This is a genomic window from Streptomyces sp. NPDC045678 (assembly GCF_056432085.1).
In genome coordinates this window covers 56,194-111,761 of sequence record NZ_JBWKJS010000012.1, presented here as the reverse complement: position 1 = coordinate 111,761, position 55,568 = coordinate 56,194, and the positions used below count along the sequence as shown (strand labels likewise).

54 protein-coding genes and 2 pseudogenes (2 of these 56 only partly in view) are annotated in these 55,568 nt (G+C 73.5%); 29 read left to right on the top strand and 27 right to left on the bottom strand.

All coding sequences use genetic code 11. The features are described from left to right. The 4 genes from sigJ (AC07DO_RS34910) to AC07DO_RS34895 all read left to right on the top strand — a co-directional run. Nucleotides 1-369 carry the final stretch of an RNA polymerase sigma factor SigJ gene (gene sigJ, locus AC07DO_RS34910; RefSeq protein ID WP_479065624.1) on the top strand. Its footprint begins 576 nt before the window's first position, so only the last 369 of its 945 coding nucleotides appear in the window; the start codon falls outside the window, past its left edge; the stop codon is at nucleotides 367-369. Between the two features lie 86 nt (nucleotides 370-455). Beyond that, on the top strand, nucleotides 456-1,382 hold the full coding sequence (locus AC07DO_RS34905; RefSeq protein WP_479065622.1) for an aromatic prenyltransferase: 927 nt from the start codon (nucleotides 456-458) through the stop codon (nucleotides 1,380-1,382). A 146-nt stretch (nucleotides 1,383-1,528) separates the two neighbouring features. Beyond that, the gene (locus tag AC07DO_RS34900) at nucleotides 1,529-3,043 is read left to right on the top strand and encodes an MFS transporter (protein WP_479065621.1); all 1,515 of its coding nucleotides are present in this window, start codon (nucleotides 1,529-1,531) and stop codon (nucleotides 3,041-3,043) included. 162 nt (nucleotides 3,044-3,205) lie between these two features. Then, nucleotides 3,206-3,631, top strand: coding sequence for a nuclear transport factor 2 family protein (locus tag AC07DO_RS34895; RefSeq protein ID WP_479065619.1), 426 nt, complete (start codon nucleotides 3,206-3,208; stop codon nucleotides 3,629-3,631). A gap of 109 nt (nucleotides 3,632-3,740) precedes the next feature. Here AC07DO_RS34895 and sigJ (AC07DO_RS34890) read toward each other — a convergent pair whose 3' ends face one another. Beyond that, nucleotides 3,741-4,682 (bottom strand): RNA polymerase sigma factor SigJ, encoded by a 942-nt coding sequence (sigJ, locus tag AC07DO_RS34890; protein WP_479065617.1) that lies wholly within the window; start codon nucleotides 4,680-4,682, stop codon nucleotides 3,741-3,743. 621 nt (nucleotides 4,683-5,303) lie between these two features. Here sigJ (AC07DO_RS34890) and AC07DO_RS34885 point away from each other — a divergent pair. Beyond that, on the top strand, nucleotides 5,304-6,890 hold the full coding sequence (locus tag AC07DO_RS34885) for a class I adenylate-forming enzyme family protein (RefSeq protein WP_479065616.1): 1,587 nt from the start codon (nucleotides 5,304-5,306) through the stop codon (nucleotides 6,888-6,890). 59 nt (nucleotides 6,891-6,949) lie between these two features. Next, nucleotides 6,950-8,020, top strand: coding sequence for a methyltransferase (locus AC07DO_RS34880; RefSeq protein WP_479065614.1), 1,071 nt, complete (start codon nucleotides 6,950-6,952; stop codon nucleotides 8,018-8,020). Between the two features lie 60 nt (nucleotides 8,021-8,080). On the opposite strand, the gene sigJ (AC07DO_RS34875) is transcribed toward AC07DO_RS34880, so the two are convergent. Then, entirely contained in the window at nucleotides 8,081-9,007 is a 927-nt protein-coding gene (sigJ, locus tag AC07DO_RS34875; protein WP_479065612.1) for an RNA polymerase sigma factor SigJ, read from the bottom strand. A 498-nt stretch (nucleotides 9,008-9,505) separates the two neighbouring features. On the opposite strand from sigJ (AC07DO_RS34875), the gene AC07DO_RS34870 reads away from it, so the two are divergent. From AC07DO_RS34870 to AC07DO_RS34860, 3 genes are all read left to right on the top strand, one after another. Then, on the top strand, nucleotides 9,506-10,015 hold the full coding sequence (locus tag AC07DO_RS34870; RefSeq protein ID WP_479065610.1) for a cupin domain-containing protein: 510 nt from the start codon (nucleotides 9,506-9,508) through the stop codon (nucleotides 10,013-10,015). A 396-nt stretch (nucleotides 10,016-10,411) separates the two neighbouring features. Beyond that, nucleotides 10,412-11,116 (top strand): esterase/lipase family protein, encoded by a 705-nt coding sequence (locus AC07DO_RS34865; protein ID WP_479065608.1) that lies wholly within the window; start codon nucleotides 10,412-10,414, stop codon nucleotides 11,114-11,116. A gap of 125 nt (nucleotides 11,117-11,241) precedes the next feature. Continuing rightward, on the top strand, nucleotides 11,242-11,787 hold the full coding sequence (locus AC07DO_RS34860) for a ferritin-like domain-containing protein (protein ID WP_479065921.1): 546 nt from the start codon (nucleotides 11,242-11,244) through the stop codon (nucleotides 11,785-11,787). 142 nt (nucleotides 11,788-11,929) lie between these two features. Here the strand turns inward: AC07DO_RS34860 and AC07DO_RS34855 are convergent, their stop codons facing one another. Beyond that, nucleotides 11,930-12,292 (bottom strand): hypothetical protein, encoded by a 363-nt coding sequence (locus tag AC07DO_RS34855; protein WP_479065606.1) that lies wholly within the window; start codon nucleotides 12,290-12,292, stop codon nucleotides 11,930-11,932. Nucleotides 12,293-12,338: 46 nt separating this feature from the next. Continuing rightward, complete coding sequence (locus tag AC07DO_RS34850; RefSeq protein ID WP_479065604.1) at nucleotides 12,339-12,602, bottom strand: hypothetical protein; 264 nt, start codon at nucleotides 12,600-12,602, stop codon at nucleotides 12,339-12,341. Nucleotides 12,603-12,825: 223 nt separating this feature from the next. Between AC07DO_RS34850 and AC07DO_RS34845 the strand changes: the two genes are divergently transcribed. Continuing rightward, nucleotides 12,826-14,022, top strand: a complete 1,197-nt coding sequence (locus AC07DO_RS34845) for a PP2C family protein-serine/threonine phosphatase (protein ID WP_479065602.1) — start codon at nucleotides 12,826-12,828, stop codon at nucleotides 14,020-14,022. Between the two features lie 9 nt (nucleotides 14,023-14,031). Here AC07DO_RS34845 and AC07DO_RS34840 read toward each other — a convergent pair whose 3' ends face one another. The 3 genes from AC07DO_RS34840 to AC07DO_RS34830 form a co-directional block, all read right to left on the bottom strand. Then, complete coding sequence (locus AC07DO_RS34840) at nucleotides 14,032-14,268, bottom strand: hypothetical protein (RefSeq protein WP_479065600.1); 237 nt, start codon at nucleotides 14,266-14,268, stop codon at nucleotides 14,032-14,034. 32 nt (nucleotides 14,269-14,300) lie between these two features. Continuing rightward, nucleotides 14,301-15,197 carry an SDR family oxidoreductase gene (locus tag AC07DO_RS34835; RefSeq protein ID WP_479065598.1) on the bottom strand — a complete coding sequence of 299 codons (897 nt, stop codon included), beginning with the start codon at nucleotides 15,195-15,197 and terminating at the stop codon, nucleotides 14,301-14,303. 332 nt (nucleotides 15,198-15,529) lie between these two features. Further along, entirely contained in the window at nucleotides 15,530-16,714 is a 1,185-nt protein-coding gene (locus AC07DO_RS34830) for an FAD-dependent monooxygenase (protein WP_479065596.1), read from the bottom strand. Between the two features lie 102 nt (nucleotides 16,715-16,816). Here AC07DO_RS34830 and AC07DO_RS34825 point away from each other — a divergent pair, with 102 nt between their 5' ends. Then, entirely contained in the window at nucleotides 16,817-17,533 is a 717-nt protein-coding gene (locus AC07DO_RS34825) for a TetR/AcrR family transcriptional regulator (RefSeq protein ID WP_479065595.1), read from the top strand. A gap of 55 nt (nucleotides 17,534-17,588) precedes the next feature. Here the strand turns inward: AC07DO_RS34825 and AC07DO_RS34820 are convergent, their stop codons facing one another. Further along, nucleotides 17,589-19,100: an SDR family oxidoreductase gene (locus AC07DO_RS34820; RefSeq protein WP_479065593.1), complete on the bottom strand. Its 1,512-nt coding sequence runs from the start codon at nucleotides 19,098-19,100 to the stop codon at nucleotides 17,589-17,591. Between the two features lie 221 nt (nucleotides 19,101-19,321). On the opposite strand from AC07DO_RS34820, the gene AC07DO_RS34815 reads away from it, so the two are divergent. From AC07DO_RS34815 to AC07DO_RS34800, 4 genes are all read left to right on the top strand, one after another. Continuing rightward, on the top strand, nucleotides 19,322-19,786 hold the full coding sequence (locus AC07DO_RS34815) for an SRPBCC family protein (RefSeq protein ID WP_479065591.1): 465 nt from the start codon (nucleotides 19,322-19,324) through the stop codon (nucleotides 19,784-19,786). Further along, nucleotides 19,779-21,404, top strand: a complete 1,626-nt coding sequence (locus AC07DO_RS34810) for a phytoene desaturase family protein (protein ID WP_479065589.1) — start codon at nucleotides 19,779-19,781, stop codon at nucleotides 21,402-21,404. The genes AC07DO_RS34815 and AC07DO_RS34810 overlap by 8 nt, the downstream gene beginning before the upstream one ends. Nucleotides 21,405-21,415: 11 nt before the next feature. Beyond that, nucleotides 21,416-22,285, top strand: a complete 870-nt coding sequence (locus tag AC07DO_RS34805; protein ID WP_479065587.1) for an SDR family oxidoreductase — start codon at nucleotides 21,416-21,418, stop codon at nucleotides 22,283-22,285. 105 nt (nucleotides 22,286-22,390) lie between these two features. Then, complete coding sequence (locus tag AC07DO_RS34800) at nucleotides 22,391-23,422, top strand: PHP domain-containing protein (protein ID WP_479065585.1); 1,032 nt, start codon at nucleotides 22,391-22,393, stop codon at nucleotides 23,420-23,422. Nucleotides 23,423-23,434: 12 nt separating this feature from the next. On the opposite strand, the gene AC07DO_RS34795 is transcribed toward AC07DO_RS34800, so the two are convergent. The 5 genes from AC07DO_RS34795 to AC07DO_RS34775 form a co-directional block, all read right to left on the bottom strand. Further along, nucleotides 23,435-25,531, bottom strand: a complete 2,097-nt coding sequence (locus tag AC07DO_RS34795; RefSeq protein ID WP_479065583.1) for a xanthine dehydrogenase family protein molybdopterin-binding subunit — start codon at nucleotides 25,529-25,531, stop codon at nucleotides 23,435-23,437. Between the two features lie 57 nt (nucleotides 25,532-25,588). After that, the gene (locus tag AC07DO_RS34790; RefSeq protein ID WP_479065581.1) at nucleotides 25,589-26,596 is read right to left on the bottom strand and encodes an FAD binding domain-containing protein; all 1,008 of its coding nucleotides are present in this window, start codon (nucleotides 26,594-26,596) and stop codon (nucleotides 25,589-25,591) included. Continuing rightward, nucleotides 26,593-27,210, bottom strand: a complete 618-nt coding sequence (locus AC07DO_RS34785; protein ID WP_479065579.1) for a (2Fe-2S)-binding protein — start codon at nucleotides 27,208-27,210, stop codon at nucleotides 26,593-26,595. Before AC07DO_RS34785 ends, AC07DO_RS34790 begins: the two co-directional genes overlap by 4 nt. 139 nt (nucleotides 27,211-27,349) lie before the next feature. Further along, complete coding sequence (locus AC07DO_RS34780; RefSeq protein WP_479065578.1) at nucleotides 27,350-27,604, bottom strand: DUF6332 family protein; 255 nt, start codon at nucleotides 27,602-27,604, stop codon at nucleotides 27,350-27,352. A 76-nt stretch (nucleotides 27,605-27,680) separates the two neighbouring features. Then, entirely contained in the window at nucleotides 27,681-28,625 is a 945-nt protein-coding gene (locus AC07DO_RS34775) for a LysR family transcriptional regulator (protein ID WP_479065576.1), read from the bottom strand. An 80-nt stretch (nucleotides 28,626-28,705) separates the two neighbouring features. Here AC07DO_RS34775 and AC07DO_RS34770 point away from each other — a divergent pair, with 80 nt between their 5' ends. Then, entirely contained in the window at nucleotides 28,706-29,218 is a 513-nt protein-coding gene (locus tag AC07DO_RS34770) for a cupin domain-containing protein (protein WP_479065574.1), read from the top strand. 24 nt (nucleotides 29,219-29,242) lie between these two features. Here AC07DO_RS34770 and AC07DO_RS34765 read toward each other — a convergent pair whose 3' ends face one another. The 4 genes from AC07DO_RS34765 to AC07DO_RS34750 all read right to left on the bottom strand — a co-directional run bounded on the left by AC07DO_RS34765 (nucleotide 29,243) and on the right by AC07DO_RS34750 (nucleotide 32,652). Beyond that, nucleotides 29,243-30,136, bottom strand: a complete 894-nt coding sequence (locus tag AC07DO_RS34765) for an ANTAR domain-containing protein (protein WP_479065572.1) — start codon at nucleotides 30,134-30,136, stop codon at nucleotides 29,243-29,245. A gap of 633 nt (nucleotides 30,137-30,769) precedes the next feature. Next, a complete protein-coding gene (locus AC07DO_RS34760; protein WP_479065570.1) occupies nucleotides 30,770-31,402 on the bottom strand; it encodes a DUF6629 family protein in 633 nt (210 codons plus the stop codon). Nucleotides 31,403-31,532: 130 nt separating this feature from the next. Continuing rightward, nucleotides 31,533-31,790 (bottom strand): DUF5133 domain-containing protein, encoded by a 258-nt coding sequence (locus AC07DO_RS34755; protein WP_479065919.1) that lies wholly within the window; start codon nucleotides 31,788-31,790, stop codon nucleotides 31,533-31,535. 94 nt (nucleotides 31,791-31,884) lie between these two features. Continuing rightward, nucleotides 31,885-32,652, bottom strand: coding sequence for a helix-turn-helix domain-containing protein (locus AC07DO_RS34750; protein WP_479065568.1), 768 nt, complete (start codon nucleotides 32,650-32,652; stop codon nucleotides 31,885-31,887). 282 nt (nucleotides 32,653-32,934) lie between these two features. Between AC07DO_RS34750 and AC07DO_RS34745 the strand changes: the two genes are divergently transcribed. From AC07DO_RS34745 to AC07DO_RS34735, 3 genes are all read left to right on the top strand, one after another. Further along, nucleotides 32,935-33,603, top strand: a complete 669-nt coding sequence (locus AC07DO_RS34745; protein ID WP_479065566.1) for a DUF4097 family beta strand repeat-containing protein — start codon at nucleotides 32,935-32,937, stop codon at nucleotides 33,601-33,603. 83 nt (nucleotides 33,604-33,686) lie between these two features. After that, nucleotides 33,687-34,655: an ABC transporter ATP-binding protein gene (locus AC07DO_RS34740; protein WP_479065564.1), complete on the top strand. Its 969-nt coding sequence runs from the start codon at nucleotides 33,687-33,689 to the stop codon at nucleotides 34,653-34,655. Continuing rightward, nucleotides 34,652-35,428 carry an ABC transporter permease gene (locus tag AC07DO_RS34735; protein ID WP_479065562.1) on the top strand — a complete coding sequence of 259 codons (777 nt, stop codon included), beginning with the start codon at nucleotides 34,652-34,654 and terminating at the stop codon, nucleotides 35,426-35,428. Before AC07DO_RS34740 ends, AC07DO_RS34735 begins: the two co-directional genes overlap by 4 nt. A gap of 51 nt (nucleotides 35,429-35,479) precedes the next feature. Here AC07DO_RS34735 and AC07DO_RS34730 read toward each other — a convergent pair. Continuing rightward, nucleotides 35,480-35,701, bottom strand: a pseudogene (locus AC07DO_RS34730) (TetR-like C-terminal domain-containing protein); the annotation flags it as partial. Here AC07DO_RS34730 and AC07DO_RS34725 point away from each other — a divergent pair. Continuing rightward, a pseudogene (locus AC07DO_RS34725) lies at nucleotides 35,668-36,243 on the top strand (SDR family oxidoreductase); the annotation flags it as partial. The pseudogenes AC07DO_RS34730 and AC07DO_RS34725 sit on opposite strands and share 34 nt — an antisense overlap. A 13-nt stretch (nucleotides 36,244-36,256) precedes the next feature. Here AC07DO_RS34725 and AC07DO_RS34720 read toward each other — a convergent pair. After that, entirely contained in the window at nucleotides 36,257-37,411 is a 1,155-nt protein-coding gene (locus AC07DO_RS34720) for an FAD-dependent oxidoreductase (protein WP_479065560.1), read from the bottom strand. 281 nt (nucleotides 37,412-37,692) lie between these two features. On the opposite strand from AC07DO_RS34720, the gene AC07DO_RS34715 reads away from it, so the two are divergent. Beyond that, entirely contained in the window at nucleotides 37,693-38,427 is a 735-nt protein-coding gene (locus AC07DO_RS34715) for a 2OG-Fe dioxygenase family protein (RefSeq protein WP_479065559.1), read from the top strand. 192 nt (nucleotides 38,428-38,619) lie between these two features. Here the strand turns inward: AC07DO_RS34715 and AC07DO_RS34710 are convergent, their stop codons facing one another. The 3 genes from AC07DO_RS34710 to hemG all read right to left on the bottom strand — a co-directional run bounded on the left by AC07DO_RS34710 (nucleotide 38,620) and on the right by hemG (nucleotide 41,320). After that, nucleotides 38,620-39,066 carry a YdeI/OmpD-associated family protein gene (locus AC07DO_RS34710; protein ID WP_479065558.1) on the bottom strand — a complete coding sequence of 149 codons (447 nt, stop codon included), beginning with the start codon at nucleotides 39,064-39,066 and terminating at the stop codon, nucleotides 38,620-38,622. A gap of 143 nt (nucleotides 39,067-39,209) precedes the next feature. After that, nucleotides 39,210-39,842: a mycothiol-dependent nitroreductase Rv2466c family protein gene (locus AC07DO_RS34705; protein WP_479065557.1), complete on the bottom strand. Its 633-nt coding sequence runs from the start codon at nucleotides 39,840-39,842 to the stop codon at nucleotides 39,210-39,212. A gap of 14 nt (nucleotides 39,843-39,856) precedes the next feature. Then, entirely contained in the window at nucleotides 39,857-41,320 is a 1,464-nt protein-coding gene (gene hemG / locus AC07DO_RS34700) for a protoporphyrinogen oxidase (RefSeq protein ID WP_479065555.1), read from the bottom strand. 279 nt (nucleotides 41,321-41,599) lie between these two features. On the opposite strand from hemG, the gene AC07DO_RS34695 reads away from it, so the two are divergent. Continuing rightward, the gene (locus AC07DO_RS34695; protein WP_479065553.1) at nucleotides 41,600-42,376 is read left to right on the top strand and encodes an alpha/beta fold hydrolase; all 777 of its coding nucleotides are present in this window, start codon (nucleotides 41,600-41,602) and stop codon (nucleotides 42,374-42,376) included. 66 nt (nucleotides 42,377-42,442) lie between these two features. On the opposite strand, the gene AC07DO_RS34690 is transcribed toward AC07DO_RS34695, so the two are convergent. The 5 genes from AC07DO_RS34690 to AC07DO_RS34670 all read right to left on the bottom strand — a co-directional run bounded on the left by AC07DO_RS34690 (nucleotide 42,443) and on the right by AC07DO_RS34670 (nucleotide 47,312). Further along, complete coding sequence (locus AC07DO_RS34690; RefSeq protein ID WP_479065552.1) at nucleotides 42,443-43,309, bottom strand: NmrA/HSCARG family protein; 867 nt, start codon at nucleotides 43,307-43,309, stop codon at nucleotides 42,443-42,445. 106 nt (nucleotides 43,310-43,415) lie between these two features. Continuing rightward, nucleotides 43,416-45,194, bottom strand: a complete 1,779-nt coding sequence (locus AC07DO_RS34685; RefSeq protein WP_479065550.1) for an FAD-dependent monooxygenase — start codon at nucleotides 45,192-45,194, stop codon at nucleotides 43,416-43,418. Nucleotides 45,195-45,296: 102 nt separating this feature from the next. After that, nucleotides 45,297-46,010, bottom strand: a complete 714-nt coding sequence (locus AC07DO_RS34680; protein WP_479065548.1) for a gamma-glutamyl-gamma-aminobutyrate hydrolase family protein — start codon at nucleotides 46,008-46,010, stop codon at nucleotides 45,297-45,299. Nucleotides 46,011-46,022: 12 nt separating this feature from the next. Next, nucleotides 46,023-46,340, bottom strand: a complete 318-nt coding sequence (locus tag AC07DO_RS34675; protein WP_479065546.1) for a Rieske (2Fe-2S) protein — start codon at nucleotides 46,338-46,340, stop codon at nucleotides 46,023-46,025. A gap of 243 nt (nucleotides 46,341-46,583) precedes the next feature. Continuing rightward, on the bottom strand, nucleotides 46,584-47,312 hold the full coding sequence (locus tag AC07DO_RS34670) for an SDR family oxidoreductase (RefSeq protein WP_479065544.1): 729 nt from the start codon (nucleotides 47,310-47,312) through the stop codon (nucleotides 46,584-46,586). A 341-nt stretch (nucleotides 47,313-47,653) separates the two neighbouring features. On the opposite strand from AC07DO_RS34670, the gene AC07DO_RS34665 reads away from it, so the two are divergent. The 7 genes from AC07DO_RS34665 to cysD all read left to right on the top strand — a co-directional run. Next, the gene (locus AC07DO_RS34665) at nucleotides 47,654-48,100 is read left to right on the top strand and encodes a carboxymuconolactone decarboxylase family protein (protein ID WP_479065542.1); all 447 of its coding nucleotides are present in this window, start codon (nucleotides 47,654-47,656) and stop codon (nucleotides 48,098-48,100) included. Nucleotides 48,101-48,312: 212 nt separating this feature from the next. Next, nucleotides 48,313-49,026, top strand: a complete 714-nt coding sequence (locus tag AC07DO_RS34660; RefSeq protein WP_479065540.1) for a sulfotransferase family protein — start codon at nucleotides 48,313-48,315, stop codon at nucleotides 49,024-49,026. A 276-nt stretch (nucleotides 49,027-49,302) separates the two neighbouring features. Further along, nucleotides 49,303-50,841, top strand: coding sequence for an alpha/beta fold hydrolase (locus AC07DO_RS34655; RefSeq protein WP_479065538.1), 1,539 nt, complete (start codon nucleotides 49,303-49,305; stop codon nucleotides 50,839-50,841). Between the two features lie 219 nt (nucleotides 50,842-51,060). Then, nucleotides 51,061-52,587 carry an FAD-dependent monooxygenase gene (locus tag AC07DO_RS34650; protein ID WP_479065536.1) on the top strand — a complete coding sequence of 509 codons (1,527 nt, stop codon included), beginning with the start codon at nucleotides 51,061-51,063 and terminating at the stop codon, nucleotides 52,585-52,587. Next, complete coding sequence (locus tag AC07DO_RS34645; RefSeq protein WP_479065534.1) at nucleotides 52,584-54,074, top strand: FAD-dependent monooxygenase; 1,491 nt, start codon at nucleotides 52,584-52,586, stop codon at nucleotides 54,072-54,074. Before AC07DO_RS34650 ends, AC07DO_RS34645 begins: the two co-directional genes overlap by 4 nt. Before the next feature lie 47 nt (nucleotides 54,075-54,121). Further along, nucleotides 54,122-54,658, top strand: coding sequence for an adenylyl-sulfate kinase (gene cysC, locus AC07DO_RS34640; RefSeq protein ID WP_479065532.1), 537 nt, complete (start codon nucleotides 54,122-54,124; stop codon nucleotides 54,656-54,658). Further along, nucleotides 54,655-55,568, top strand: partial view of a sulfate adenylyltransferase subunit CysD gene (cysD, locus tag AC07DO_RS34635; protein WP_479065530.1) — the 5' portion only. The gene runs 28 nt beyond the window's last position; only the first 914 of its 942 coding nucleotides appear in the window; the start codon lies at nucleotides 54,655-54,657; its stop codon lies off the right edge, out of view. The genes cysC and cysD overlap by 4 nt, the downstream gene beginning before the upstream one ends.

Genomic DNA, 55,568 nt, shown 5'->3' with positions numbered 1-55,568 from the left:
CGCCACCAGGCCGACGTCGTCCGCAACTTCAAGCAGGCCTGGGAGGCCAAGGACATCGGCGCCCTCATCGGCTTCCTGGACCCCAGCGCCGTCTCGGTCGCCGACACCGGCGGCCTGGTGGAGGCCGGCGCCCGCTCCATCGAAGGCCCCGAGCCGATCGCGTACGGCCTGATCGACCTCCTGGACCGGATGCCCGACCTGGCCATCCTGGAACGCATGGTCAACGGCCGGCCCGGCCTGGTGATCGAACACCACGGCGCCATCGTCACCGTCCTGGCCATGGAGGCCACCGGCGACCGCATCACCCACATGTGGGTCATGCGCAATCCCGAAAAACTCCGGGAATGGCGCACAGAACCACAGGACTGAACCGTGCGGCTGGATTCAACCGGAACTCCAGCCAACCTACCCATAATCAGGTTTGTAAATGAATTACGTGAATCCGCGGAGGACAAATGTCTGAGAACAGCGAGTTTGCCGATCTCTACTCAGCCATTGAGGAATCGGCCCGAGTGCACGAGGTTCCCTACGCGCACGACAAGGTGCGATCCGTCCTGACCGCGTACAAGGACACCATCACCCCGGCCACCCCCATCGCTTTCCGCATGGGCACCGGCGCACGCTATTCCAGCGACGTCGACTGGCGCTTCCCGATCCCCGTCACCGACGGCCCGAACCCCTACGAGGTCGCACTGCGGCACGGGCTGCTCGAGCGCACCGACCACCCCGTCTTCTCCCTCTACGCAGAGGTCCTGGAGCGGTGCAAGGTCCACTGCTACGGCATCGACTTCGGTGCCGCCAGCGGCCTCAACAAGCTGTACGTGGCCTTCCCGCCGGAAGAGATGGAGCCGCTCTCCAAGCTCCTGGACCTGCCCTCCATGCCGCGCGGCGTGGCCGAGAACTACGACTTCTTCGCGCGCCACGACATGGACCGCGCCCAGATGCCGATGTTCGCGATCGACTACCGCGACCGCACGGTGAACGTGTACTTCAACGGGCTCTCCGCCAAGGCCCTCGAGCCCGACAGCATCCGGTCGATCTTCCGCGACCTGGAACTGCCCGAGCCGAGCGAGCGGGTGCTCAAGCTGAGCGAACAGGCCATCGGCGCCTACGCCACCCTGAGCTGGGACTCCCCCAAGATCGAGCGGTTCGCCTTCACCATCCCCGGCACCAACCCGGCAGACCTCCCGGTGGAGATGGAACCCGAGATCGCCAAGTTCCTCGACTCGATCGGCGACCAGGCCATCGGCGACCGGTTCGTCTACTACGCCGCCATGTCCTCGACCGGCGAAGAGGTCTACAAGTTCCAGGTGTACTACCAGTTCAAGCCCTGGCTGGACTCGATGATGAGCCCCGGCTCCGACGAGAGCCACAGCGGCTGACCCCTCCTTGCCGCCGCCCGGCGCCCGCCCCCGGGCCCAGCCGCGCCGTCCCACGGGCCGACCTCACAAAGCCGGTCGCTGCGTCGTCGTAGTGAGTGAGGCCTCGAGAGTTCGATACATGGAACACGTGGAACAAGGAGAAGATCATGGCAACACAGAGCGCGGCTCCCGCGGCTGGGCCGGGCGCAGGCGCGGCGGCGGACCCAAGGCGGTGGCTCCTGCTGGCCGTCATCTGTTGTGCCTACCTCATGGTCGGTCTCGACCTGGCCGTCATGAACCTCGCACTCCCCGACGCGCAGCAGGACCTCGGCTTCTCGGACGGCGACCGGCAGTGGATCGTGACCGCCTACGCGCTCCCGCTGGGAAGCCTGCTGCTGTTCTGCGGCCGGCTGACCGACCTGATCGGCCGTAAGCAGGCCCTGCTGATCGGACTGGCCGGCTTCGCGGGCGCCTCGGCCCTGGGCGGCGCCGCGAACAGCTTCGGCACGCTGGTGACGGCCCGCGCCTTCCAGGGCGCCTTCGCCGCCCTGCTGTCGCCGGCCTGCCTGTCCGTGGTGACCACCACCTTCACCGACCCCAAGGAGCGCGGCAAGGCCTTCGGCGCCCTGGGCGGCGTGATGGCCGCCGGCGGCGGCCTGGGCCTGATCGTCGGCGGTGCGCTGACCGACGGCCTCGACTGGCGCTGGTGCATGTACATCAACCTGCTCTTCGCCGGTGTGGCGTTCTTCGGCATCGTGACGCTCCTGGCCAAGCAGCCCAAGGCGGGCGCCCGCCTGGACATCCCCGGCGTGGTCAGCGCATCCGGCGGCATGTTCTGCCTGGTCTACGGCTTCTCCAACGCCGAGGAGAGCTGGAGCCAGCTCTCGACGTGGGGCTTCCTCGTCCTGGGCGCGGTACTGCTGTTCGTCTTCGCGACCTGGCAGACACGCGCCGCGAACCCGCTGGTGCCGCCCCGCGTCGTCCTGGACCGCAACCGCGGCGGCGCCTACATCACCATGCTGTTCGTCGGAGCCGGCTTCTTCAGCCTGCTGCTGTTCCTCGTCTACTACATGCAGACCATCCTGGGATACTCGGCGATCAAGGCGGGCTGCGCCATGCTGCCCACCGTCGTGTGCACCATCGTGGTCACCGGCATCGGCGGCTCGAAGGTGGTCCCCAAGGTCGGCCCCAGGCCCATGGTCCCCGCCGGCCTGCTGGTCAGCGGGCTCGGCCTGGGCTGGCTGTGGTTCATCGAGATGGACTCCACCTACCTGTCCGCCCTGCTCGGCCCGCTCGTCGTGATCGGCATCGGCATGGGCCTGATCTACTCCGCGGTGGCCAACACCGGCACCTCCGGGGTGGAACTGAAGGACGCCGGCGTCGCCTCCGCGTGCGTCAACACCGGACAGCAGCTCGGCGGCGCCATCGGCACCGCGCTGTTCAACACCATCGCCGCCAACAAGGCCGCCGACTGGCTGGCCGGCCACGCCGAGGCCCGGCCCACCCCGGGCCAGATCCAGCAGGCCTCGCTCGAGGGCTACTCCACGGTCTTCGCCTGGGCCGGCTGCTCCCTGGCCTTCGCCGCCGTCGTGGCCGCCCTGCTGCTGCGCAGCGGCCCGCTGCCCACCGCGGAGACCGCCGCGAAGGAGCCGGCGGAGCCGGCCGTGGCCGACCGGGTCTGAGACACCCCCCCCGGCAACACGGCACGGCACTGACAGCACGGCACGGTTGAGAGACGGCCCCGGGTTATCCCGGGGCCGTCTTTTTCCGGTTTCCGGAGCGCCGGCCCCCGGTCTCTATCGTAATTCCAGCTCAGGTCGAGGAGAGGCTGCTGATAATTCGACATGAGTAATCACAAGGACATCATCAGGCAATACCTCGACGGCGTTCACCGTGCCGACCCGGAAGCGGTCCTTCCGCTGGTGACCGACGACGTCCTGATGGAGAAGAAGGGCCAGCCGGCCCTGCGCGGCAAGGACGTTCTCCGCGCCGTCATCGAGAACAAGGACGGTATTGCGCAAAAGGCCGTCGGCGAGAACATCGGCGAGGCCCCGCGCCCGCTCCACAAGGTCGAGCGCATGGTCGAGGAGGGAGACACCGTGGCCGTGAGCGGCACCGTCGTCGTGCCGCTGCCGAACGGGCAGCTGGAGATCCTCTTCTCCGACTTCATCACCTTCCGCGGTGACCTGATCAGCAGCCTGGAGAGCTACATGGTTCCCCCGGCCGCCCCGCCCGGCGCTCCCGGTGCCCCGGGTGCCCCGCAGGGCTGACACGCCCTGCGTCTTTTGCCACAGCGGCGCATGCAAACAGCGGGGCGGCCCCACGGGCCGCCCCGCTGCTGCCTGTCGCCCTCGCCCGCACGCCGGGCGGGGGCGGTGCTCACTCCCGCGCACCCGCCTGCCAGGGCTGGAGCTTGTCGGGGTTGCGCACCGCCCAGATGCGGGTGACCCGGTCGTGGTCGACCTCGAACGCCACCACCGTCACGGTGACGCCGTCCTGCTGGACCACCAGCCCCGGCTGGCCGTTGACCACCCGCTCCAGGATGGTCAGGTCGGGCAGCCTGCGCACCAGGGCGACCAGGCCGCGCGCGATCTGCGCGGGGCCCTCCACGGAGTGGGAGCCGGCCTCCACCAGGCCGCCGCTGTCGGCGACCGAGGCGGCACCGGGATCCAGCAGACCGATCAGGGCGCCGATGTCCTTGGCCTCCCAGGCCCGCTTGAAGCTGCGGATGACGGCGGCCTGCCGGTCGCTGGAGCGGGCCGGCGCCTGCGCACTGCGGATCCGGCGCCGCGCGGAGGAGGCCAGCTGACGGCAGGCCGCCGGAGTGCGCCCCACGATCTCGGCGATGTCCCCGAAGGGGTAGCGGAAGACGTCGTGCAGGATGAACGCGACCCGCTCGGCCGGCGTGAGCGATTCCAGGACGACCAGGAAGGCCATGCTGAGCGACTCGTCCAGACTGACCCGCTCGGCCGGATCGCCGGTGGCCTCCGCGCGCCCGCCGCCCCACTCCGTCCGGTCGGGCAGCGGCTCGGGGATCCACTCGCCCACGTACTTCTCCCGCCGCGCGCGGGCCGAGCCCAGCAGGTCCAGGCAGATCCGGCTGGCGACCTTGGTCAGCCAGCCACCGGGGGCGGCGATGGCCTGCTGCTGCGCGGGCGTCATGGCGTACCAGCGGACGTAGGTCTCCTGCACCACGTCCTCGGCATCGGCCAGCGAACCCAGGAGCCGGTAGGCGAGACTGATCAGCTGACGCCGCTCGCTCATGATCGCGTTCAGGTTCGGATCGAGCCGGTCGTCTCCCTGCGGGGAACGGGCGCTCATGGGTCGAGATCTCCTCGGGTCGCATCTGCCGTCACCAGGTATGACGAGACAGCGCACCCGCCTGTGAGGCACGGGCGCCGCGCGCCCCGCACCGGAACCCGCTGCGAGGTGACCCACGTCACTTCGGGGGGTTCTTGGCGTGCAGGCGCCATCCGTGTCACTGTTTCCGCACGTCTTTCCTGCCCAAATCCGTTGACGCGGCAGCGAGTTGCCGGGCGGCCCCAGCCGCCGCCCCCGCCGCCCCCGCCGGCCGGCGCCGAGAGCGCCCCCCTGCTTCCGTCGGCAACAGCCCTTCCCCGCACCGCCCCTGACCGGGGCGGGCACGCCGCCGTGCCCGCACCCGGGCACCGTCCGGCGGGCGCGCCCGGGGCGGCCGGCCCGGCACACGAGGCGGACGCGCGGCACCGGCCGCCCCGCCCCCCTCCGCCCGGCGGCGCCGCACCGGCCCGCCGCACCCGTCCGCCGCACCGGCAGTCCGGCATCCCCGCCGCCGTGGACGCCCCTGCCCGAACACCGAGCAGTTCTCGAAGAGTTGTCCGTGAGGCGGCGCCGGCACGCCTGGCCGCGGACTTTGCCCAGCCGTCGCCGGCCTCGCAGCGTGCCCCAAAGGAGACATTCCCTATGAAGGGCTCAATAGCCTACCGATCGATCCTCAAGCGCGGTCTGCACATCGGTCTGCTGCCGGAGATGGCGGCGGCCGTGAACGCGTCGACGCCGATCACGCTCGACCACGACCTGGATGTCCTGCCGGAGGCGGGACGGCGGCTGACGGTGGGTCAGTACGCGGAGCACGTGGACGATCTGGCGGGCCGGCTGTGGGCGGCCGGGGTGCGGCCGGGTGAGCATGTGGTGCTCTACAAGCGGGCCAACGCCGATCACTGGATGCTGGCCGCGGCGGTCTCGCGGATCGGGGCGGTGGTGGTGAACCTGTCGCCAGCGCTGGACGCGGCGACGGTGGCGGTGCTGATGGAGCGGCTGGGCCGGCCGAGCCTGCTGACCGACGGGGACAAGCTGGATGTGCTCTCCGGCGTGGCGGTGGGGGAGCTGACCGAGCGGGTCATCGTGGTGGCGGGCCGCCGGGAGGGGGCGCTGTCGCTGGCGGAGCTGGCGGGGGCGCCGCGGGTGCGGCCGGTGCTGCGGCCGCTGGACGAGGCCGCGGTGATCACGCACACGTCGGGCACCACGGGGATTCCCAAGCTGGTGGTGCACACGCCCCGCACGCAGGGGCAGCGCCTGATTCCGCAGTGGCGGCTGCTGGGGCTGATGCGCAAGAAGGAGACGGTGGCCATCCACGTGCCCTTCGTGCACTCACGGATGGTGGCGGCGATGTCGCTGGCGCTGCTCAAGGAGTTCCCCGTCCTGCTGATGCGCGAGGCCGACCCGGCGGCCGTCGCCGAACAGCTCATCACCCACCGCCCCGCCCTCATCGAGGCCCTGCCCAACTCCCTGATGGAATGGGAGGGCCTGGCCGCCGACCCGCGGTCCCCGTTCGGGTCCGTGAAGGTCTTCAGCAGCACCTTCGACGCGATCCACCCCGCCACGATGAGCCGGCTGCTCAAGGCCTCCGACCGGCGCGGCGCCCTCTTCTTCCAGATCTACGGGCAGAGCGAGGTCGGCCCGGCGGTGGGCCGCGCCTACTTCCGCCACTCCGCGCACAAGGCCAACGGCCGCTGCGTGGGCTGGCCCATGCCCTGGGGCGCGGCCCGCGTCCGCGTGGTCAGCCGCAACGGCCACACCCCCTCCGAGGAGAACCCCGGCTCCATCGAGGTGGCCTGGGACGGACTGGCGCCGGCCTACTTCGCCGAACCGGACCGCTACGCCACCAACCGCGACGGCCAGTGGTGGCGCACCGGGGACGTCGGCTACCGCACCCGGTTCGGCTGCCTGCACATGCTCGACCGGGAGGTCGACATGATCGCCGGAGTGCGCAGTTCCCTGGAGATCGAGGACGTCGTCCTTGGCCGGCTGCCCGAGCTGAGCGAACTGGTGGTGGTGGCGGGCCCGGACGCCGAGCCGGTCCCGGTCATCTGCACCACCGACGACGCCCCCCTGGACCGCGAGCGCTGGAGGGCGGCGGTGGCCGCCTTCCCCCAGCTGGCCGACCCCGTCCAGATCCCGCAGGCCGAACTGCCCCGCACCGCCACGCTGAAGGTCCAACGTCTCGCCCTGGCCGACCGGTTCGCGAAGAAGCCCGCCGACCGCACATGAGCCCCGCCCGGCCGGCCGCCACAGCCATGGATGCACCCGACCCGAAAAGGATTCCCGTAATGACGTCAGACGCCACGCTCGCACGATTCCGTGAATACATGGTGGGGCCCTCGCGGTTCATGACCCTGCTGTCCGTCTTCGAGCTCGGAATCGTCGACCAGCTCCGCGCGCGGCCGGGCCTGAGCGCCACCGAGCTCGGCGAGGCCGTCGGCGCCAAGCCCGACGCCGTGGAGCAGCTGCTCTTCCTCATGGTCAAGGAGGGCTTCGTCGCCTACGACGAGGACTCCGCCGGCTACTCCCTGGACGCGCTCGCCGAGGTCGCCGAGAGCGACCTGCAGCGCGCCCTGCGCTACATGAACCTGATCAAGGTCACCGCGCTGCGGCAGCTCTTCTACCTCACCCAGAGCGTGCAGAGCCGCACCATCGTCGGCCTCAAGGAGCTCTACGGCGCCGAGGGCACCCTGTACGACGCGGTGGCCGACCACCAGGACCTCAACGATGCCTGGCTCAAGCTGATGAACACCGTCACCGCCAACATCGACCCCTGGTTCTTCGCCAACGTCGAGGTGCCCGCCGGCGCCCGGGTGCTGGACCTGGCCGGCAACACCGGCCTCGGCGCGATCCACACCTTCAAGCACAAGGAGTCCCCCGGGCTGCGGGTGACCACCTTCGACCTGCCGGAGAAGGAGGAGGAGGCGCTGGCCAACTTCCGCTCCCACGGCCTGCAGGAGCACCTGTCGTTCATCGGCGGCAACGTCTTCGACGAGATCCCCAAGGGCTTCGACACCGTACTGATCAAGCACTTCCTGGACATGTTCGACAAGGACGACGTGCAGAAGATCCTGACCGGCGTCAACACGTCGCTCGAGGTCGGCGGGACGGTCCACATCCTGGTGCCGGTCTACCCCGAGAACATCAAGGACACCGACAACTACAACGTCGACTTCTTCCCGGCCTTCTTCATCGGCGCGGCCATGGGCCAGGGCGGACCGCAGAAGCTGTCGGTGTACCAGAGCTGGCTGGAGGAGTGCGGGTTCAAGGTGACCAAGGCCATCACCAAGGACGCCTCGGAGATCCCGCGCGATGTCATCCCCGTACAGGCCATCCTGTCCGCGACGAAGATCGCCTGACCGGCCTGCGGCACGCAAAACACGCCGGAGGCCCGCCCGGGCCTCCGGCACCCGCACCGCTCAGCTCGCCCAGGGCCGCAGCTTCTCGGGGTTGCGCACCGCCCAGATGCGCTGGATGCGGTCCTCGCCGATGTCGAAGGCCAGCACGGACAGCACGACGCCCTCGTGCTGGACGACCAGACCGGGCTGGCCGTTGACGCTGCGCTCCAGGATCTGCGCGCCCGGCGCCCGCGCGGAGATGAGCAGCAGGGACTGCGCGACCTGCTCACTGCCCTCGACCGGCTGGAGCCGGGTGTGCACGAGGCCGCCGCCGTCGGAGACGACGGTGACGTCGGGATCCAGCAGGCCGATGAGCGCCTTGATGTCCTGGCTCTCCCAGGCCTGCTTGAAGTCACCGACCACACCGGCGCGTTGGCCCTTGTCGGCCCCCTCGGGGCGGTGCGCGCCCACCCGGCGCCGCGCGGAGGCGGCCAGCTGACGGCAGGCCGCCGGGGTGCGTCCCACGATCTCGGCGATGTCCCCGAAGGGGTAGCGGAAGACGTCGTGCAGGATGAACGCGACCCGCTCGGCCGGCGTCATCGCCTCCAGCACCACGAGGAAGGCCATGCCCACCGACTCGTCCAGGGTGACCCGGTCGGCCGGATCGCCGGTGGCCTCCGCGCGCCCGCCCCACTCTGCGCGGTCGGGCAGCGGCTCCGGAAGCCACTCGCCCACATACTTCTCCCGCCGCGCCCGCGCCGAGCCCAGCAGGTCCAGGCAGATCCGGCTGGCGACCTTGGTCAGCCACCCGCCGGGGGAGACGATGGCCGCCTGCTGCTGCGCGGACATGGCATACCAGCGGACGTAGGTCTCCTGCACCACGTCCTCGGCATCGGCCAGCGAACCCAAGAAGCGGTAGGCGAGATTGATGAGCCGGGGCCGCTCCCTCAGGACGGCGCCCGGCCCCGCGGGGAAAAGGGCGCCCCCTGAATCAGGCTGCATGCTCATGGTGTCGCCAACTCCCTTGGTTTTCCCGCCCGCCCTGCTTGTCACCTCACATTACAAGGGCCTGCGTCGTCGTACCGGTGGAGATCAAGCCCGCCCCGGCCACCGCTGGTTGGCCCCGACAGGGCACCGCATGAGCAAAGGGGAACAGCTGTGACATCGGTGAACGTCGCGACCGCCCTCAAGGCCGGCCGCGCCGTCGCCTGAACCGCCGGCCCCCACCGCTCCGGTCCTACAGACAATCCCTCCGGGAACCTGCTCGTGATATTTCCCCTCGCGTCGAGCGCCCCCGGAGGGATTGCCCACGGCCCCGCCCGCCGCACCGGCCGCGGCGGACAACGGTGCGCGGGGCACCCCGGCTGCGGCACACTGCGCAGGACCCGCCACGCGCGCAGCAGAGCCGGACAGCGGCCGGTCAGGAGAGCCGGACGGCAGCCGGTCAGCAGCCGCTCAGGAGAACCGGACGGCAGCCGGACCAGGAAGAGCGAAGGCACGATGCCCATGACCGGACCCGGCGCGCCCGCCCCGCTCTTCCTCGCCCCGCAACAGACCTGCGCCCCGGGGCGCGGCCCGGTCAGCCTGGTGTGGTCGCTGCGCGGCCCGGACCGCGACCTGGACGCCGCCGTGGTGCGGCTGGCCCCCGGCACCGACCTGGGCGAGAACGCCGGGGCCGGGCACGGCCTCCTGCTCACCGTGCTGGCCGGCGACGGTGAACTGCGCCTGGACGGCGCCCGCTTCCCGCTCGCCCCTGGCGCCCTGGCCTGGCTGCCCGCCCGCACCGCGCACGCCCTGCGGGCCGGCGAACAGGGCCTGACCTACACCACCGCCCACCGCCACCCCGCCCACACCGACACGGGCGCGGGGGAGGCGGTCTGCCTGCTCGACCGGGTCTGCCCGCACTGCGGGCGCCTGGCCGCCGACCGCGAGGACCGCTTCTGCGCCCGCTGCGGGCAGCCGCTCCCCGAGCCCGGCACCAGGGGCGGCACCGAGACCGGTTCCGGGGGTGGGTGAGAGTGGGCCGGGTTCTTCGCCTCTGCCGTGCCGCCGCCCCCCGGCGACCACCGTGGCGTCCGCGCCCGCTGCGGGCAGCCGCTCCCCGGGTCCGGCCCTGGGGGTGGCGCCGAGGCCGGTTCCGGGGGCCGGGTGAGAGCGGGTCGGATTCTTCGTCTCTGCCGTGCCGCCGCCCCCCCCCGCGACCACCGTGGCGTCCGCGCCCGCTGCGGGTAGCCGCTCCCCGAGTCCGGCGCCGAGGGCGGCGCCCAGGCCGGTTCCGGGGGTGGGTGAGAGTGGGCCGGACTCTTCTCATCTGCCGTGCCCGACCTCACAATCGCCACGGCGTCCGCGCGGTGCGGGCGCCGTACGGGTGCGGTCCCGTGCCCGGCGTCCGGTGAGGAGAGCCCCGTGCCGATGGACCACAGTGCCCGCCGCGCGGCACACCTGCTGCTCGGCTGGCTGTGTGTGCTCGCCGTGACGCTGCCGGCGGCGCCCGCCGCCGGGGCCCGGACGCCCGCGGCCGCCCCCCGCCCCGTTGTCTTCGTGCACGGCTACAACGCCGACCCGGGCGTGTGGGGCGCCCTGCGCGAGGACTTCGAGGCCGCCGGATACGGCGAGGGCGACCTGCACTCCTTCGGCTACGACACCAGCCGCTCGGTCAACGAGGACCTCGCCGGCCGCCTGGCCGCCTACGTCGCCCAGGTGCGCGCCCGCACCGGCGCCGACCGCGTGGACCTGGTGGCCCACTCCTTCGGCAGCCTGGTCACGCGCTGGTATGTGAAGTTCGGCGGCGGCGCGCCCGCCGTCGCCCACTGGGTCTCGCTCGGCGGCCCCAACCACGGCACCACCACCGCCTGGGCGTGCGCCCTGTGGTCGCAGGCCTGCCGTGACATGACCCCGGGCTCCTACGTCACCGACCGGCTCGCCCAGGGCGATGAGACCCCCGGCCCGGTGGCGTACGCGACCTGGGCCTCCTCCTGCGACGAGGTCATCAACCCCGACGCCAGCGTCCCGCTGGCCGGGGCGGCCAATGCCGGGGCCGGCTGCCTGGCCCACAACGACCTGCTGGGCGACGACGCCGTCTCCCGGGGCGTACGGGACTTCCTGGCCACCCCCTGAACCCGGCCCGCGGGTGAACCCCGCCAGCAGGGGATGAATACGGACATATGGGTACGGTCAGGGGGTGGCGGGTCACCGGACGCGGTCCGCCCGCCGCCCTGACCACCCAGCAGAGAGCAGCAGCCATGGCCGAGTTCCTGACCGACATCAAGACCATCCGAGAGCGGGCCCGCCGGCAGATCGAGAAGGGCCCGGTCACCGACGCCTACGGCGCGGACCTGCAGCGCGTACTCCTCGTCCTCAACGAGGCCCTCGCCACCGAAATCGTGTGCACCCTGCGCTACAAGCGGCACTACTACACGGTCTCGGGCCTGTACTCCGAGCCGGTGGCCGCGGAGTTCCTGGAACACGCCCAGGAGGAGCAGGAGCACGCCGACAAACTGGCCCGGCGCATCGTCCAGCTGGGCGGCGAGCCGGACTTCGACCCCGACACGCTCACCTCCCGCTCCCACGCGGAGTACCACGACGGCACCGACCTGATCGAAATGATCAAGGAGGACCTGGTGGCCGAACGCGTCGCCGTCTCCGCCTACACCGAGATCGCCCAGTGGCTGGGGGAGGGCGACCCCACCACCCGCCGTGTCTTCGAGGACCTGCTGGCCCAGGAGGAGGAGCACGCCGACGACCTGCGCGGCCTGCTGGAGCGCATCCCGGGCGACCACCGGCCCTGATCCCCACGCCGCGCCGTGCACCGCACACCGCACCGCACACCGCGCCGCGCACCGCGCGCCGCCCCGGGCTCCCGCGCCGTCACCGCACGGGAACCCGGGACACAGGGGCCCGGGACACGGGGGCCCGGGCGGGGTGCGGGTCTCAGCGGCTCTCCAGCCGCAGCGACACGTCCTTTTCCTGGTCGCCCGAGGCCGAGCCCTCCTCGGTGACGGTGAAGGCCGCCGACAGGACCGTGACGACCTGGTCGACCGCCACATAGCCGCCCTGCACTCCGGCGCTGACCGCACCGTGCAGCGACGGCGTGCCGCCCGGCCCGCCGCCCGCCGGCCGGGCGGTGTCGAAGACACCGCTCCACACCGTCGGCCCGCTCGCCCCCGACGCCGTGGGCCCGCCGTCCCGGTCCGAGGCGTAGACCGCCTTCAGGACGTCGAAGACGCTCCCGGCGTCCTCGGCCGCCCCGCTCAGCTCCACCGTGACCTGCGCCGGCTCTTCTCCACCGCTCACCGTCAATCCCTTTCCCTCGTCTTGCACATCTCGTCCGGCCCCGCCCTCACCCGGAGGGCTCCTGGGGCACCGGATCCTCACTCTGGGCGCCCGTCGGCCCGCCGCTGTCGCGCCGGCCGGTGCCGGCCTCGTCGGTCTCGGGCACGTCCGCGCCGTCCCCGGCGGACTCGCTGCCGGCCTCGGCCGTCTCCTGCGCCGTCTCCCAGGGGTCCTGGCCGCCGTCGGCCTGGTTGGCCTGCTGGTCGGGCGGGTCCCTGGGCACGGGCGTCGTGCCGTCCGCACCGGGGGAGGGCGGTATCTGCTCGCTCACCGATGTCTCCTTTCATCGCCGGGCCCCAGAGGGGCCGGGCGATGCCGACCCGTTCCGGAGCTGGGGTGCAGGTACCCGCGCAGCGCGGGACAACTCTTACTGATCACCGTGGACCACCCGCGGCCGATCGGCGACACGGCGGCCGGGCAGGCACGCCGGTGCGGTGTGAGACTGCTGGTGTCATCCGGCCAAGCCGCGCAGCCCCGTGGCGAAGGGAGAGGACGTGCCCGCATCGGAGCCGCCCAGCGGACTGGAGGAGTTCCTCGCGGACCCGGACAACGCCGTACTGGACCTGGCCACCGCCGTCGCCCGGTGCGCCACCGCCCTGGGCGTGCCCCAGGCCGTGGTCTACCTCGCCGACCTCCAGCAGCGCCGGCTGGTCCCGCTCACCGACGACGCGGCCGCCGCCGACGTGGACAACTCCCTGGCCGGCTGGGCCTACCGCACCCTGTCCCTGCGCGTGGAGGAAGCACCGGCCGGCGGCATGACCGCCTGGCTGCCCCTGCTGGACGGCGCCGAACGCCTGGGCGTGGTCGCCGTCCACACCCCCTTCCTGGACCCCGCGCTGCTGCGCCGCAGCCGGGCCCTGGCCTCCCTGCTCGCGATGATGATCACCTCCAAGCGCGCCTACAAGGACAACGTCATCCAGCGCACCCGCTCCGAGCCCATGCAGCTGCCCGCCGAGATGCTCCGCGCCTTCCTGCCGCCGCGCACCATCGGCAACACCCACGTGGTCTCCACCGCCGTCCTTGAACCCGCCTACGAGATCGGCGGCGACGCCTTCGACCACTGCCTCACCCCAACGGCCCTGCACGCCACGATCCTCGACGCGATGGGCCACAACCTGCTCTCCGGCCTGGCCACCGCGGTCGCCCTGGCCGCCTGCCGCAACGGCCGGCGCACCGGCGCGGAGCTGCCCGAGCTCCTGGAGGCCGTGGACGCGGCGATCGGCCTGTGGCTGCCCGACCAGTTCTGCACCGGCGTCCTGCTGCGCCTTGACCTGGCCAGCGGGGTGCTGCGCTGGAGCAACTGCGGACACCCCCCGCCGCTGCTCATCCGCGACAGCCGACTCGTCGAGGGCGCCCTGGAGCGCGAGGCCGACCCGCCCATGGGCTTCTCCGCCTTCCTGCGCACCGAACGCCAGGTCCACGAGACGGCCCTGGAACCCGGTGACCGCGTGCTGCTCTACACCGACGGCATGACCGAGGCGCGGCTGGCCGACGGCAGCGAATTCGGCCTCGAACGCTTCGCCGACTCCGTCATCCGCGCCTCCATCGGCGGCGAGGTCGCCGCCGAGACGCTGCGCCGGCTCATCCACTCCGTCCTGGACGCGCAGACCGACCGGCTCCGCGACGACGCCACCATCTTGCTGATCGAGTGGCATCCGCCCGGCCGCGAGCCCCGGCCCGCGCACCGCTGAGCGGCCCGCTCAGCCCCGGTGCCCGCCCCCGTCACCGCCCTTGCCGCCCTTGCCGGCCTTGTCCTCGTGGATGTCCTCCTGGGCGGTGGGGCTGGGCGTGAGGGTGTCGCCGGCCTCGCCGTCCTTGGCGTGCTCGCGCCGCTCGTCGGGCACGGGCCGCTCCTCGGCGTCCTCGATCTCCTCCAGTACCTCCTCGGCCGCGGTCTGCGCGGGCGCGTGCGAACCGTCGTGGTGGCTGTGCTGCATGGGTGGTGTCCTTTCGTTGCGAAGACCGTGGTTCAGGGCAGCGGGGTGCCGCCGGTGGCGTTCATGATCTCGGCGGTGATGAAACTCGCGTGCTCCGAGGCGAGGAAGACGTAGGCCGGGGCCATCTCCGCGGGCTGCGCGGGCCGGCCGAGCGGCGCCTGCTTGCCGAACTCCGTGGTGTCCGGCAGCGTCGCGGGGATCAGCGGCGTCCACACCGGCCCCGGCGCCACCGCGTTGACGCGGATCCCGTCCTCGACCAGCATCTGCGCGAGCCCCTGGGTGAACGTCACGATGGCGCCCTTGGTCATGGCGTAGTCCAGCAGGTGCGGGCTGGGCTTGTAGGCCTGCACCGAGGTGGTGTTGATGATCGAGGCGCCGCGCGGCATGTGCGGCACCGCCGCCCGGCACAGCCAGAACATGCCGTACAGGTTGGTGCGCACCACCCGGTCGAACTGCTCGGTGGGGATGTCCGTGATGCCCTTGGGCCGCGACATCTGGTACGCGGCGTTGTTGACCAGCACGTCGATCCGCCCGAACTCGGTGACCGCACGCTCCACGAGCCGCCGGCACTGTTCCTCCTCACGGATGTCGCAGGGCACCGCGACGGCCCGGCGCCCGGCCTCCTCGATCCAGCGGACGGTCTCCTGCGCCTCGCCGGCCTCGGAGGGCAGATGGGTGAACACGACGTCGGCCTCCTCGCGGGCCATCGCGATGGCCACCGCCCGCCCGATCCCCGAATCGCCCCCGGTGATCAGCGCGATCCGGTCGCGCAGCAGCCCGGAGCCGCGGTAGGAGTCCTCCCCGTGGTCGGGCGGCGGGTCCATCGGCCCGGTCCACCCCGGCGGCTCCTGGTCCTGTTGGGGGAAGTCCGGGCGCGGCCCCTTGGAGGTGGGGTCCTGCGGGCCCTGCCGGCCGGGGGTGTCCGTCATGGGGATGCTGCCTTTCTGCGGGGGCGTACGGGCCGGGCGCGGACCGCTCCGGGCCCCGGGGGCGCCTCTCCCACCTTCCGCAAGAGGCGGGCACCTCACCACCGGAGCGCCGGGCCGGCACCGGCCGGCGCACCGGCGGCGTCCGGCGCGGCCGCGGCCACCGGGTGCCCTGCCCCCGACCGGGTAAAACGCCCCCGGCCGGCCCCGGGCAGGCATGTCCCGCCCGATCGGGGACAACCGGGAACCATGAAGATCCTTCTTGTTCTCCTCGTCCTCGCCGTCGCCGCCTGGTACCTCACGTCGCGCAAGCGCCGCTGAAGTGCCTGTGATGCTCAGGCCGTGGGGCCGGTTGGATAGTCGGGCAGGGCCACGGTGCTGCTGACCTTCTCGCCCAGCCTGAGCATGCCGTTCAGGAACAGGCGCCGGGACAGCAGGGTGTTGCGGAGACGCAGGCCGGTGGCGGTGGCGGGGGCGAGGAACTTCCCGGTGCGCTCGCCGCCCGCCTGGCAGCCCTCGGCGTAGGCGCGGAGCCTGCTCTCGTAGCGGGCGAAGGCTGCCCGGTGATCGCCCGGGGCCTGCGCGAGTTCGCCGGCCAGTACGTACGCGGCGACCACCGCGGTTCCCGTGCCCATGCCGCCGATGGTGGCCCCGCAGGCGGCGTCGCCGACGAGGCACACGCGCCCGGTGGACCAGGTATCCGCGTCCGCCCGGCTGATCGAGTCGAAGTACAGGTCGGGGGCCTGGTGCAGCGAGGCCAGCAGGCGGGGTACCTGCCAGCCGAGGCCGGAGAACGCGCCTGCGATCAGACGCTTCTGCTGTTCGGGGTCGTGGCGGTCGTACGACAGCTCCGGCGCGGCGAACACGAAGAACGCCCCCGCCCGTGCCGGATCCCGGTGGCCGGTGCCGACGGAGGCCAGCCGCCCCGGCGCGTTGTACCCGACCGAGCCCTTTGCCGCTCCGGGGTCGTTGGGCAGCTGCCACGTCGCGGCGTAGTAGCCGAGGTGGCTCACGTAGTCCTCCTCCGGTCCGAAGGCGAGGCGACGGACGTTGGAGTGCAGTCCGTCCGCGCCGATGACCAGGTCGAAGGTGCGCGAGATTCCGCTGTGGAAGTCGGCCCGCACGCCGGAGGAGGTCTCGGTGAGGCCGGCGATCGAGTCGCCGAAGACGTACTCGGCATGGGGGAGGCTGTGCTCGTAGAGCACTCGGGCCAGGTCTCCGCGAAGCACCTCTATCTCGCCGCCGGCGAACTGGGCCGGCAGGTGCAGCAGTGTGCGGCCGCGTGCATCGACAAAGCGCATCGGGGTGCCGCCGGTCTGTATGCGGCGCAGTTCGGGAAGCAGGCCCATGCGTTCCAGCACGGTCAGATGCGTTTCGCCGCGGAAGTCGACGGCCTGGCCGCCCTGGCGCAGGGCCGGGGCCAGTTCGACGACGGTGGGCCGGAAGCCATGGCGTCCCAGCCAGTAGGCCAGCGCCGGGCCGGCGATGCTCGCGCCGGAGATGAGGACGTTCCTGTTCACGGGCTGTCTCCGCTCAGAAAACTGTGTCCCACGGACACTGATATTTACTGTGTACCGTAGACACAGTTGATTCGGCGAGGCAACCAGGAAGGGGCGGCAGACATGGGTGGCGAGCACGCCGAGGCGGCGCGGCTGCTGTGGGGCCCGCGCCCCAAGCCCGCGCGAGGCCCCAGGCCGACACTCGACCTGGACCGCATCGCGCGGGCCGGGATCGCGATCGCCGACGCGGAGGGGTTGGCCGATGTGTCCATGCAGCGGATCGCCGCGCAGCTGGGCGTGACCAAGATGGCGCTGTACCGGTACGTGCCGGGCAAAGCCGAGCTGGTCGCTCTCATGGTGGACGCCGCGATCGGCCCCTACCCGGCGGCGCAGGCACGGCGCGGAGACTGGCGTGCGCAGCTGGAGGAATGGGCCCACCAGCTGCTCACCGTCTTTCGTCAGCACTCCTGGGCGCTGGACGCCACTGCCGGGCCGCGGATCGTGGGGCCGGGAGAGCTGTCCTGGCTGGAGCATGCCGTGTCCGCCCTGGACGGCACCGGCTTGAGCGGTGCCGAGCGGATGGACGCCGCTGTCCTGCTGGTCGGGCACGTACGCGCCATCACCCAGCAGGCCCGTGCGGCAGGCCCCGCAGGCAACCCCGAAGCCCAGCTGGGCGCCGTCCTCGGCGATCTGATGCAGGCGCACGGCGAGCGATTCCCCGCGCTCACCGCGGCCCTCGCTTCAGCCGCCCGGTCCGACGGGCAGGATCAGGCATGGGATTTCGGCCTGCAGCGGATCCTGGACGGCTTGGCCACACTCATCGACCAGCGCGTACGGTGACCGCGCCCTGGACCGCCGCGCCGCGCGCGAACGACCGGGGCTCAAAGACAGGCGCTCAGGCCCGCTCGGGCTCCTTGCCCGCCGCCTTGGCGATGTTGCGGGCCATGCCGCCGAAGACCACCGTGTGGAAGGGCGCCACCGCCCACCAGTAGGCGTGGCCGGCCAGGCCGCGCGGGTGGAACAGGGCGCGCTGGCTGTAGCGGGTGCGGCCCGCCCCGTCGTGTTCCACCCGCATCTCCAGCCAGGCCAGGCCGGGCAGCCGCATCTCGGCGCGCAGCCGCAGCAGCCGGCCCGGCTCGATCTCCTCCACCCGCCAGAAGTCCAGGGAGTCACCCACCCGCAGCCGGTGCGCGTCGCGGCGCCCCCGGCGCAGGCCCACCCCGCCCGCCAGCCGGTCCAGCCAGCCCCGCACCGCCCAGGCCAGCGGGAAGGAGTACCAGCCGTTGTCGCCGCCGATGCCCTCGATGACCCGCCACAGCGCCGCCGCCGAGGCGTCCACGACCAGGGTGCGGTGGTCGGTGTAGAGGCTGCCGCCGGCCCAGTCGGGGTCGGTGGGCAGCGGATCACTGGGCGCGCCGGGCACCGCGGCCGAGGACCAGCGGGTGCTCACCTGCGCCTCCTGGATGCGCCGCAGCGCCAGCCGCAGCGCCTTGGTGAAGGGCAGCGGCCGGTCCGGCCCGTCGGGAACCCAGTCGGCGATGTCGTGCTCCTGGCAGACCACTTCGTGGCGCAGCGACTCCGCCAGCGGCCGGGCGATGCCGCGCGGCACGGGCGTGATCAGGCCGACCCAGTGGCTGGAGAGCGTGGGGGTCAGCAGCGGCACCGGCACGATCAGCCGGTGCCGCAGCCCGGCCACCCGCGCGTAGGTCCGCATCATGTCGCGGTAGGTCATCACGTCCGGCCCGCCGATGTCGAAGCCCCGGTTGACCTCGGCGGGCAGCTCGGCGCAGGCCACCAGATAGCGCAGCACGTCGCGCACCGCGACCGGCTGGATGCGGGTGCGCACCCAGCTGGGGGTGACCATGACCGGGAGGCGCTCGGTGAGGTAGCGCAGCATCTCGAAGGACGCCGAGCCCGACCCGATGATGACCGCCGCCCGCAGCACCGCGCTGGGCACCGGGCAGTCCAGGAAGATCCGGCCCACCTCGGCCCGCGAGCGCAGATGCGGCGACAGCTCCCGCTCGCTCACCCCGGCCGGGGTCAGCCCGCCCAGATACACGATGCGCCGCACCCCGCCCGCCCCGGCCCGCTCGGCGAAGGTGCGGGCCGAGCGCCGGTCGGTGTCCTCGAAGCCGGCCCCGGTGCTCAGCGCGTGCACCAGGTAGTAGGCCACCTCCACCCCCTCGAACGCGCCGGCCAGCGAGCGCGCGTCGCGCACATCGCCGCGCACCACCTCCACCTGACCGGCCCAGGGATGATCGCGCAGCTTCTCCGGCGAGCGGGCCAGACACCGCACCCGGTACCCCTCCGCCAGCAGTTCGGGCACCAGCCGGCCCCCGATGTAGCCGGTGGCCCCGGTCACCAGGACCAGCCGCCGCCGCGGGCGGGAGTCGTTGCCGTCGCTCACGTGCGCTGCCGCCTCCTTGAAAAAAGCACCCGGGGGAGCCGGGCGCCGCACCCGGCCCCTTGGAAGTCTCACCCGCCGCGGCCCCGGCCGCGACACGCCGCACCCCGCCAACGCATGCCCGCACACCTGCCCCCGGGGCGCGAAGACGACGCATCTCCCGCACGATGTTGAGGACGGCGGATCGGGGCACCCGGCGATGACGGCGAGTCAGGGAGGCATGGATGGCACGGCGTCATCGACTGATCACGGTGAGCCCGGCGACGGTATGGAGCGTGCTGGCCGACAGCAGCCGCTACGCCCAATGGGTGGTGGGCACCGCCTCCTCAAAACCGGTGCGCGGCCACTGGCCGCAGGTCGGCGCGGCCCTGGAGTACGAGGTACGGCTGGGCCCGCTGCGGGTCACCAACGAAACCGTCGTACGCCGCTGCGAGGAGGGCACCGTCCTGGAACTGGAGGCCAAGGCCGGCGCCCTGGGCACCGCCCGCATCGCCCTGGACGTGCGGCCCTGGGGCGAGCACTGCCTGGTCACCGTCGACGAACACCCGCTGCGCGGCGCGGCCGGCGCCCTGCACAACACCCTCGTCGAACCCCTCATCCAGGTCCGCCACCGCGCCATGCTCGCCCGCCTGGCCCGGGTGTGCGAAGCCGAAGCGGGCCGCGCCACGAGCGGAGCGGGCCGTGCCTGACGCCGTGGTCATCGGGGCCGGCCCCAACGGGCTGGTCGCGGCCAACCTCCTGGCCGATGCCGGCTGGAGCGTCACCGTCCTGGAGGAACAGCTTGAGCCGGGCGGCGCGGTCCGCCACGACCGGGGCGTGCACCCCGACTTCGTCAACGACCTGTGCAGCTCCTTCTACCCGCTGGCGGCCGCCTCGCCGGTCCTGCACCGGCTGCGCCTGCACGAGCACGGACTGCGCTGGAGCCACGCCCCGCACGTGGTGGCCCACCCCCTGGGCGACGGCCGCTGCGCCGTCCTGGACCGCAGCCCCCAGGCCACCGCCGCCTCCCTGGACGCGTTCGCCCCCGGCGACGGCGCGGCCTGGCAGCGCCTGCACGCCCTGTGGGACGACATCCGCCCCGACCTGCTGGACGCCCTGTTCACCCCCTTCCCGCCGGTACGGGCCAGCGCCCGCCTGGCCTACCGGCTCAAGACCGCGGGCGCGCTGCGCATGGCCCGCACCCTGCTGCTGCCGGTCCGCCGGCTGGGCGAGGAGGAGTTCACCGGCGAGGGCGGCCGGCTCCTGCTGGCCGGCAACGCCCTGCACGCCGACCTCGCCCCCGAGGCGGCCGGCAGCGGCGGCTTCGGCTGGCTCATGGCGATGCTCGGCCAGAGCTACGGCTTCCCCGTCCCGGTGGGCGGCGCCGGCGAACTGACCGCCGCCCTGACCCGGCGCCTTCAGACGCGCGGCGCGGCGGTGCACTGCGGCCGCCGGGCCGAACAGATCATCGTGCGGGACGGGCGCGCGGTGGCCGTGCGCACCGCCGACGGCGACACCGTGCCCGCCACGCGCGCCGTCCTGGCCGACGTGTCCCTGCCCGCCCTCTACGGCGACCTCATCGCCCCCCAGCACCTGCCCGACCAGCTCCTGGCCGACCTGCGCCGCTTCCAGTGGGACTTCGCCACCTTCAAGGTCGACTGGGCGCTGGAGAAACCGGTGCCCTGGCAGGCCAGGGAAGCGGCCGGCGCGGGCACCGTCCACCTGGCCGACGGCGTCGACGAACTCACCCGCTTCGCCGCCCAGCTGGCCATGCACCAGGTACCCGACCGGCCCTTCCTGCTCTTCGGCCAGATGACGACCGCGGACGCCACCCGCTCACCCGCCGGCACCGAGTCCGCCTGGGCCTACACCCACGTCCCCCAGGAGATCCGCGCCGACGCCGGCGAGGACGACATCTCCGGCGCCTGGCGGAGGGCGGACCAGGAGCGGATGGCCGACCGGATCGAGCAGCAGGTCGAACGCTTCGCCCCCGGCTTCCGCACCCTGATCCGCGCCCGCCGCATCCTGGCCCCGCCCACCTTGCAGGCCCTGGACCGCAACCTGCACGCCGGCGCCCTCAACGGCGGCACCACCTCCCTGCACCAGCAGCTGTTCTTCCGCCCCCTGCCGGGCACCGGCCGCCCCGAAACCCCCCTGCCCGGCCTCTACCTGGCCTCGGCCGCCGCCCACCCCGGCGGCGGCGTCCACGGCGCCCCCGGCGCCAACGCCGCCCGCGCCGCCCTGCGCCGCCGCCTGCCGCTCCCGCTGACCCGCACCCAGCGCCACCTCACCACCCGCGACCGCACCGGCACCCCGCCCCACCCGTGAGGGGCGCCCGCATGCACCCCGGCCCCCTGCGCGACCGCACCGTCGTGGTGACCGGCGCCGCCCGCGGACTGGGCGCCGCACTCGTACGGGAGCTGGCACAGCGCAACGCCCGCATCGCCCTGCTGGGCCTGGAGCGGGCCGCGCTGGAACAGGTGGCGGCCACCCTGCCCACACCCGCCCTCGCCCTGCACGTCGACGTCACCGACCCGGCGGCCCTGCACGCCGCCGCCCGCACCGTACGCGAACGGCTGGGACCGCCCTCCGTCGTCGTCGCCAACGCCGGCATCGCCCAGGCCGGCCCCCTGCAAAGCGCCGACCCGCACTCCTGGCGCCGGGTGATCGAGGTGAACCTGACCGGCAGCGCCCTGACCGCCCAGGCCTTCCTGCCCGACCTGCTGCACACCCGCGGCTACCACCTGCAGATCGCCTCCCTGGCCGCGCTGGGCGCCGTCCCCCTGCTGAGCGCCTACTGCGCCTCCAAAGCCGGCGTGGAGGCCTTCACCCACGCCCTGCGCGCCGAAACCGCCCACCGCGGCGTCGCGGTGGGCATCGCCTACCTCAACTGGCTGGACACCGACATGCTGGCCGAGGTGGACACCCACGCCGCGCTGCGCGAGCCGCGCGCCCTGCTGCCGCCCCCCGCCCGCCGCATCCGCCCCCCGGCCCCGGTCGCCGCCCGCCTGGCCGACGCCATCGAACACCGCCGCACCGCCGTCTACATCCCGGCCTGGACCCGGCTGGCCCAGGCCGGCCGCGGCCTGCTCCCGCCCCTGATCACCCGCCTGGCCCGGGCCCGCTTCCACCGCCGCCCGCCAAGCCGCCCCATCCCCCAGAGCGGCCCGCTGGGCGCCGGCGGCCGCGCCGCCCACCCCCCGCACTGACCACCCGCAGCGCGCCGCTCGCCGTGCCGCACCCCGCCGCCTGCGCGACGCTGGAACCCACCCGCCCGCCCGCCCACTCGCACGTACCGCCCGCCCGGAGGTGTCATGGAGCCCGTGGAGGCCCTGGAACGCATCGCCTTCCTCCTCGAGCGGGGCCGCGCCCCCACCTACCGCGTACGCGCCTTTCGCACCGCCGCCGAGGTGAGCGGGAACCTCCCGCGGCCGGAGCTGGAGCGCCGGGCCTACGACGGCTCCCTGGAATCCCTCAAGGGGATCGGGCCCAAGACCGCCGCCGTGATCCGCGAGGCACTGGCCGGCACCATGCCCGGCTACCTCCAGCGCCTGGAGGAGGAGGCCCGCGCGCCGCTGGCCGAGGGCGCCGGCAGCCGGCTGCGGGCCCTGCTGCGCGGCGACTGCCATCTGCACTCCGACTGGTCCGACGGCGGCAGCCCCATCGAGGCGATGGGCCGCGCCGCCCGGGAGATCGGCCACGAATGGGCCGTGCTCACCGACCACTCGCCCCGCCTGACGGTGGCCCGCGGCCTCTCGCCCGAACGGCTGCGCGACCAGCTGGAGGTGGTGGCCGCCCTCAACGAGCAGTGGGCGCCCTTCCGGCTGCTGACCGGCATCGAGTGCGACATCCTCGACGACGGCTCCCTGGACCAGGAACCCGACCTGCTGGACCGCCTGGACGTCGTGGTGATCTCGGTGCACTCCAAACTGCGCATGGACGCGGCCGCGATGACACGCCGTCTGGTCACCGCGGTGAGCAACCCCCGCGCCGACGTGCTCGGCCACTGCACCGGCCGCCTGGTCACCGGCCGCGGCCGCCCCGAGTCGCAGTTCGACGCGGCGGAAGTCTTCGCCGCCTGCGCGGCCGCCCGCACCGCCGTGGAGATCAACAGCCGCCCCGAACGCCTCGACCCGCCCCGCCGCCTGCTGCGCCAGGCGGTCCGGGCCGGCACGCTGTTCGCCGTCGACACCGACGCCCACGCGCCCGGCCAGCTCGACTGGCAGATCATCGGCTGCGCACGGGCCGAGGAGTGCAAGGTGCCCGCCGAACGCGTGGTGAGCACCTGGACGGCACCCGAAGTCCTCTCCTGGACCCGCGAGAGCCGCTCCCGCACCGCCTCCTGACCGCCCGGGCCCCTACAGGGCGCCGGTGAGCACCCGGTCCGGGGTCAGGGGGAGTTCCCGCAGCCGTACCCCTGTCGCGTGGTGCACCGCGTTGCCGATCGCCGCGGCCGTCCCCACGATGCCGATCTCGCCGATGCCCTTGCTGCCCATCGGGTTGAGATGCGGATCGTCCTCCTCGATCCAGTGCGCCTCGATGTGCGGCACATCCGCGTGCGCCGGCACGTGGTAGGACGCCAGATCGCTCTCCGTGAAGTCCCCGAAGGCGGCATCCATCGTGCTGCCCTCCATCAGCGCCATCCCCAGCCCCATCGTCATCGCCCCGACGAACTGCGAACGGGCGGTACGGGAGTTGAGGATGCGCCCGGCGGCGTAGACGCCGAGCAGCCGCCGCACCCGGACCTCACCGGAGACCGTGTCCACCGCGACCTCGGCGAAGTGCGCGCCGAACGCGTGCCGGGCATAGGAGCTGTCCGCATCGGCCCGCCCCGCCGTGTCGGCCGTGGCACTGACCCCCTCCGGCGGCAGCCGCTGCCCGCGCTGCTCCGCCAGGCGCCCGGCCAGCGCCGTGCACGCCTCGTGCACCGCCCACCCCCAGGAGGCCGTGCCCGAGGAGCCGCCGGCCAGCGGCGCCGAAGGCAGGTCACTGCTGCCGATCTCGGTGCGCACCCGCTCCACCGCCACCCCCAGCGCGTCGGCGGCGACCTGCGCGAGCACGGTCCGCGCCCCGGTCCCGATGTCGGTGGCGTTGATCCGGACCACGAACGTGCCGTCCGGGCAGGCCTGCACGCCCGCCCGGGACGGCGCGACCACGACCGGATAGGTCGCCGCCGCCACCCCGCTGCCCACCAGCAACGGCCCCTCCCGGCGGGTACGGGGCCGCGGATCGCGCTCCGCCCAGCCGAAGCGGCGCGCCCCCTCCCGCAGGCACTCCGCCAGATGCCGGCTGCTGAAGGGCTTGCCGCTGTCCGGCTCGTGCCCGGTGTCGTTGCGCAGCCGCAGCTCGACGGGGTCGATGCCCAGCGCCTGGGCGAGCTCGTCCATCGCCGACTCCAGCGCGTACATGCCCGGCGCCTCGCCCGGGGCCCGCATCCAGGACGGGCTGGGCACATCCAGCGGCACCGCCCGGTGCGTGGTCCGCCCGTGCGGCGAGGCGTACATGACGCGGGTGGCGGCCGCCCCGGTCTCCATGAACTCCTTGACGCGCGAGGTGTGCGCGCTCACCTCGTGGATCACCGAGGTGAGTGTGCCGTCCGTGCCCGCGCCCAGCCGCACCCGGTGCAGGGTCGGCGCGCGGTGCCCCACCACGGCCGGCAACTGCCGGCGCGGCAGGGCGAGTTTGACCGGGCGGCCCGTGGCGCGGGCGGCCATGACGGCCAGCACCACGTGCGGGCGAGGCGTGCCCTTGGACCCGAACCCGCCGCCCACGTGCTCGGAGACGACCGTCACCTGCTCCTTGCGCAGCCCGAACAGGCCGGCCAGCACCTCGCGCACGGTGGTGGCGCCCTGGCTGGAGTCGTACACGCTCAGGTGCCCCTCCTGCCAGTGCGCGGTGGCCGCGTGCGGCTCCATGGGGTGGTTGTGCAGCGGCGGCACCCGGTAGCCGGTGTCCACCCGCACCGGCGCGGCCGCGAACGCGGCCTCCGCGTCGCCGCGCACGTGCTCGCCCGAGGTCCCGTCGGAGTCCTCGGGCACGTAGGCGTCGGGGTGTTCGGCCCGCAGGGTGACATCGTGCGGCTCCTCGGCGTAGGTGACCCTGACGGCCGCGGCGCCCTCGCGGGCCGCCTCCAGGGTGTCGGCGACCACCAGCGCCACGTACCAGCCGCGGTGCGGCACCCGGGCGTCCTGCAGCACGGCGAGGGTGGCGTCGTCCGGCTCGGCCAGGCGCGGCGCGTTGCGGTGGTGCAGCACCGTCACCACCCCGGGCAGCGCCAGCGCCGCCGCGTCGTCCACCGTGCGCACCTCGCCGCGCGCCACGGTGGCCGCGACCGGCCACGCGTAGGCGCAGCCCTTCGGGGTGTGCTCGGCGGCGTAGCGGGCGCTGCCGAGCACCTTGTCGGTGCCCTCCCGGCGCTCGAGGTCCGCCCCCAGCGCGTCGGCGGTCTGCGGCATGGTGTTTCTCCCTGCAGGCGGATACGTACGTACGAAGGACAGGCGGGTCCCGCCGGGTCAGCCCCCGGCGCCGGGGGCCTGGTCCTGGCGGGTCAGGCGGCGCAGGACGTCGCAGGCCAGACTGCGGGCCAGGGGCACCTTGAAGGCGTTGTCGCGCAGCGGCTCGGCCGCGGCGAGCTCGGCGTCCAGCGCCCGCTCGAAGGCCTCGCCGCCCGGCGCGGCCCCCCGCAGCGCCTCCTCGGCGCGCCGGGCCCGCCAGGGCCGGTGGGCCAGCCCGCCGAAAGCGATCCGCACCTCCTCCACGGTCCCCTCCCGCACGCGCACGACCACGGCCACCGAGGCGAGCGCGAAGGCGTAGGAGGCGCGGTCGCGTGCCTTGCGGTAGGCCGAGACGGTGCCCGGCGCCGGCGGCGGGAGCAGCACGGCGGTGATCAGCTCGCCGTGGGCGATCTCGGTGTCCGCCTGCGGCCGCTCGCCCGGCAGCCGGTGGAATTCGGCGGCCGGCACCGTCCGGGTCCCGCGCACCCCCTGCAGTTCGACCTGCGCGTCCAGCGCGGCCAGCGCGACCGCCATGTCGGAGGGGTGGGTGGCGATGCACTGCGCGGAGTGCCCCAGCACCGCGTGGTCGCGGTGGACGCCCTCGCGCGCGCCGCAGCCCGAGCCGGGCTCGCGCTTGTTGCACGGCTTGGCCGGGTCCTGGAAGTAGGGGCAGCGGGTGCGCTGGAGCAGGTTGCCGCCGGTGGTGGCCATGTTGCGCAGCTGGCCCGAGGCACCGGCCAGCAGCGCCTGGGACAGCACCGGGTGGCGGGCGCGGACCAGCGGGTGGGAGGCCAGGTCGCTGTTGCGCACCGTCGCCCCCACCCGCAGGGACCCGTCGGGCAGTTCCCGGACGGTGTCCAGCGGCAGCCGGCTGACGTCGATCAGCGTCTCGGGCCGCTCGACGCCCAGCTTCATCAGGTCGACGAGGTTGGTCCCGCCGCCCAAATAGCGGGAGGTGGGCCGGCCGGCGTGCGCCGCGGTGGCCTCCTCCACGCTGTGGGCGCGCACATACCTGAAGGACTTCACCGCACTCCACCTCCCACGGCATCCGCCACGCCCCCTGCGCCTCCCGCGCCTCCCGCGCCTCCCGCGCCTCCTGTGTCCTCGGCGGCTGCCACGTCCTGGACGGCCTCGACGATGCGCGGATAGGCGCCGCACCGGCACAGGTTGCCGCTGAGCCGCTCCTGGATCTCCGGCCGGCTCAGCCGCACCGGCTCACCGCCCTCCGCCTCCGGGTCCGTCACGTGCGAGGCGTGGCCCGCCCGGGCCTCGGCCAGCACGCCGAGGGCCGAACACAGCTGCCCCGGCGTGCAGTACCCGCACTGGAAGGCGTCACGCTCCACGAAGGCCCGCTGCAGGGGATGCGGGCGGCCGCCCTCGGCGTCGTGCAGCCCCTCGACGGTGGTGATGTCACATCCCTCGACGGCGACCGCCAGCAGCAGACAGCTGTTGGCCCGGCGCCCGTCCACCAAAACGGTGCAGGCACCGCACTGGCCGTGGTCGCAGCCCTTCTTGGCGCCCGTCAGGTCCAGCTGCTCCCGCAGGACGTCCAGCAGCGTCGCCCGGTGATCGACGACAGGGCTGTGGGGCCTGCCGTTCACCCGCAGGGGCACTTCCGAATGGAACACATCGGTCCCCATGGCGCTTGGCTCCCTCGTCCCGGGGGTGGATCGGTGCCGGTATCAGCCCCTCCAGCCTGGAACAGGAGACACGTTCCGGCATGCCGAACCGCTCCGCGGCAGCCGGAGAGCGAGGGGGGACGGGGGAGGGGCGGCGGGGTCAGTCCGTGGGGCGGGCGGTCCCCGCGCAGCGCCACAGCACGTGCACCACCCGCAGCACCCCGAGCACCGTGCCGGCCGCGGCGCCCGCGACCACCAGCAGCCTCTCGGCGCCGGCGGGAAGCTGCCAGACGGCGGCCGGGCCGGCGATCGCCCCGAACACGACGGCGCCCAGGAAGCAGGCGCTGAGCAGCGCGTAACCGATCTCCACGGTCATCGCGTCCCGCTCGGCCTGGCTGCGACGGCTGGTCCCCATGACCGCAGAGCCTACCCAGCCCCGCACGCCACCCCGCCAAGTCCCCCCGGCACACCGGGAGAAGGACCCCGCACGGCTACCCGCCGCCGCGCCGCGCGCCCACCGCCCCCCGCCCCCGTCCCCGCTCCCGCTCCTGTTCCCGCTCCCGCTCCTGTTCCCGCTCCCGCTCCTGTTCCCGGTGGAGGCCGGCCGCGACCCGCACGAACGAGCGGACCAGCACATCGGCGTTGCCCGCACCCCACGCGGCCACCAGCGGACTGGGCGGCATGTCGCCCAGCGGCACCACCACCAGGCCGGGGGAGGGCGGGTGGTCCAAAAGGGTCATGCCGACGGTGCCGTTCCACAGCACGGCCTGCCGGCACTCCACGACCGCCCGCACCACCGGCCCCTCACGCCGCACGCCGCCGCCCCAGTAGGACTGCCACAGCGGGTCGGTGCCCGGCGGGAAGCTGAACCAGCGCCGCTGCGCGAGGTCGGCCAGGCGCAGGCACGCGCGGCGGGCCAGCGGGTCGTCGGCGCGCAGCAGCACCCCCACGGCGTCGGTGCGCAGCGTGCGCACCGAAAGACCGGTCTCCTGGAAGGGCCCGCGCGTCAGCGCGACATCGACGCGGCCGGCGTGCAGTCCGCAGGTGGGATCGCTCAGATCGGCCTCCCGGACGCGTACCTCCACGCCCGGATGCCGGCGGCGGAAGGCGGCGGCCAGCCGGCTCAGCCCCGCGTCGGTGCCCTCGCCAAGGACCCCGACGGTGATGGCCCCGGGCCCGGCCGCGGCGGCCACCCGCTCCCGCGCCAGGGCGGCCCGCTCCAGCAGCGCGCGCGCCTCCGCCAGCAGCACCGCGCCGGCCGCGGTGAGGGTGACACCGGCCGGCGAGCGGACCAGCAGCACCGCGCCGACGTCGGCCTCCAGCTGTTTGACGGCCCGGCTCAGCGGCGGCTGGCTGATGTGCAGCCGCACGGCCGCCCGGCCGAAGTGGAGTTCCTCGGCGACCGCCACGAAGTACCGCAACGTCCGCAGCTCCATCACGCCACGATACCCATCCGGTATCGGCCCCGCGGAACAGGTCTTGGACGCCCGCCGCCCCCGCGCGGTCCCATCGGACCATGACCGACGAGACACAGCCCGCCCCCCTGACCGACGCCCCCCGCACCGGCCGCACGGCCGACGCGCCCGCCGTATCGGTGGTCCGCCCCGGCGACGGCGAGACGCTCACCCTGGGCACCACGCACATGCGCGTCCTGGAGGACGGCAGCAACACCGAACACCGCCTGGGCCTGACCGAGTCCGTCCTCGCCCCGCACACTCCCGGACCGCCGCAGCACCGCCACGCCCAGCACGACGAGGGCTTCTACGTGCTGTCGGGCACGGTGCGCTTCACGGTCGCACAGCAGGAGCACGACGCCGGCCCCGGCACCTTCGTGATGGTGCCGGCCGGAGCACCCCACACCTTCGCCAACCCCGGCGGCCGACCGGCCCGCATGCTCAGCATCTTCACCCCGGACCTGTACGTGCAGTACTTCCGCGACCTGCGGGACACGCTCGCCGACGGCCGGCCCCCGGCCCCTGCCGACGGCCTGGCCGCCATGCGCCGCTACGCCACCCGCCCCGCCCCATGAGGCTTGGGCCTGCCCGGCCGGGGCTCAGGCCTGCCCGGCCAGGGCGAGTCGGTGCAGGTCCTCCAGCGCGTCCAGGAGCACGGTCTCCTGGTGCCACCTGATCCACTCGCCCATGGTGCGGCCGGTGACGTGCAGCTCCCGCAGCTGGGCCTGGGTGAAGCCGATCAGGGGCCGGGCGTGGTGGGAGGAGATGACGCCGTGCACGGTCTGGCGTTCGTCGACGAGCGGGATGCTGTGGCAGGCGCGGCTGCCGGAGGTGAGGATCACCCGCCGGTCCTCGTCGCCGAACCCGGCCGAGGAGGCCACCTCCTTGACGGTGACCTGGCTGCTGGCCTCGGCGGCCCGGGAGCAGGAGGTGTGCCCGTCGACGAACGCGAAGTGGTCGGTGAAGTGCCGGGGGTGCCCCGCGTGCTTGGCCATGCGCAGCACGTCGTCCTCGAGCAGCTGCACGTTGCCCATGTCCGTGCCGGTGACGCTCAGCACGCGGCGCAGCGCGGCGCCGAGCACCTCGCCCTGGTTGCGCGCGTCCAGCGTGCCGGCCTCCAGCGCGGCCAGGCTGGGCAGGTCGGCGGGCCGGGTCCGCTCGGGCAGCCACCTCTCGGCGCCCGGCGCGGGGCCGGGGGTGCGCACCACCGCGGCGGCCAGCTGGTGCAGCTTGATGTTGGCGTGCTGCGAGGCCCGGCGCAGCAGCATGAACGCCTCCTGGGCGTGTGCCAGCCGGTAGCGCTCGACCAGGATGCCCTCGGCCAGCGCGATCCGGGGCCGCGCCCGCGCCCGCACCTCCAGCTCGGCCACCTGCTCGCGCAGCCGCCCGGCGGTGGCACGCAGCTGCTCCGCCTCCCGCTCGAGCGAGGAGATCCGCTCGGGCGAGGAGGGCCGGTCCTCCGGTGACGGGGACGCGGTCGGAATACTGGTCAAACTCTCTCCCCTGGCCGCTCTGCTCCAGCGACCGTATCCCGCCCCGGCCGGCGGTGTCATGGCCGCCCCGGCACCGGGCGCCCGGCCGCAGGGCGGGCCGGGGCCTGGCCTTTGTGGCTTCTGCCACTACGGCCGCCGCCCCGCTCCCGTGGAGCCTGCCGGCCGAAAGAGGGCCGGCAGGCCGCGATGCGGGGGCACACGATGAACGCACAGCAGAGCGCACGGCAGCAGTACGACGGGCTCTGAGAGCCTGTCTTTGAACCCCGTCGTTCACGCGGATCACGGGCGCAGCGGCGGATTGGGGCCTCCCCTGCTCGAGCGGAGCCGAGAGCTTGGGGGAGGGCGTGCCGGGCGTCGGGGCGCGGGCGGGGCTTCAAAGACAGGCTCTGAGGCCTGCGAGGGGTTCAAGGTCCTGTCCCTGGAGCAGTACGCGGCGGTGCCCGGCTTCCCGGCGATGGCCGGGGACGTGCACGCCAGGACGGTCCTGGGCCCGGCCTGCGGCACCGGCTCCCACCGCCGCGAGCCGCGGCGGCCCAGGGCTCCCGGGCGGTGCGGGGCGTGAACGAGTACACCGAGACGGCTGACGGCTGACGGCTGACGGCTGGGGGCTGGGGGCTGGGGGCTGGCAGGCTCTCAGGCGGTGGTGGCGCGGGCCGGCCGGCGCCTGGCGGCCCGGAGCGCCAGCAGCAGCGAACACACCGCGGCGAACGCGCACCACGTGGAGACATACTCCTGGTGCCACAGCGCGAAGCAGACCGCCGCCCCGGCCGCGACCAGCACCCCGAACAGGACAAGGGCCCGCTCACCGGACAGGAGCAGGGAGCCGACGGTGGCCAGCAGGTAGCCGGCCACCACCGGCCCGGCCTGCGGCAGCCCCAGGGCGTAGCCGACGGTGTGCCCGTGGATCTCGGCACTGACCGGGCGCGTCACCAGCGCGTGGGCCAGGACCGCCGCCGTCGCCGCCCCCGCGGCCAGCGGAACCAGCAGGCGGCGCCGGGCACCGGGCGCCGCCGCGCACATGACGGCCGCCGGCACCCACAGCGCGAGCAGCGGCAGCGCGATGACGGCCCAGGCCAGGGTGGCGGGCCCGGTGCCGCCGCCGTGCCGCCAGACCGCGGCCTCGACGATCTGGTGGGCGCCCAGCAGCAGCGGCAGCGCGGCCAGCGGCAGGTCGCGGGGGCGGCGGGCCGCCAGGCCCACCGAGACGACGCCCACCGCCGCGATGCCCGCTCCCGCCGCGAGATCGGCCGTGGCACTCCAGCACATGACCGCAACGCTACGGCGGCCGCGGCACGGCGGCGCGCCGTGCACACCGCAGGCCGGGCCGGCCGCACCGGGTGGGCCGGCCGCACCGGGCGGCGGCGCCGGGCGGGGTGGCGGGCGTGCGTCTGCCGGGTCAACTCGCCAGCGTCTGGGCGCTCTTGGTGGCCGCGTGCCGTGCGCGGTGCCGCCCGGTGGGGGTGGTGGCGGCGAGGCGGTGGCGGGCGGCGGTGAGGGCCGCGTCGATGTCGCGGGTGCCGGTGGACACGCACAGGGTGTAGGAGACGTCCTCCAGGCGCCGCAGGGTCTCCTTGGAGCCCTCTTCGGCGTGCAGGGCGCTCAGCGTCTCGTACTGCTCGAGCAGGTTCTTCAGGACCGGACGGGCCATCAGCAGCATCAGGGGCCTCCCTTACAGGCGGTTTTTGCCGGGTTTGTCGTGCGTGATGCGCCGTGTGCCCCCGCGGCCGGCCCTCATGCGCCGCCGGCCGTCATTTCCGGGCGGGCGGCGCGGTGCTCCCGCTCCCGCTCTCGCCGGCAGGGGTGGGGGCGGGTTTGGTGTGGAGGATGTCGCGGGCCTGTTCGGCGGCGCGGGCGGTGCTTTCGGAGACGAAGTCCAGGAAGCGGGCGATGTTCTCCAGGCGGGTGGCGGCGGGGGTGCCGGGGCGCAGGACGGGGACGCCCTGGCGGGCGGTGGCCACGACCTGGGCGGTGGCGCGGGCGGTGGCCATCATGGAGCGGTAGTAGACGTCGTCGTCGACGACGTAGCGCTCGCGCCGGCCCTCGCCGCGCTCGCGGCGCACGAAGCCCTGGCTCTCCAGGAAGGCGATCGCCTTGGAGATGGCGGCCGGGCTGACCTGGAGGTGCTGGGCGAGCTCGGCCGCGGTGAGGCTGCCGGAGTCGGTGAGCACGAGGCAGGCCACCACCCGGGACATCATCGTGGGCATGCCCGAGGCGATCATGACGCCGGTGAACACCTCCTCGTAGGCGCGTACTTCGTCGGCGTCGCGCCCGTGCGGCTGCGGGGGCGTGCGCGGGGTGCGGGGTGTGCTCTGCCTGCGGCGGTGGGCGCGGTGCTCGGTGGCGCGGTGGGCGACTTCGGCGCGGTAGCCGGCCGGGCCGCCGTTGCGCGTCACCTCGCGGGTGATCGTCGAGGTCGGCCGCTCCAGGCGCCGGGCGATCTCGGCGTAGGCGAGGTTGTCGGCAAGACCCTGGGCGATCTGCCGGCGTTCCTGCTGGGTGAGCCTGCCTCCCGGCATCGGGAATCTCCTTCGCGGCCGTGGCCGGGGCCGCCGTCGGGCCCGCGGTGGTGGGTGAACGCCGCCGACTATAGCGTTCACGCCCAACTCATTGCAACGGAATGGGGGAGGGGTTGTTGCGTTAAGCGCGAGGCCATTGCTTCAACTTCCCCATATCTACCTGCGGTTATGGGGTTGCAATGCAACAAGTTTGTTGTCAGATCTGTGAATGCAACGTAGCGTTTCTGTCATCGGAAAGAGCGGGCCGCAAGGGGCGCGCGACACCGGATGAAGGAGCACACGATGCAGAAGTTCGCCACCCCCGCCGCCGTCCGCGCCGTCCTGGACATCCCCGCCGGGCGCATCCAGTTCATCGCCGCCGACCGCGCCGACACCACCGTCGAGGTCCGGCCCGCCGACCCCGCCCGGAGCCGCGACGTGCAGGCGGCCGAGCAGACCGAAGTCGCCTACGCCGACGGCGTCCTGCGCATCCAGGCCCCCGAGGCCAAGAACCGGCTCCTCGGCGCCACCGGCTCCCTCGAGGTCACCGTCCAGCTGCCCGCGGGATCCGGCGTGCGGGCCACGTCCTCCGCCGCCGAGTTCCGCGGCGTGGGACGCCTGGGCGAGGTCACCTTCGACGGCGGCCACGGCTCGGTCAAGCTGGACGAGGCCACGAGCGCCCGCCTGAGCGGCCTCGACGCGGACATCTGGGTCGGCCGCCTGCACGGCGGCGGCGAGATCCGCACCCTGCGGGGCGACGTGCACATCGCCGAGGCCGTGCACGGCGCGCTCGCACTGAGCACCGAGCAGGGCGACATCACCGTCACCGCCGCCCGCGGAGTCAGCGCCGCCCTGGACGCCGGCACCGCCTACGGCCGCATCGACAACGCCCTGCACAACACCGGCGGCACCCCCGCCCTGACCATCAAGGCCACCGTCGCCCAGGGCGACATCACCGCCCGCAGCCTGTGACCCCCGCTCCCTGACCCCCGGCCTCCCGCCCCACCCTCCCTCCCCTCCTCCTCCCGCGGCCCCCGACACAAGGAGCTCCCCTCATGACCGGTTTGGCCATCGCGGCCCACGGGCTGCGCAAGTCCTACGGCGACAAGACCGTCCTGGACGGCATCGACCTGAGCGTCCCGCAAGGAACCGTCTTCTCCCTGCTGGGCCCCAACGGCGCCGGCAAGACCACCGCCGTGAAAATCCTCTCCACCCTCGTCCGCGCCGACGCCGGTGACCTGTACGTCGCCGGCCACGACCTCGCACACCAGGCCCGGGCCGCCCGCGCGGAGATCGGCGTCACCGGCCAGTTCTCCGCCGTCGACGGCCTGATCACCGGCGAGGAGAACATGCTCCTCATGGCGGACCTGCACCACTTGCCCCGGCACGAGGGGCGGCGGGTGGCCGCCGAACTCCTGGAGCGCTTCGACCTCGTGGCGGCCGCGAAGAAACCCGCCGCCACCTACTCCGGCGGCATGAAGCGCCGCCTGGACATCGCCATGACCCTGGTCGGCGGCCCCCGCGTCATCTTCCTCGACGAACCCACCACCGGCCTGGACCCCCGCTCCCGCCACACCATGTGGGGCATCATCCGCGAACTGGTCACCGGCGGGGCGAGCGTCTTCCTCACCACCCAGTACCTGGAAGAGGCCGACGAACTCGCCGACCGCATCGCCGTCCTGCACGAGGGGAGGATCGCCGCCGAGGGCACCGCCCGGGAACTCAAGCGGCTCGTCCCCGGCGGGCACGTGCGCCTGCGCTTCACCGACCCGGCCGCCCACCACCGCGCCGCCGCGGCCCTGCCCGAAGCCGTCCGCGACGAGGAGGCCCTCACCCTCCAGCTCCCCAGCGACGGCAGCCAGCGCGACCTGCGCGCCCTCCTGGACCGGCTGGACCTGGCCGGCATCGAGGCCGACGAACTGACCGTGCACACCCCCGACCTGGACGACGTCTTCTTCGCCCTCACCGCCGACGCCGGCCACCGGCCCGCCCGCCCCGCCCCCTCCCAGGAGAACGTCCGATGAGCTCCCTCTCCCTCGCCGTGCGCGACTCCTCCACGATGCTGCGCCGCAACCTCCTGCACGCCCGCCGCTATCCCTCGCTGACCCTGAACCTGCTGATGACCCCGGTCATGCTGTTGCTGCTGTTCGTCTACATCTTCGGCGACACCATGAGCGCCGGCGCGGGCCGCTCCGCCTACATCGCCTACCTCGTGCCCGGCATCCTGCTGATGACCATCGGCTCCACCGCCATCGGCACCGCCGTCTCCATCTCCACCGACATGAACGAGGGCATCATCGCCCGCTTCCGCACCATGGCCATCCACCGCGCCTCCATCCTCTTCGGCCATGTCGTCGGCAGCGTCCTGCAGATCCTCATCAGCCTCGTCCTGGTCGGCGCCGTCGGCGTGGCGATGGGCTTCCGCTCCACCGACGCCACCGTCCTGGAATGGCTCGCGGCCCTCGGGCTGCTCGCCCTGGTCGCGCTGGCCTTCACCTGGATCGCGGTCGGCATGGGCCTGAGCAGCCCCAACGCCGAGGCGGCCGGCAACAACGCCATGCCGCTGATCCTGCTGCCGCTCATCTCCAGCGCCTTCGTCCCGCTCCACTCGATGCCGGGCTGGTTCCGGCCGATCGCCGAGTACCAGCCCTTCACACCCGCCATCGAGACCCTGCGCGGCCTGCTCCTGGGCACCGGGATCGGCCACAACGGATGGCTCGCGCTGGGCTGGTGCCTGGCCCTGACCGCGCTGGGCTACGGCTGGTCCACCGCCCGGTTCAACCGCGACCCCAGGTAACCGCCGTGCCGGCGCACATCGCCCGCCCCGCTCACCGCCCCGCCCCGAGGCTCAACTCGGGCGGGGCCTGAGCAGGTCGTCGACGAGGGTGTCCACCAGGCCGCGCGGGATGCCCGCCCCTGTCAGCGCACGGTAGACGAGCGGGCCGACCAGCGCGTCCAGCACGGCGTCGGGCCCCAGGGCGGGGGAGATCTCGCCGGCCTCCACCGCGCGGGCGAGCAGGTCGCGTTCACGGGCCCGGCGGGCAGCCGCAGGCCCGCGCGGACGCCCGCACCGGACACCTGGAGCGGGAGACGCTGGAGATGACCAGCGCCGCCCAACTCGCCGCGCTGCGCGAGCGCCTGACGGGCCGACGGCTCGACCTGCTCTTCGTCAACGCCGCGATCGACCGCGGCGACCTGCCGATCAGCGAGGTGTCCACCGACATGTTCACCGAGGTGATGGTCACCAACGCGCTGAGTCCGCTGCGCACCCTGGAGGTGCTGCGCGACCTCGTCGCCCCCGGCGGAACCGTCGCCGTCATGTCCTCCGACCAGGGCAGCATCACCCTCAACACCGAGGGCGGCTACGAGCTGTACAAGGCCAGCAAGGCCGCCCTCAACCAGCTGATGCGCAGCTACACGACCCGCCACGGCGACGACGGACACACCAAGCTGCTCATCGACCCCGGCCACAACCGCACCCGGCTCGGCGGACCGGACGCGCCGCTGGCCCCCCGCGAGAGCATCCCCTCCGTCGCCGACGTCATCGAGGCCCAAAGGGGCGCCCGGGGCCTGCAGTTCCTGGACCGGCACGGTGCGCCGGTGCCCTGGTGAGGACCCGGCGGTCTCAGGCAGAGGACGGCTCGGGCCGGGTGAGCGCGGAGATCAGACCGAACAGGTCGTGGTCACCGGCCCCGCCCTCGCCCGCGTCCTCGTGCATCGCGTCCTCCGCGAACAGGGCGGCCTCGGCGCTGCGCGGGAACATGGCCTGCTCGTAGACGCCGAGGGCGGCCTCGAGGTCCTCGGGGTGCGCGGCCAGGGCCCGGCCCAGGTCGGCCCCGTCGAGCATGGCGAGGTTGGCGCCCTCGCCGTTGGGCGGCGAGAGGTGGGCGGCGTCGCCGAGCAGGGTCACGCCGGGCACCCGCTCCCACCGCAGGCCCCGGGGCAGGGCGTGCAGCAGGCGCAGGACGGGCGGCGTGTCGGTCTCGGTGATCAGCGCGGTGAGCTCGGGCGCCCAGCCCTCGAACTCCCGGGCGATGCGCGCCGCGGCCGCGTCCGCGTCGTCGAAGTCGATGGCGGTGAACCACTTCCTGGGCCCGGTGATCCCCACGTAGGCGTGCAGGGTGCCGGCCCGCTCCCGGTGGGCGACGATCTCGCGGTCCGGCGCGGGCGCGATCATCATCCCGCCGCCGACCGCCTTCGCGGTGGCCGGGTGGTGGCGGTCGCTGTCGAACAGGTAGGTCTCGACGACCGATTTGCCGGCGTAGGCGGGGGCGGCGTCGGTGACCAGCGGCCGGACCCGTGACCATGCGCCGTCCGCGCCCACCAGCAGCCCGGTGACCGCGCTCCCGGCCCCGCCGGCGAAGGTCACCTCGTGCCGGCCCCCGCCCAGGGCCCGGACGCCGTCGACCTTGTGGCCCCAGCGCACGGTGCCGGCCGGCAGCGCGTCGAGCAGCAGCTGCCGCAGCTCGCCGCGCTGCACCTCGGGGCGGCCGCCCGTGCCGTCGTCGGGCCGGTCGAGCAGGACGCGCCCCTCGGGGTCGAGGACCCGCAGCGCCTGGTGGCCCTCCAGGACCAGGCCGGCGAACTCCTCCAGCAGGCCGGCCGCCTCCAGGGCGAGCCGGCCGTTGTGGTCGTGGATGTCGAGCAGTCCGCCCTGCGCGCGGGCGGCGGGGGAGGACTCGGCCTCGTAGACGGTGGCGGGTATGCCGTGGAGGTGCAGGACACGGGCCAGGGTCAGCCCTCCGAGTCCGGCGCCGATGATCGTGATGTCAGTGGTCATGGTGGCTTCCTTCCTGAGCGTGGACCACGGGCCGGGCCCCCGGCCGGAACCTGCCGGGAGGCCGGCGCCGCGGGCCACGGGCCGCGGGCCGCGGCCCGCGCGCGGTGCGCGGTGCGGACGGCCGCCGCTCGGACGACCGGCCCCGGCCACCCCAATCTCCGGCCCCCCGTCGACAGAGCGCCGACAGCCCGCCGACCCCCACCGACAGCCCCCCGACACGCGCGGCCACAGCACGGGGCGCTGCGGATGCGAAGCGCTCGCGCGCGCCCGAGCATGAGTCCATGGCCGAAGAACACGGCAGTCCGCACCGAGCGGCGCAGACGGCCCGCCGGGCCCTGGCCCTGGAGGGCTTCTGCCTGATGGAGCCGGGCGCCGTCTCGCAGTGCCTGGGCACAGACGACAAGGGGTGGCGGGAGTTCGCCGCGCACTGGGAGGAGCTGGCCCCGGACACCTACGCGGCCGAACTGGGCACCAGGCGGCTGCGGCGCTACGGGCGCTTTTGCCTCTCGCGGGCGGGCGAGCTCGCCGCGCAGGAACACGCCGGCTTCGTCCAGCCGCAGCGGAGCAACCCCCTGTATGTGGATGTGGACCGCCGCTTCGAGCCCCTGACCGCGGCCTTCGCCCGCGAGCCCGTGCTCGCCTCACTGATCCGGCTGCTCGGCCGGGCCGCCGCCTGCCTGGAGGACGCGGACGCCTGGGACGTGCAGGTGCACCCCTTCAGGATCGTGGCCGAGGCGGACAGCGAGGGGGAGCCCACCCCGGAGGGGCGCCACCGCGACGGCGTCACCCTGGTGACCTCCCTGCTCATCCACCGCGAGAACGCCACCGGCGGCCAGAGCACGGTGTACGGCCCGGACGGCACCGAGCGGATGAACACGACGCTCGACCGGCCCGGCACCCTGCTGCTGGGCGACGACCGTGCGACGCTGCACGGCGTCTCCCCGATCCGCCCCGCCGACCCCGCCCGGCCCGCCCACCGCGACGTCCTGGTCACCACCCTGGCCCCGCACCACTGAGAGCCTGTCTTTTGAACCCCCGCCTGCGCCCCGGCGCCCGGCACGCCCTTCCCCGAGCTCTCGGCTGCGCTCGAGCGGGGGAGGCCCCAACGCGCCGCTGCGCCCGCGCGCCGCGCGAACGACGGGGGTTCAACGACAGGCTCTGACCCGCCGGAACCGGCCGGCCGGGCCGGCTCCGGCGGGTCAGCGGCCCTAGGCGAACGCCTCGTCGCGCAGCGCCGCCACCGCCTTCTCGATCCGCCGCCGGCGCGTCTCGGGCTTCTTCGCGCTCTCGATGGCGTGCACGTGCGCCCGCTTGCGGCTCGGCGACAGCCGGTCGTACACCTTGCGGGCGATCGCGTCGGCGTCCAGCGCCCGGGTGAAGTCCTCCGGCTCGACCAGGACGCGGGGCTCGGTGTCCAGGGCGAGTTCGACCTCGACCTCCTCGCCGGTCTCCACGCCGGCGGCCGCCCGGTTGGCCTTGCTGAAACCGATCAGGTGGCGGCCGCGCATGATGGCGAGACGGCTGTTCCAGGAGTGCCCGTTGATGGTGATGGTCACGGCCGGCCGCTTGCCCCCGTCGAGCTTCTCCACGACCTCCAAAGGAACTTCCAGGCCCCGCATGGGCTCGGGAGGCTCGACGTAGGTTCGGAACTTCATCAGCTGCTCCTGTCGGTGTGGGTGACCGTGCTGTGTCACATCCTGACGGGGGCGGGCCTGCCGGGTGCGGGGATCGGCGCCATCCGTGTGGCGGAACACGTCGACCGGAACCGCACCGGCCCAGGCGGGGAAACCGCGGCGCCTCAGCCGAAGTCCGGCTTGCGGTCCCGGGTGCGCTTGAGCTCGAAGAACCCGTCCGTCGCGGTGACCAGCAGCACCCCGTCCCACAGCCTGGCCGCGGCCTTGCCGCGCGGCACCGGCGTCACCACCGGGCCGAAGAACGCGTTGCCGTCCACGGCGATCACCGGGGTGCCCACGTCGTAGCCGACCCGGTCCATGCCGGCGTGGTGCGAGGCGCGCAGCGCCGTGTCGTACTCGCCCGAGTCCATCGCCGCGGCCAGGCCCGCATCCAGGCCGGCCGCGCCGAGCGCCGCCTCCAGGGTGGCCCGGTCCTTGGGCGCCTTCTCGTGGTGGTAGCGCACGCCCAGCTCGGTGTAGAGGCGGCCCAGCACCTGGGGGCCGTACTTCTGCTCGGCGGCCACGCACACCCGCACCGGCCCGAAGCCCAGCCCCACCCGGTACTTGTGCGGCACGTCGCGCCCCTCGTTCAGGACCGCCAGGCTCATCACGTGCCAGCGGACGCTGATCGGCCGCAGCTCCTGCACCTCGGTGATCCACCGGGAGGCGATCCACGCCCACGGGCACTGCGGGTCGAACCAGAAGTCGACGGCGCTCACGGTGTCCTTGGCCACGCCGGCCTCCCCATCCCTCGGCATCTTGGCTGTCCCTGTCATGCGGGGCCGGCGGAGGTGTCCGTGCGCAGCTCGCCGAGCACCTCCTCAACGGCCTTGAGGGCACTGGCCACGCACTGGCCGACCCCGACCCCGTCGTAGGCGGCGCCGCACACCGCGAGCCCGGGCTGGTCGGCGACGCCGGCACGGATGCGCGCCACCCGGTCCAGGTGCCCCACCGTGTACTGCGGCACCGCCCGCTCCCAGCGGCTGACCCGGGAGGCGAGCGGCGTGCCGCTCACCCCGGTGACCTCGGCGAGTTCGGCGGCGGCGAGTGCTACGAGGTCGGCGTCGTCGCGGCGCAGCAGGTCCTCGCCGCCGCTGCCGCCGCCCTGGCACCGCACGATGTCCACCTCGCCCGCCAGGTGCGGCCACTTCACGGTGGAGAACGTGACGACCTTCATCGCCCGCCCGTCCACGGCCGGCACCCGGTAGCCGCTGTGCCCCAGGGCGCGGACCGCATCAAGTGCCGTACGGGGAAAGGCGAGCGTGACGATGACGGAGCCGGCGTAGGGGATCTCGGCGAGCGCCGTGGTGGCCCGGCCGGTGCCGGGGACGCCGGCGAGCAGCGGGCCGGCCTGCGCCGCGGGCACGGCGACGACGACGGCGTCCGCGTCGAGGTGCTCGGGCCCGGCGGCGCTGTGCACGCTCACCCGCCAGCCGTGCGCGCGGCGTTCGAGGCCGCGCACCTGTGTCCCGGTGCGCACCGCCGCGTCCGGCGAGGCGGCGAGCAGGCCGTCCGCCAGGACCTGCGGCAGCGAGCCGAGCCCGCCGGCCAGTGTGGAGATGCCGGTGGTGGGCTCCTGCCCCGGCGGCAGCGGGGCCGGCAGCAGCGCGCCCGCCGCCTCCGCCAGCGAGGCGCGCCGCCGGGCGGCGGTGACCAGCGGGGTGAGGGTGGCCTCGAAGGACAGCTCGTCGGCGCGGCCGAAGTAGGCGTCCGACAGGAACGGATCCACCAGGCGGTCCACGACCTCGCGGCCCAGGCGCCCGCCGACGACGTCCGCCACCGAGCGGTCGCCCTCCCGCTCGGCCCGTGCCAGCGTCAGGTCCGCACGGGCCCGGGCCACGCCCTCATCGGAGAGGATGCCGGACTTGGCGAGCTCGTCCATGTCGCAGGGCACGCCCATGAACTGACGGCCCAGCGGCGGCCGCAGCAGGCCCCCGCTCCACACCGCCATCGACTTGGTGCCCGCCGCCACGACACGCTCCTCCAGGCCGGCGGCCTTCAGCAGCCGGGCGGTCTTGGGCCGCCGGGCGTACGTCGACTCCGCGCCCTCGTCGATGACGACGCCCGCCAGCTCCGAGACGGCCAGCTGCCCGCCCAGCCGGCCGGAGCCCTCCAGGACGGTCACCCGCACCGGCTCCTCGCGCAGGAAGAACGCCGCCGCGAGCCCCGCGACGCCGCCCCCGACGACGACGACATGCGGAGCCGTGCCCGACCGAGCCATTCCGTTGTCCGCCATACGACCTGCTCCTTCGTGGATACGGTGTCGCATCAGTTTTGAAGGGGTGCCGATAGTCCCGGTCGAGCGGGAGTGGACCCCAAATCGTCCCGCAACCCGCCTGATTCCAGGGCGACTTGGGCCCCGGGGTGGCGCTCGCGCACGGGCCCGCGACGGCCGGCGCCGCGGGTTCCGCGCGCCCGGCGCGCACCCGATTCATCCTCCACCCGCCATCGACCGGACCGCTGGACATTACCGCTGCGCACAACACACCCCGTGGACCTTGAGGAGAGTGGTGGCATGCGGAAGGTCGTTTCCCAGGACGGCACAACGATCGCCTGTCGCAGCACCGGCGACGGCCCGCCGATCGTGCTGATGAACGGCGCGTTCCGCGACCACACCATCTTCGACGCCCTGGTCCCGGAACTGGCGCCGCACTGCACCGCCTACGTCTACGACCGCCGGGGCAGGGGCCAGAGCGGCGACGCCCCGCACTACGCCGTCGAGCGCGAGATCGAGGACCTCGCGGCCGTCATCGACGACGCGGGCGGGCAGGCGGTCGTCTTCGCCGGCTCCACCGGCGCGAACCTCGCCCTCGAAGCGGCCATGGCCGGCCTGCCGATCACCAAACTCGCCCTGCACGAGCCGTACTTCCGCATCGCCCCCCACCCCAAGCCGCCCGCCGACTGCATGGACACCCTCAAGACGCTGCTCGCCCAGGACCGGCGCGGGCAGACCGCGGAGTACTGGCTGCGCGAACTGCTGGGCCTGAGCGCCGAGACCATCGCCGACTGGCGCACGGCACCCCTGTGGGCGACGAACGAGGCCAACGCCCACACGCTGCTGTACGACACGGCCATCCTCGGCGACTTCGAGGTGCCCACCGCACGCCTGGCGGCCCTGCGGACCCCGACCCTGGTCCTCAACAGCGATGCGACCGGCGACTGGCTGCGCGACGCGGCCCGCGCGACCGCGCGTGCCCTGCCCAACGGCTGGGGCATGCAGCTGCCCGGCTCCTGGCACCGCATCGACACCGACATCCTGGGCCGCGCCCTGGCCGGCTTCACCACCACCTGAGCCCACCGCCCGGGCCCACCGGCAAGCACCGCCCGAGGACTGGGTCCTCGGGCGGTGCGGTGCTGCCTAGACCTCGGGAACCGTCCAGTTCTCGCGCAGCCACGCCTCCAGGCCGACCAGGGCGGGGCGGATGCGGCGCAGTTCGGCCATGTCCGCGCTGTAGCCCTGCGTGTCGAGCCAGTCGAACATCGCGGCCAGGTCCGGGCGGGCCGTGCGCAGCGGTTCGAAGGAGCGCTGCTCGTAGCGGACCGGGACACCCGCCACCCGTGCGAACGCCTCGGCGATCTGCGGGCCGGTCAGCTCGGCGCTGGCGATCTCCACCCGCCGGCCCAGCCACCCGGCCGGATCGCCGAAGGCGTCCGCGGCGAACGCCCCGATGTCGCCGGTCGCGATCACCTGGACCGGGACCTCGGGCCGCAGCCACAGGCCAAGGACCAGTTCACCGCCGGCCGGCTTGGGGCCGAGGTCCAGGAGGATGTCGTAGAACATGGTGGGCCGCAGCACCGTCGCCGGCAGGCCGAGCTTGTCGATGTGCTGCTCGATGTTCCACTTGCTGCGGAAGTGCGGGATGACCTCGCAGCGGTCCGCGCCGCCCACCGAGCTGTACACGAAGTGCGCCACGCCCGCCTCGGCGGCGGCGTCCGCCACCGCCTTGCCCTGCCGCTCCTCGGCCTCCACCCCGCCCGGGCCCCGGAACGTCTGGACGCTGAACACGCCCCGGACCCCGCGCATCGCCGCCCGCAGCGACGCCGTGTCCTCCAGGTCTCCGCGCACCAGCACCGCACCCGCCGCGGCGAGCGCGCGCGCCGCGGGAGCCTGCGGATCACGCACCAGCGCGTGCACGACGCGTCCTTGGCGCAGCAGGGCGCGGGCCGTCGCACCGCCCTGCCGGCCGGTTCCGCCCAGCACCAGGACCGTTCCGTCTACCGTCACCGTATTCCTCCGTCGTGAAAGATGTGCCGCGAAAGGTGCCGTAAAAAAAGGGGGGGCGGCCGACGCCGATCCGGCCGGCGGCCGCCCTTTGCGCCCGTCCCGGAAATCAGGAAGCGGAACCTTCGGTGACCCGCTGATCGAGAATGCGGGAGAACGCGTTCGCCAGCAGGTCCGCCGGATGGTCCGCGGCGCCCGTGCTGCGCCACGCCACGTGGTTGTCCGGGCGCACCAGGACGGCGCCGTCCTCCTGGATCTCGCGGACCCGCGCCCAGCCGCCCTCGGCGTCGGTGAACTCCGCGCCCGCGCCGATGCGGACGGCCCGGATCGGCAGGGACAGCTTCTCCGCCACCTGCGCGGCCGCCTCCGCCCACGCGCCGCCCTGCGCCCCGGTGATCAGGACGAACCCGGCCGGGGAGCCGGTCAGGTCGTGGGTCGACAGGCGCCGGCCGTCCTGCTCGAGCCAGGCGTGCGGCAGCCGGTGCCCGGGCCGGGTCGTGGGTTGGTACACATCGCGCATCGGCACCCGCGCGGGCGGCGCGCTGCCGTCGGGGACCAGCGCGCCCCGCTCGTAGTGGAAGCCGATCTCGAAGTCGTGCGCCTGGCAGCCGGCCCGGTGGGTGTCCAGGATCTCCGCGGTCCTGGCCCGCACCACCTCACCGATGGGGGAGGGGTCGAAGAAGGAGGCGAACATCCGCTGCCGGCGCTGCGCGGGGGCGTGCGGGCCAAGGCCCACGGTGTCCAGGATCGCCTGGTGGTGGGAGGCCGCCGAGACCGCCCAGTCGACGTTGAGCCGGCACACCGGCCGCCGCTCCGCCTCGTAGGTGTCCAGCAGGGTGTCGTCGGCGCGGCCGTCGAGGACCGCGGCCAGCTTCCACGCCAGGTTGTGGGCGTCCTGGATGCCGGAGTTCAGGCCCAGGCCCACGGTGGGCGGCTGGCGGTGCGCGGAGTCGCCGGCCAGCAGCACCCGCCCCTTGCGGTAGTGCTCGGCGACCAGCGCCTGCACCGTCCAGTTCGTCACGTGGTGCAGGGTCAGCTCCAGCTCGGGCAGACCCAGCAGCTCCCGGACCCGGGCCACCACCGACTCCTCGTCGAGGCGGTCGGCGTCCATCGGCGGGAAGTGCAGCACCCACTCCTCGCAGGCCTTGCCCCAGCTGGGCCCCATCTCGATGAGGTTGCTGCACAGATCCGGGTCGTGGGCGTTGAGGAAGTGGGTCAGCAGGGTGCCCTCCTGCCACCACTGCGACAGGTCGGCGGTGAAGTACGCGGTCGTCACGTCCAGCAGCGCGGGCACGCCGCGCATCTCGATGCCCAGGGCGCTGCCGACCGTGCGCCCGCCGTCGGCGCCGATCAGGTAGCGGGCGGTGACCGTGGTCGTCTCGCCGGTGGCCCGCTCGCGGATCTCGGCGACCACCCGGTCGCCCTCGTCGGTGAAGCCGGTCATCTCGTGGCCGAACAGGATGCGCCCGGGGCGGCGCTGTTCGGCGGTGGCGCGCAGGAGCGGCTCCAGGCGGACCTGCGGCAGCTTGACCGGCAGGACGGGCCCGGCCGCCGCGTACCGCTCGCGCAGCGAACCGCCGCCGAAGGCGTCGATCTCGTGGATGTGCTGCGCGTCCATCGGCCCGTCCCCGGCCAGCGAGGTCAGCCAGCGCAGCTTTCCGAACAGCTCCAGGGGCGCCCCCTGCTCCACCATCGGCCCGTCGAGCCCGTGCTGGCGGAAGATCTCCATCGTGCGCTGGTTGAGGTAGTGCGCCTTGGGCACGTGCGCGGTGTCCGTGTGCCGTTCGACGAGCAGGTGGTCCACCCCGTGGTCGGACAGGAAGTTGGAGGCGGAAAGACCGCATCCGCCGCCGCCCACGATAAGAACCGGAACCTCGACTGTTCCCATTTTCGTCCTTTCCGGAAGGTGACAGTCCCACGCTCACGGAAACTGCCGAATGTGCCGGGAATGGAAGTGGCTTTGCACTGCATCGAGCTGATGTTTCGTGCCTCACCCGCGCCGCGCGGCGTCCGCCAGGGCGCGGTGCAGACGGTCGTCCTCGGTCTGGCCGGCCTCCCACTGCACGCCGACCGCGAAGGGGTGGTCCACCGCCTCGACCACCTCGACGACGCCGTCGGGCGTGCGGGCGGTGGCGGTCAGGCCCTCGCCGACGCGGTCCACGGCCTGGTGGTGGTGGCAGGCGGTCTTGGGGGTGTCGTCGCCGAAGACCCGCGCGATGCGGCTGCCGGCCCGCAGGTCCAGGACGTGTCGGCCGAACTCGAAGCCGGCGCCCTGCGGGCGGTGGCCGTTGGAGCCGGTGACCTCCGGCAGATGCTGGTGCAGGGTGCCCCCGCGGCGCACGTTGAGCAGCTGCATGCCGCGGCAGATGGCCAGCAGCGGCAGCCCCGCCGCCAACGCCGCGCCGATCAGGGCGAGTTCGGCGCGGTCAAGATCGGTGCTCGCGACCCGGGTCAGCGGGTGTTGCTCCTGCCCGTACAGCGCCGGGTCGATGTCCGGGCCGCCCGGGACGAGCAGCCCCTGCAGGCCGTCGAGCAGCTGCTCGACGCCGGGCCGCACCGGCAGCACCACCGGGACGCAGCCCGCCGCGGCCAGGAAGTCCACGTGCGACTGGAGCGAGAGGCTGACCACCATGGCGGTGCCCTGCAGCGTGACCGGGACCGTGCGTGCGGTGATCCCGACCACCGGTGGCTTCGCTGGGTTCATGTCCACCTGTCCCTAGTCCTCGCCGTCCGGCGACACATGGACGAAGCCGTCCTCGACCTTCACCCGGTAGGTGGCGATCGGCCGGGTCGCGGGCGGGTTGACGGGCTCTCCGGTGCGCAGGTCGAAGCACGAGCCGTGCAGCCAGCACTCGATGGTGGTGCCGTAGACCTCGCCCTCGGCCAGGGAGACCTCGGCGTGCGAGCACAGGTCGCTGACCGCGTACACGGTGTCGTCCCTGCGCACCAGCGCGACCGGGACGTCCTCGACCTCCACCGCGATCGCGCCGCCGGCCGGGATCTTGTCCACCGGACAAACCTTGATGAAGCTCATCGCTCCCGCTCTCCTCCACAATCAGGGGGTTCGCAATCAGGGGATACGGACTCAGGGAGTACGGACTCAGGGGGTTCGGGGTCAGGGGGTTCGGGGTCAGGGGTCCGCGATCCGCCGGATCTCCACGCGCCGGGCCACACGTTCCGCTGCGGCTCTTGAGGATGACCCGAGCTGAAGACGAGGTTCATCGGAGCGTGCGGGCACCCGCCGCGCACGGCCCGGCCGCCCGTGCCCGCCGCGCCGCTACCAGGGCACCGGGCCGTCCTCCGACAGCGACGCCCCGGTGGGCCCGGCCGCGTCGAGGAGCGCGAGGCGCACCGCGATCACGGCGCCCTGGGCGGGCGTGCGCTGCCCGCGGTGGCCGTTGATGTCGGTGGCCACCACGCCGGGATGGGCCGCGTTCACCTTGATCGGTGTGTCCCGCAGCTCCTTGGCGTAGGCGAGGGTGAGGGCGTTCAGCGCGGTCTTGGAGGACTGGTAGGCGAGCATGTTGACGTGGGCCATGGGGGAGGCCGGGTCGGCGTTGAGGGCCAGCGACCCCAGGTGGCTGGACATGTTGACGATGCGTCCGGCCGGCGAGCGGCGCAGCAGCGGCAGCATCGCGTTGGTCACCGTGACCACGCCGAAGACGTTGGTCTCGTACACCTCCCGCAGGTCGCCCGCGTCCGTCCGGCTGGGCGCGCCGGTGAACCGCCCGGCGATCCCGGCGTTGTTGACCAGGATGTCCAGGCGGCCGTAGCGCTGCTCGATGACGGCGGCGGCCTCGGCCACGCAGGCCGCGTCGCGCACGTCCACGCGCAGCGGCACCGCCGTGATGCCGCGGTCCGCCAGCACGGCGCTCGCCTGCTTGCCGCGCACCTCGTCCCTGGCGCCGACCAGGACGACGGCTCCCCGCTCGCCCAGCTGCCGTGCGGTCTCCTGCCCGATGCCCTTGTTGGCGCCGGTGATGAGCGCGATCTTCTCGAGGGGCACGTCCGTGGTCCCTTCTGTCCGTCGTGAAGGAAGGTGGAGGGGGTGGGCCACGCGCTGTGAACCCACGCTGTGAACCCACCGAAGAGTCACACAGTTCGCCCGGCACGCCCGAGGCCGTCGTGAACGCCGGGGATGTTCAACTGCGGGAACTGCGCGGTCGAACACCGGCCGCACGCCGCCCTGTTCGACCGGCACTTGCACGGACAGGCGGCGCGGCGTCAGCCTGGTGGACCGGCACTCGCCGCTGCCCGCCCCGGACCTGCCTGTCCGCCCCCGTGCGCCTGCCGCCGGGCGGCGCCGCAGCGGCACCGGCGCGGGCCCGACTCACAGGAGACGCCCCGATGCCACCGAGGATGAACAACCCTTCGCTGGTCGTGCCCGACGCCCTGCAGCCCCTGCTCGACCTGACCAAGGTCATCGGCAGGGTCGGCGTCCCGCAGCGGACACTCGACCTCATCCGGCTGCGGGTGAGCCAGATCAACGGCCGCATCTACACGATCCCCGACGACCTCGGGCAGGCCGCCGAGGCCGACACCCGCCTGCCGCAGGTCGCCGAGTGGCGCGAGGCGACCTGCTTCACCCCCGCCGAGCGCGCCGCCCTGGCGCTGGCCGAGGACGCCACCGAACTCAGCGGCCGGGAGGACGCGGTGCCCGACGAGGTCTGGCAGGACGCGGCCGGCCACTACTCCGAGGAGGAACTGGCCTCCCTGGTCATCCACATCGGCCTGGTCAACTGCTGGAACCGCATCAACGTCGCCACCCGCCAGGTGCCCGCGGCCTGGCGCTGACCCGGCCCGCCCACGCCGCGCGGGCCGGGCCTGCCCAGACCCCGCGGGCCCGCCCAGACCCCCGCGGGCCCGGCCCGCCCCGCCCTGCCGGGCCCCGGGCCCGTGCGGCGCCGGGGGCCTGTCACATCTGTGGGCCGCCGGGCGTCATAGCAGTGACGACCGGGAGCCCCACGCACCACCTGACCACCCAGCCGCAGGGAAGGAACCGCACCGTGTTGAAGCTCATCAACGCCGGTCTCGGCAGGACCGGGACCACGTCACTGCAGGTGGCGCTGGAACAGCTCGGTTACGGCCCCTGCTACCACATGTTCGACATCGTCGGCGACGAAAAGCGCCTGGAGCAGTGGGAACGCATCATCTGCGAGGGGCAGCAGCCCGACTGGGACGCGGTCTTCGAGGGCTACACCTCCGCGGTGGACGGCCCGCCCTCCTTCTACTACGACCAGATCATCAAGACCTTCCCCGAGGCCAAGGTCGTCCTGACGGTGCGCGACGCGGACGGCTGGTACGAGAGCACGTACAACACGCTGTACCAGTTCGTCCTGAAGAACAAGGAGACCCCTCCCGAGCAGGGGACCCGCCAGGCCCGGGTCTTCCGCATGACCAACGTCATGACCTGGGAAGGGCTGTTCGCGGGGCGGTTCTCCGACAAGGACCACGCCATCGAGGTCTACCACCGCCGCAACCAGGAGATCATCGACGCGGTCCCCGCGGACAACCTCCTGGTCTACGACGTCACCCGGGGCTGGGAGCCGCTGTGCGCGTTCCTGGGCACCGAGGTGCCCGCCACGGAGTTCCCGCACGCCAACACCACCGCGAACATGCGTGAGCGGATGCAGCAGATGGCCGCCGGCGGCCCGCCCGCCCCCGGCAGCGCACCCGCTCCCGCCCCCGGCAGCGCGCCCCCGCCCGGCGGGACGCGGTAACACCACCCGCACGTTTTCCCTTTTCCCCGCGGCCAGCCCGTTACCGGCTGGCCGCGGGGCTTTTTCGTGTTCACGGAACAAGTCCCGCTGTTCCGCCCCGATACCGCCGTTCCAGCCCCGCTCGACCGCCGGTCATTGTTCAACCGCAGTTGTTTTCACGCCACTTCCCGCAGCCGATAGTCTCGCGCCGCCCCCAGGACCCGCCCGAGAAAATCGGCTTCGCCGGCCTGCCCGCATATCGGCCCGGCGGCGTATCTGCCTCAAGAAGGGGATTACGTGAGGAAGTTCCTAGCAATTACGGCGGCGGCCGCCACTGCCCTGGCGGGAACGGTCGCCGCGGCGCCGGCGAAAGCCTCGCCCGACCGGCCGGTGTCCACCGTCTCCTGGTCCCCCTGCCCGGACAACGACCCCGTCGTCGGAGGCCTGCTGAAGGGCCTTGAGTGCGGCACGCTCGCCGTCCCGCTCGACCACAGGAAGCCGGCGGGCCGCACGATCGAGCTGGCGCTGACCCGCGCCCGGCACACCGCGCCCGACGGCCGGTACCAGGGCGTCGCGCTGCTCAACCGCGGCCAGTGGCCCGGCCAGTTCGGCCGCGACCTGCCCACCCGGTTCGCCAAGGGCACCTCCGGCCTCTCCCCGGCCGTCGGCGCCACCTACGACTGGATCGGCTTCGACCCGCGCGGCACCGGCGCCAGCGAACCGAGGATCACCTGCGCGCCGGAGTACGTCTGGCCCGGCAGGGCCCGCGCCGACCTGGTGCCCCGCACCGCCGCCGAGGAACGCGCCTGGCGCACCGGGGCCCGCGCCTTCGCCGACAGCTGCGGCCGCGCCCACGGCGACACCCTGAACTTCCTGAGCACCAAGGACAGCGCCCGCGACCTGGACCTGATCCGCGAGGCCCTCGGCCAGGAGCAACTGACCTACTTCGGCTGGGACTACGGCACCTACCTCGGCTCGGTCTACGCCTCCATGTACCCCCACCGGGTGCGCCGGATGGTCCTGGACACCGTGCTGCTGCCCGGCGACGGCTGGTACAAGAACGTCCTCGCCCAGAACGCGACCTTCGAAAAGAGCGCCCAGAACTACTTCTCCTGGGTCGCCCGCAACGATGCGGCCTACCGCCTGGGCACCACCCGCGCCGCCGTCGAGGCGAAGTACTACCAGGGCATGGCCAAGCTGCGCACCGCGCCCGTCGACGGCGCCATCGGCCCGGCCGAGTACACCGAGATGTTCCTCATCGACCTCTACCGCCGCTCCGCCTGGACGGGCCACACCAGGGCCCTGGCCGACTGGGTGCTGCGCGGCGATGCCACCGGGCTCAGGGCCGCCTTCAACGCGCCGGGCTACCCGACACAGAACAAGCAGGCCATGTACAGCGCGGTGCAGTGCACCGACTCGCCCTGGCCGCGCGACTGGCAGCGCTGGCACCGCGACTACACGCGCGACTACCGCGCCGGCAACACCTTCCTGACCTGGTACAACGCCTGGTACAACGCGCCGTGCGCGTTCTGGCCCGCGCCCGCGGGCATCCCGCAGAAGGTCGGCGCGCGGGACGTGGACGTCCTGGTCGTGCAGGGCGAGCACGTCGCCGGGTCCCCGCTCTCGGGCGCCCTCGACATGCACCGCAGGTTCCCCGACTCCCGGCTGCTGGTGGAACTCGGCGGCTACGAGCACGAGACGTCCCTGTCCCGCAACGCCAACACCTGCGTCAACACGGTGGTCGACGCCTACCTCAAGGACGGCAGCCGCCCGGCCGCCGCCAAGGGCGCCGACGCCACCTGCCAGGCGGGCCCGCCGCCGGACCCTGCGCCGTAGAACCCGTAGAACCCGTAGACCCGTAGAAGTCGTAGAACCCGTAGAACCTGTGGAAGCCGCATAAAGAGTCCGCCCGCCGCGTTCAACCGCGTGAAATCAGCGGTTGAACGCGCGGGCGGGCGGCCCCACTTATGAATTCAGTACCGTCATTGCAGCCGAACATGCTGATGTGTACTTTGACATCGACGATTCCTCAGCCGCCCGCGTGGAAGGTCAACAATGGAAACTGGCGTATTAATTGTCGGTGCCGGTCCGGTCGGATTGATGCTGGCCTGCGAACTCCACCTGGGCGGTGTGAATGTCACCGTCTTCGACAAGGCGCCCGCCCCCTCCGGGGAATCCCGTGCGCTCGGCTTCAACCGGCGCGCGGCGGAAACACTCGACCAGCGCGGACTCCTGGCCAGGATCGGTGAATTCCGGTGGGGGCCGATGGGCCACTTCGGCGGCGTCCGTTTCGATCTCGGCATGCTGGAGGAGGACCACAGCGGCGTCCTGGGACTCTCCCAGGCCCGCACCGAGGACATGCTGGCCGCCCGGCTCGCCGAGCTCGGGGTGCCGGTGTACCGCGGGGTCGAGGTCACCGGGGTGCGCGAGGAGAGCGACGGCGTCATCGTCACCTGCCGGGGCCCGCAGGGCCCCGGCGAACACCGTGCCCGCTACGTGGTGGGCTGCGACGGCCCGCACAGCACCGTCCGCGCGGCGGCCCGCATCCCCGTCCGCCGCTGGGAGGCCACCCGCGGCATGTACACCGCGGAGCTCAGCGGGATCACGCTGCGCCCGCGGCCCATCGGGGAGCGCCTGCCCGGCGGCCACATGGTGGTGTGCACCCCGCTGGGCGAGGGCCGCTGCCGCATCGTCGTCCACGACAAGGACCTGTCCCCGCACCAGGACCCCGCCGAGCTGACGTTCCCTCAGATCGCGGACGCCTGGCAGAAGCTGACCGGCGAACACATCCACCACGCGAGCGCGCAGTGGATGTGGGCCTGCAACAACGCGGCCGCCCTGGCCACGCAGTACCGGCGCGGCCGGGTGCTGCTGGCGGGGGACGCCGCGCACACCATGCCGCCGCTGGCCGCCTGGGGGCTGAGCGCCGGGCTGCAGGACGCGGCGAACCTGGGCTGGAAGCTGGCCGCACACCTGGCCGGCTGGGCGCCCGAGCACCTCCTGGACACCTACCACGACGAACGCCACCCCGTCGGGGAGCAGTTGATCCGCAACGCGCAGGCGGCGTCGATGCTCTACCTCGGCGACGCCGACATGGACCCGCTGCGCGGCGTGCTGGGCGAGCTGATGGAGCACAAGGAGGCCGCCGGGCAGCTGGCCGGCATCGTCAGCGGGCTGGGCATCGGCTACGACCCGGGGCCGGGGGAGCACCCCCTGCTGGGCCGGCGCATGCCGCCCCACCACGAACTGACCCGCCCCGATGGCACCCGCACCCCGGTGGCGGAGCTGCTGCACGCCGCCCGCGGCGTCCTCATCATCGCCGAGGGCACCGAAGCCGCGGACAAGCGGGCCCGCCTCGCCGCGGATCGGGCCGACCGCGTCGACGTCGTCACCGGCACCTGGAGCACCGAAGCCGCCGCCCCGGCCGGCCCGGCACCGGAGGCGGTCCTCATCCGCCCCGACGGCTACGTCGCCTGGATCGCACCGGGCAGCGACCGCGACCTCGCCGACGCCCTGGCCCACTGGTTCGGCACCCCCGGCACCCCGGCGCCCTCCACCGAACAGGAGCGTGAGCGAGCATGAGCAGGGACGTGATAGTCGTCGGCGCGGGCCCGGTCGGGCTGATGATGGCCGGCGAACTGCGCCTGGCCGGCGCCGACGTCGTCGTCTACGAGAAGCTGTCCGCCCCGGCCCGCGAGTCCCGCGGCGCCAGCCTCACCCGCCGCGCCGTCGAAAGCTTCGACCAGCGCGGGCTGCTCGACCGGCTCGGCGCCACGGAGCCGGCCGACGCCCACTTCGGCGGGGTGCCCATCGACCTGGGCATCCTGGAGGAGGACCACAGCGGCGCCCGCGGCGTCTCGCAGTTCCGCACCGAGCGGATGCTGGAGGACTGGGCGGGCGAACTCGGTGTGCCGATCCGACGCGGCTACGAGGTCACCGGCCTCGACCAGGGGCCCGACGGCGTCCAAGTGACCTACGAGGGACCCGGGGGGAGCGGCCGGGACACCGCCCGCTACCTGATCGGGTGCGACGGCGGCCGCAGCACCGTCCGCAAGCTGGCCGGCATCGACTTCCCCGGCCCCGAACCCACCCGCGGCTTCTACACGGCCGACGTGACCGGCATCGAGACCCGCCGCCGCCGCATCGGCGAGAACCTCCCCGACGGCAGCATGATCATGGCGATGGACCTGGAGAACGGCGTCACCCGCGTCGTCGCCTACGAGCGGGGCACGCGCCCCAAGGACCGCGACGCACTCTCCTACGCCGAACTGGCCGATGCCTGGCAGCGGCTGACCGGCGAGTCCATCCACCACGGGCAGTGCCGCTGGATCAGCTGCTTCACCGACGCCTCCCGGGTGGCCGCCGACTACCGGCGCGGCCGGATCTTCCTGGCGGGCGACGCCACCCACGTCCAGCCGCCGGCGATGGCCCAGGGGCTGAGCGTGGGCGTGCAGGACGCGGTCAACCTCGGCTGGAAACTGGCCGCGGTCCTGGCCGGCCACGCCCCCCAAGACCTCCTGGACACCTACCACGCCGAGCGCCACCCGATCGGGGAGCAGCTGGCGCGCAACGCCCGCGCCGCGATCGAACTGCGCCTGACCGGCCAGGAGATGGCCCCGCTGCGCGAGGTGCTGGGCGAACTGCTCACCCACAAGGACGCGGCCGCACACCTGGCCGGTGTCCTCAGCGGCCTGGGCATCCGCTACGACCTGGGCCCCGGCGAGCACCCCCTGCTGGGCCGGCGCATGCCCCCCGCCCGCGAACTGACCCGCCCCGACGGCACCCGCACCCGCGTCGCCGAGCTGCTGCACGGCGCCCGCGGCGTACTGATCACCACCGACGGCGCGGACGGCACCGGCGGCAAGGCGGCCCAGCTCGCCCAGGACTGGGCGGACCGCATCGACATCCTCACCGGCACCTGGACCCCTTCTACGGGACCGCAGCCGCAGGCCGTCCTCATCCGGCCCGACGGCTACGTCGCCTGGACCGCGCCCGGCAGCGACAGCGACCTCGCCGACGTACTGACCCGCTGGTTCGGCGCCCCGCGCCCGCCCGCCCGGCCGCTCTGACACCCGCGCGCCGCACCGCCGCCACCCCCGACCTCCAGGAGATGCCCGTGACGACCGGAGTCACCGTCTGGCTCACCGGCCTGCCCAGCGCCGGCAAGACCACCATCGCCTACGAGCTGGCCGCCCGGCTCCGCGCGGACGGCCACCGCGTGGAGGTCCTGGACGGCGACGAGATCCGCGAGGCGCTCTCGGCCGGCCTCGGCTTCTCCCGCACCGACCGCGACACCAACGTGCAGCGCATCGGCTACGTCGCCGAACTCCTGGCCCGCAACGGCATCCTGGCACTGGTCCCGGTGATCGCGCCGTACACCGACAGCCGCGAAGCGGTCCGCAAACGCCACGACAGCAACCGCACCCCCTACCTCGAAGTGCACGTCGCCACCCCCCTGGCAGTGTGCAGCGCACGCGACGTGAAGGGCCTGTACGCCAAACAGGCCGCCGGCCAACTGACCGGGCTCACCGGCGTGGACGACCCCTACGAGGAGCCCGCCGCACCGGACCTGCGCATCCACGCCCAGCACCAGAGCGTGCGGGAGTCCGCCGCCGCGGTGCACACCCTGCTCACCCAAAGGGGACTGCTGTGACACCGGCCCCGGACACGGTGACCGCCGTCGGCGGGGACACCCCCTGCGCCCTCTCCCACCCCGACACCCTGGAGTCGGAGGCGGTGCACATCCTGCGCGAGGTGGCCGGCGAGTTCGACAACCCGGTCATCCTGTTCTCCGGCGGCAAGGACTCCATCGTCATGCTGCACCTGGCGCTCAAGGCGTTCACCCCGGCGCCGGTGCCCTTCGCGCTGCTGCACGTGGACACCGGCCACAACTTCCCCGAGGTGCTGGCCTTCCGCGACCGCGTGGTCGCCGAGCACCACCTGCGCCTGCACGTCGCCTCCGTGCAGGACTACATCGACCGCGGCGTACTCACAGAGCGCCCCGACGGCACCCGCAACCCGCTCCAGACCCGCCCGCTGACCGACACCATCCAGCACGAGCGGTTCGACGCCGTCTTCGGCGGCGGCCGCCGCGACGAGGAGAAGGCCCGCGCCAAGGAGCGCGTGTTCTCCCTGCGCGACGAGTTCTCCCAGTGGGACCCGCGCCGCCAGCGCCCCGAGCTGTGGAACCTGTACAACGGCCGGCACCTGCCCCGCGAGCACGTCCGCGTCTTCCCGCTGTCCAACTGGACCGAGCTGGACGTGTGGCAGTACATCGCCCGCGAACGCATCGAGCTGCCCGCCATCTACTTCGCCCACGAACGCGAGGTGTTCGAGCGCAACCACATGTGGCTGACCGCCGGCCCCTGGGGCGGCCCCGCGGCGGGGGAGCGGACCGAGAAACGCCGGGTGCGCTACCGCACCGTCGGCGACATGTCCTGCACCGGCGCGGTGGACTCCGACGCCGACACCATCGACAAGGTCATCACGGAGATCGCCGCGTCCCGCCTCACCGAGCGCGGCGCCACCCGCGCCGACGACAGGCTCTCCGAGGCCGCGATGGA

Coding starts and splice junctions, on each gene's coding strand:
- AC07DO_RS34825 (WP_479065595.1), top strand. CDS start 16,817: ATGGGTGGCGAGCACGCCGAGGCGGCGCGGCTGCTGTGGGGCCCGCGC.
- AC07DO_RS34800 (WP_479065585.1), top strand. CDS start 22,391: ATGGAGCCCGTGGAGGCCCTGGAACGCATCGCCTTCCTCCTCGAGCGG.
- sigJ (WP_479065617.1), bottom strand. CDS start 4,682: ATGAGCGCCCGTTCCCCGCAGGGAGACGACCGGCTCGATCCGAACCTG.
- AC07DO_RS34785 (WP_479065579.1), bottom strand. CDS start 27,210: ATGGGGACCGATGTGTTCCATTCGGAAGTGCCCCTGCGGGTGAACGGC.
- AC07DO_RS34685 (WP_479065550.1), bottom strand. CDS start 45,194: ATGGGAACAGTCGAGGTTCCGGTTCTTATCGTGGGCGGCGGCGGATGC.
- AC07DO_RS34645 (WP_479065534.1), top strand. CDS start 52,584: ATGAGCAGGGACGTGATAGTCGTCGGCGCGGGCCCGGTCGGGCTGATG.
- AC07DO_RS34840 (WP_479065600.1), bottom strand. CDS start 14,268: ATGCAGCACAGCCACCACGACGGTTCGCACGCGCCCGCGCAGACCGCG.
- AC07DO_RS34695 (WP_479065553.1), top strand. CDS start 41,600: ATGCGGAAGGTCGTTTCCCAGGACGGCACAACGATCGCCTGTCGCAGC.
- AC07DO_RS34735 (WP_479065562.1), top strand. CDS start 34,652: ATGAGCTCCCTCTCCCTCGCCGTGCGCGACTCCTCCACGATGCTGCGC.
- AC07DO_RS34680 (WP_479065548.1), bottom strand. CDS start 46,010: ATGAACCCAGCGAAGCCACCGGTGGTCGGGATCACCGCACGCACGGTC.
- AC07DO_RS34895 (WP_479065619.1), top strand. CDS start 3,206: ATGAGTAATCACAAGGACATCATCAGGCAATACCTCGACGGCGTTCAC.
- AC07DO_RS34815 (WP_479065591.1), top strand. CDS start 19,322: ATGGCACGGCGTCATCGACTGATCACGGTGAGCCCGGCGACGGTATGG.
- AC07DO_RS34775 (WP_479065576.1), bottom strand. CDS start 28,625: ATGGAGCTGCGGACGTTGCGGTACTTCGTGGCGGTCGCCGAGGAACTC.
- AC07DO_RS34740 (WP_479065564.1), top strand. CDS start 33,687: ATGACCGGTTTGGCCATCGCGGCCCACGGGCTGCGCAAGTCCTACGGC.
- hemG (WP_479065555.1), bottom strand. CDS start 41,320: ATGGCGGACAACGGAATGGCTCGGTCGGGCACGGCTCCGCATGTCGTC.
- AC07DO_RS34805 (WP_479065587.1), top strand. CDS start 21,416: ATGCACCCCGGCCCCCTGCGCGACCGCACCGTCGTGGTGACCGGCGCC.
- AC07DO_RS34835 (WP_479065598.1), bottom strand. CDS start 15,197: ATGACGGACACCCCCGGCCGGCAGGGCCCGCAGGACCCCACCTCCAAG.
- AC07DO_RS34870 (WP_479065610.1), top strand. CDS start 9,506: ATGACCGGACCCGGCGCGCCCGCCCCGCTCTTCCTCGCCCCGCAACAG.
- AC07DO_RS34900 (WP_479065621.1), top strand. CDS start 1,529: ATGGCAACACAGAGCGCGGCTCCCGCGGCTGGGCCGGGCGCAGGCGCG.
- AC07DO_RS34905 (WP_479065622.1), top strand. CDS start 456: ATGTCTGAGAACAGCGAGTTTGCCGATCTCTACTCAGCCATTGAGGAA.
- AC07DO_RS34865 (WP_479065608.1), top strand. CDS start 10,412: ATGGACCACAGTGCCCGCCGCGCGGCACACCTGCTGCTCGGCTGGCTG.
- AC07DO_RS34880 (WP_479065614.1), top strand. CDS start 6,950: ATGACGTCAGACGCCACGCTCGCACGATTCCGTGAATACATGGTGGGG.
- AC07DO_RS34675 (WP_479065546.1), bottom strand. CDS start 46,340: ATGAGCTTCATCAAGGTTTGTCCGGTGGACAAGATCCCGGCCGGCGGC.
- AC07DO_RS34750 (WP_479065568.1), bottom strand. CDS start 32,652: ATGCCGGGAGGCAGGCTCACCCAGCAGGAACGCCGGCAGATCGCCCAG.
- AC07DO_RS34720 (WP_479065560.1), bottom strand. CDS start 37,411: ATGACCACTGACATCACGATCATCGGCGCCGGACTCGGAGGGCTGACC.
- AC07DO_RS34665 (WP_479065542.1), top strand. CDS start 47,654: ATGCCACCGAGGATGAACAACCCTTCGCTGGTCGTGCCCGACGCCCTG.
- AC07DO_RS34715 (WP_479065559.1), top strand. CDS start 37,693: ATGGCCGAAGAACACGGCAGTCCGCACCGAGCGGCGCAGACGGCCCGC.
- AC07DO_RS34650 (WP_479065536.1), top strand. CDS start 51,061: ATGGAAACTGGCGTATTAATTGTCGGTGCCGGTCCGGTCGGATTGATG.
- sigJ (WP_479065612.1), bottom strand. CDS start 9,007: ATGAGCATGCAGCCTGATTCAGGGGGCGCCCTTTTCCCCGCGGGGCCG.
- AC07DO_RS34780 (WP_479065578.1), bottom strand. CDS start 27,604: ATGGGGACCAGCCGTCGCAGCCAGGCCGAGCGGGACGCGATGACCGTG.
- AC07DO_RS34705 (WP_479065557.1), bottom strand. CDS start 39,842: ATGCCGAGGGATGGGGAGGCCGGCGTGGCCAAGGACACCGTGAGCGCC.
- AC07DO_RS34795 (WP_479065583.1), bottom strand. CDS start 25,531: ATGCCGCAGACCGCCGACGCGCTGGGGGCGGACCTCGAGCGCCGGGAG.
- AC07DO_RS34760 (WP_479065570.1), bottom strand. CDS start 31,402: ATGTGCTGGAGTGCCACGGCCGATCTCGCGGCGGGAGCGGGCATCGCG.
- AC07DO_RS34770 (WP_479065574.1), top strand. CDS start 28,706: ATGACCGACGAGACACAGCCCGCCCCCCTGACCGACGCCCCCCGCACC.
- AC07DO_RS34885 (WP_479065616.1), top strand. CDS start 5,304: ATGAAGGGCTCAATAGCCTACCGATCGATCCTCAAGCGCGGTCTGCAC.
- AC07DO_RS34710 (WP_479065558.1), bottom strand. CDS start 39,066: ATGAAGTTCCGAACCTACGTCGAGCCTCCCGAGCCCATGCGGGGCCTG.
- AC07DO_RS34860 (WP_479065921.1), top strand. CDS start 11,242: ATGGCCGAGTTCCTGACCGACATCAAGACCATCCGAGAGCGGGCCCGC.
- AC07DO_RS34745 (WP_479065566.1), top strand. CDS start 32,935: ATGCAGAAGTTCGCCACCCCCGCCGCCGTCCGCGCCGTCCTGGACATC.